Annotated in this window: 53 protein-coding genes (1 of these 53 cut by a window edge); 27 read left to right on the top strand and 26 right to left on the bottom strand. The window is 42.8% G+C overall.

The genetic code is table 11. The features are described from left to right. A protein-coding gene (locus tag V6252_RS09630; protein ID WP_102091892.1) for a DUF2628 domain-containing protein crosses the window boundary here: on the top strand, positions 1–268 show its 3' portion. It extends 662 nt beyond the left edge of the window; 268 of the gene's 930 nt are visible here — the last part of the coding sequence; its start codon lies beyond the left edge, outside the window; its stop codon occupies positions 266–268. A 45-nt stretch (positions 269–313) separates the two neighbouring features. Here V6252_RS09630 and V6252_RS09625 read toward each other — a convergent pair whose 3' ends face one another. The 8 genes from V6252_RS09625 to gmk all read right to left on the bottom strand — a co-directional run bounded on the left by V6252_RS09625 (position 314) and on the right by gmk (position 11,266). After that, positions 314–2,200, bottom strand: a complete 1,887-nt coding sequence (locus V6252_RS09625) for a monovalent cation:proton antiporter-2 (CPA2) family protein (protein WP_341610238.1) — start codon at positions 2,198–2,200, stop codon at positions 314–316. A 91-nt stretch (positions 2,201–2,291) separates the two neighbouring features. Continuing rightward, positions 2,292–2,996: a hypothetical protein gene (locus V6252_RS09620; RefSeq protein WP_201579206.1), complete on the bottom strand. Its 705-nt coding sequence runs from the start codon at positions 2,994–2,996 to the stop codon at positions 2,292–2,294. Between the two features lie 307 nt (positions 2,997–3,303). After that, the gene (locus V6252_RS09615; protein ID WP_341610237.1) at positions 3,304–4,485 is read right to left on the bottom strand and encodes a cation diffusion facilitator family transporter; all 1,182 of its coding nucleotides are present in this window, start codon (positions 4,483–4,485) and stop codon (positions 3,304–3,306) included. 234 nt (positions 4,486–4,719) lie between these two features. Beyond that, the gene (locus V6252_RS09610; RefSeq protein ID WP_341610236.1) at positions 4,720–7,008 is read right to left on the bottom strand and encodes a primosomal protein N'; all 2,289 of its coding nucleotides are present in this window, start codon (positions 7,006–7,008) and stop codon (positions 4,720–4,722) included. A gap of 174 nt (positions 7,009–7,182) precedes the next feature. Further along, positions 7,183–7,563 carry a RidA family protein gene (locus tag V6252_RS09605; protein WP_057761400.1) on the bottom strand — a complete coding sequence of 127 codons (381 nt, stop codon included), beginning with the start codon at positions 7,561–7,563 and terminating at the stop codon, positions 7,183–7,185. A 113-nt stretch (positions 7,564–7,676) separates the two neighbouring features. Further along, complete coding sequence (locus tag V6252_RS09600) at positions 7,677–9,875, bottom strand: RelA/SpoT family protein (protein ID WP_057761397.1); 2,199 nt, start codon at positions 9,873–9,875, stop codon at positions 7,677–7,679. A gap of 339 nt (positions 9,876–10,214) precedes the next feature. Continuing rightward, positions 10,215–10,475 carry a DNA-directed RNA polymerase subunit omega gene (gene rpoZ, locus V6252_RS09595; protein WP_057761396.1) on the bottom strand — a complete coding sequence of 87 codons (261 nt, stop codon included), beginning with the start codon at positions 10,473–10,475 and terminating at the stop codon, positions 10,215–10,217. 164 nt (positions 10,476–10,639) lie between these two features. Next, entirely contained in the window at positions 10,640–11,266 is a 627-nt protein-coding gene (gene gmk / locus V6252_RS09590; RefSeq protein ID WP_102091897.1) for a guanylate kinase, read from the bottom strand. Positions 11,267–11,638: 372 nt separating this feature from the next. Here gmk and ispH point away from each other — a divergent pair, with 372 nt between their 5' ends. From ispH to V6252_RS09535, 11 genes are all read left to right on the top strand, one after another. Further along, positions 11,639–12,595, top strand: a complete 957-nt coding sequence (gene ispH, locus V6252_RS09585) for a 4-hydroxy-3-methylbut-2-enyl diphosphate reductase (protein WP_057761392.1) — start codon at positions 11,639–11,641, stop codon at positions 12,593–12,595. Between the two features lie 53 nt (positions 12,596–12,648). Further along, on the top strand, positions 12,649–12,897 hold the full coding sequence (locus V6252_RS09580) for a hypothetical protein (RefSeq protein WP_341610235.1): 249 nt from the start codon (positions 12,649–12,651) through the stop codon (positions 12,895–12,897). A gap of 53 nt (positions 12,898–12,950) precedes the next feature. Then, positions 12,951–13,766 carry a thioesterase family protein gene (locus V6252_RS09575; protein ID WP_341610234.1) on the top strand — a complete coding sequence of 272 codons (816 nt, stop codon included), beginning with the start codon at positions 12,951–12,953 and terminating at the stop codon, positions 13,764–13,766. Positions 13,767–14,283: 517 nt separating this feature from the next. Beyond that, on the top strand, positions 14,284–16,245 hold the full coding sequence (gene htpG / locus V6252_RS09570; RefSeq protein ID WP_341610233.1) for a molecular chaperone HtpG: 1,962 nt from the start codon (positions 14,284–14,286) through the stop codon (positions 16,243–16,245). A 320-nt stretch (positions 16,246–16,565) separates the two neighbouring features. Further along, a complete protein-coding gene (locus V6252_RS09565; protein ID WP_341610232.1) occupies positions 16,566–18,047 on the top strand; it encodes a C13 family peptidase in 1,482 nt (493 codons plus the stop codon). 120 nt (positions 18,048–18,167) lie between these two features. After that, positions 18,168–19,058, top strand: coding sequence for an S-formylglutathione hydrolase (gene fghA / locus V6252_RS09560; protein ID WP_341610231.1), 891 nt, complete (start codon positions 18,168–18,170; stop codon positions 19,056–19,058). Positions 19,059–19,338: 280 nt separating this feature from the next. After that, complete coding sequence (locus tag V6252_RS09555; protein WP_394124996.1) at positions 19,339–19,569, top strand: TIGR03643 family protein; 231 nt, start codon at positions 19,339–19,341, stop codon at positions 19,567–19,569. Between the two features lie 114 nt (positions 19,570–19,683). Next, on the top strand, positions 19,684–20,373 hold the full coding sequence (gene rpe / locus V6252_RS09550) for a ribulose-phosphate 3-epimerase (protein WP_057761380.1): 690 nt from the start codon (positions 19,684–19,686) through the stop codon (positions 20,371–20,373). 211 nt (positions 20,374–20,584) lie between these two features. Then, complete coding sequence (locus V6252_RS09545) at positions 20,585–20,983, top strand: hypothetical protein (protein ID WP_341610230.1); 399 nt, start codon at positions 20,585–20,587, stop codon at positions 20,981–20,983. A gap of 143 nt (positions 20,984–21,126) precedes the next feature. Continuing rightward, on the top strand, positions 21,127–21,438 hold the full coding sequence (locus tag V6252_RS09540) for a hypothetical protein (RefSeq protein WP_057761376.1): 312 nt from the start codon (positions 21,127–21,129) through the stop codon (positions 21,436–21,438). Positions 21,439–21,659: 221 nt separating this feature from the next. After that, positions 21,660–21,971, top strand: coding sequence for a hypothetical protein (locus tag V6252_RS09535; protein ID WP_101205798.1), 312 nt, complete (start codon positions 21,660–21,662; stop codon positions 21,969–21,971). Positions 21,972–22,082: 111 nt separating this feature from the next. On the opposite strand, the gene rpmG is transcribed toward V6252_RS09535, so the two are convergent. Both rpmG and rpmB read right to left on the bottom strand, forming a co-directional pair. Continuing rightward, positions 22,083–22,238 carry a 50S ribosomal protein L33 gene (rpmG, locus tag V6252_RS09530; protein ID WP_010201403.1) on the bottom strand — a complete coding sequence of 52 codons (156 nt, stop codon included), beginning with the start codon at positions 22,236–22,238 and terminating at the stop codon, positions 22,083–22,085. Positions 22,239–22,366: 128 nt separating this feature from the next. Further along, positions 22,367–22,603 (bottom strand): 50S ribosomal protein L28, encoded by a 237-nt coding sequence (gene rpmB, locus V6252_RS09525; protein WP_057761372.1) that lies wholly within the window; start codon positions 22,601–22,603, stop codon positions 22,367–22,369. Between the two features lie 484 nt (positions 22,604–23,087). Here rpmB and V6252_RS09520 point away from each other — a divergent pair, with 484 nt between their 5' ends. Continuing rightward, on the top strand, positions 23,088–25,193 hold the full coding sequence (locus V6252_RS09520; protein ID WP_296207115.1) for an Ig-like domain-containing protein: 2,106 nt from the start codon (positions 23,088–23,090) through the stop codon (positions 25,191–25,193). A gap of 196 nt (positions 25,194–25,389) precedes the next feature. Continuing rightward, positions 25,390–26,310, top strand: coding sequence for a formyltetrahydrofolate deformylase (purU, locus tag V6252_RS09515; RefSeq protein WP_341610228.1), 921 nt, complete (start codon positions 25,390–25,392; stop codon positions 26,308–26,310). Positions 26,311–26,395: 85 nt separating this feature from the next. Here the strand turns inward: purU and V6252_RS09510 are convergent, their stop codons facing one another. Further along, complete coding sequence (locus V6252_RS09510; RefSeq protein WP_425355875.1) at positions 26,396–27,160, bottom strand: cytochrome C assembly family protein; 765 nt, start codon at positions 27,158–27,160, stop codon at positions 26,396–26,398. A gap of 452 nt (positions 27,161–27,612) precedes the next feature. On the opposite strand from V6252_RS09510, the gene ffh reads away from it, so the two are divergent. The 7 genes from ffh (at position 27,613) to V6252_RS09475 (ending at position 34,155) form a co-directional block, all read left to right on the top strand. Beyond that, positions 27,613–29,160 (top strand): signal recognition particle protein, encoded by a 1,548-nt coding sequence (gene ffh, locus V6252_RS09505; RefSeq protein ID WP_298809192.1) that lies wholly within the window; start codon positions 27,613–27,615, stop codon positions 29,158–29,160. 270 nt (positions 29,161–29,430) lie between these two features. Continuing rightward, the gene (tsaB, locus tag V6252_RS09500; protein ID WP_341610278.1) at positions 29,431–30,132 is read left to right on the top strand and encodes a tRNA (adenosine(37)-N6)-threonylcarbamoyltransferase complex dimerization subunit type 1 TsaB; all 702 of its coding nucleotides are present in this window, start codon (positions 29,431–29,433) and stop codon (positions 30,130–30,132) included. 161 nt (positions 30,133–30,293) lie between these two features. Continuing rightward, on the top strand, positions 30,294–31,136 hold the full coding sequence (locus tag V6252_RS09495; protein ID WP_341610226.1) for an undecaprenyl-diphosphate phosphatase: 843 nt from the start codon (positions 30,294–30,296) through the stop codon (positions 31,134–31,136). A 66-nt stretch (positions 31,137–31,202) separates the two neighbouring features. After that, positions 31,203–32,102 carry a class I SAM-dependent methyltransferase gene (locus V6252_RS09490; RefSeq protein WP_341610224.1) on the top strand — a complete coding sequence of 300 codons (900 nt, stop codon included), beginning with the start codon at positions 31,203–31,205 and terminating at the stop codon, positions 32,100–32,102. Positions 32,103–32,193: 91 nt separating this feature from the next. Beyond that, complete coding sequence (locus V6252_RS09485) at positions 32,194–32,436, top strand: hypothetical protein (protein WP_102091909.1); 243 nt, start codon at positions 32,194–32,196, stop codon at positions 32,434–32,436. Positions 32,437–32,567: 131 nt separating this feature from the next. Next, a complete protein-coding gene (gene ubiA, locus V6252_RS09480) occupies positions 32,568–33,485 on the top strand; it encodes a 4-hydroxybenzoate octaprenyltransferase (protein WP_341610223.1) in 918 nt (305 codons plus the stop codon). Further along, on the top strand, positions 33,478–34,155 hold the full coding sequence (locus tag V6252_RS09475; RefSeq protein WP_341610222.1) for a DUF4112 domain-containing protein: 678 nt from the start codon (positions 33,478–33,480) through the stop codon (positions 34,153–34,155). The genes ubiA and V6252_RS09475 overlap by 8 nt, the downstream gene beginning before the upstream one ends. Before the next feature lie 150 nt (positions 34,156–34,305). Here the strand turns inward: V6252_RS09475 and V6252_RS09470 are convergent, their stop codons facing one another. From V6252_RS09470 to V6252_RS09460, 3 genes are all read right to left on the bottom strand, one after another. Further along, positions 34,306–34,944: a hypothetical protein gene (locus V6252_RS09470; RefSeq protein WP_341610221.1), complete on the bottom strand. Its 639-nt coding sequence runs from the start codon at positions 34,942–34,944 to the stop codon at positions 34,306–34,308. Positions 34,945–35,026: 82 nt separating this feature from the next. Further along, positions 35,027–35,461 carry a secondary thiamine-phosphate synthase enzyme YjbQ gene (locus V6252_RS09465; protein ID WP_341610220.1) on the bottom strand — a complete coding sequence of 145 codons (435 nt, stop codon included), beginning with the start codon at positions 35,459–35,461 and terminating at the stop codon, positions 35,027–35,029. Between the two features lie 7 nt (positions 35,462–35,468). Further along, positions 35,469–36,101, bottom strand: a complete 633-nt coding sequence (locus tag V6252_RS09460; protein ID WP_341610219.1) for a hypothetical protein — start codon at positions 36,099–36,101, stop codon at positions 35,469–35,471. Between the two features lie 149 nt (positions 36,102–36,250). Between V6252_RS09460 and yiaA the strand changes: the two genes are divergently transcribed. Then, the gene (yiaA, locus tag V6252_RS09455) at positions 36,251–36,811 is read left to right on the top strand and encodes an inner membrane protein YiaA (protein WP_341610218.1); all 561 of its coding nucleotides are present in this window, start codon (positions 36,251–36,253) and stop codon (positions 36,809–36,811) included. 22 nt (positions 36,812–36,833) lie between these two features. On the opposite strand, the gene mnmC is transcribed toward yiaA, so the two are convergent. From mnmC to ispZ, 4 genes are all read right to left on the bottom strand, one after another. Continuing rightward, positions 36,834–38,900 (bottom strand): FAD-dependent 5-carboxymethylaminomethyl-2-thiouridine(34) oxidoreductase MnmC, encoded by a 2,067-nt coding sequence (mnmC, locus tag V6252_RS09450; protein WP_341610217.1) that lies wholly within the window; start codon positions 38,898–38,900, stop codon positions 36,834–36,836. Between the two features lie 124 nt (positions 38,901–39,024). Then, complete coding sequence (locus tag V6252_RS09445; protein ID WP_341610216.1) at positions 39,025–39,414, bottom strand: hypothetical protein; 390 nt, start codon at positions 39,412–39,414, stop codon at positions 39,025–39,027. A 56-nt stretch (positions 39,415–39,470) separates the two neighbouring features. Next, positions 39,471–39,797: a YciI family protein gene (locus V6252_RS09440; RefSeq protein ID WP_102092803.1), complete on the bottom strand. Its 327-nt coding sequence runs from the start codon at positions 39,795–39,797 to the stop codon at positions 39,471–39,473. 104 nt (positions 39,798–39,901) lie between these two features. Further along, the gene (gene ispZ, locus V6252_RS09435) at positions 39,902–40,453 is read right to left on the bottom strand and encodes a septation protein IspZ (protein ID WP_341610215.1); all 552 of its coding nucleotides are present in this window, start codon (positions 40,451–40,453) and stop codon (positions 39,902–39,904) included. A gap of 291 nt (positions 40,454–40,744) precedes the next feature. Here ispZ and V6252_RS09430 point away from each other — a divergent pair, with 291 nt between their 5' ends. Both V6252_RS09430 and V6252_RS09425 read left to right on the top strand, forming a co-directional pair. Continuing rightward, positions 40,745–41,626 carry a PHP domain-containing protein gene (locus V6252_RS09430; protein ID WP_201568783.1) on the top strand — a complete coding sequence of 294 codons (882 nt, stop codon included), beginning with the start codon at positions 40,745–40,747 and terminating at the stop codon, positions 41,624–41,626. A gap of 293 nt (positions 41,627–41,919) precedes the next feature. Continuing rightward, a complete protein-coding gene (locus V6252_RS09425; RefSeq protein ID WP_341610214.1) occupies positions 41,920–43,377 on the top strand; it encodes a GGDEF domain-containing protein in 1,458 nt (485 codons plus the stop codon). 113 nt (positions 43,378–43,490) lie between these two features. Here V6252_RS09425 and truD read toward each other — a convergent pair whose 3' ends face one another. Next, positions 43,491–44,813 (bottom strand): tRNA pseudouridine(13) synthase TruD, encoded by a 1,323-nt coding sequence (truD, locus tag V6252_RS09420; RefSeq protein ID WP_341610213.1) that lies wholly within the window; start codon positions 44,811–44,813, stop codon positions 43,491–43,493. Between the two features lie 243 nt (positions 44,814–45,056). Between truD and V6252_RS09415 the strand changes: the two genes are divergently transcribed. Next, on the top strand, positions 45,057–46,706 hold the full coding sequence (locus V6252_RS09415; protein ID WP_341610212.1) for an FAD-dependent oxidoreductase: 1,650 nt from the start codon (positions 45,057–45,059) through the stop codon (positions 46,704–46,706). A 366-nt stretch (positions 46,707–47,072) separates the two neighbouring features. After that, on the top strand, positions 47,073–47,696 hold the full coding sequence (locus tag V6252_RS09410) for a GNAT family N-acetyltransferase (RefSeq protein ID WP_341610211.1): 624 nt from the start codon (positions 47,073–47,075) through the stop codon (positions 47,694–47,696). 44 nt (positions 47,697–47,740) lie between these two features. On the opposite strand, the gene V6252_RS09405 is transcribed toward V6252_RS09410, so the two are convergent. The 4 genes from V6252_RS09405 to V6252_RS09390 form a co-directional block, all read right to left on the bottom strand. After that, positions 47,741–47,902: a hypothetical protein gene (locus tag V6252_RS09405; RefSeq protein WP_227511163.1), complete on the bottom strand. Its 162-nt coding sequence runs from the start codon at positions 47,900–47,902 to the stop codon at positions 47,741–47,743. Positions 47,903–48,201: 299 nt separating this feature from the next. Next, positions 48,202–49,566, bottom strand: a complete 1,365-nt coding sequence (gorA, locus tag V6252_RS09400; RefSeq protein WP_341610209.1) for a glutathione-disulfide reductase — start codon at positions 49,564–49,566, stop codon at positions 48,202–48,204. Positions 49,567–49,740: 174 nt separating this feature from the next. Then, on the bottom strand, positions 49,741–50,193 hold the full coding sequence (locus tag V6252_RS09395; protein ID WP_160022269.1) for a threonine/serine exporter family protein: 453 nt from the start codon (positions 50,191–50,193) through the stop codon (positions 49,741–49,743). A 1-nt stretch (position 50,194) separates the two neighbouring features. Beyond that, positions 50,195–50,983 carry a threonine/serine exporter family protein gene (locus V6252_RS09390; protein ID WP_341610277.1) on the bottom strand — a complete coding sequence of 263 codons (789 nt, stop codon included), beginning with the start codon at positions 50,981–50,983 and terminating at the stop codon, positions 50,195–50,197. Between the two features lie 133 nt (positions 50,984–51,116). On the opposite strand from V6252_RS09390, the gene V6252_RS09385 reads away from it, so the two are divergent. Continuing rightward, a complete protein-coding gene (locus V6252_RS09385; protein ID WP_341610208.1) occupies positions 51,117–51,398 on the top strand; it encodes a DUF503 domain-containing protein in 282 nt (93 codons plus the stop codon). Positions 51,399–51,529: 131 nt separating this feature from the next. Here the strand turns inward: V6252_RS09385 and V6252_RS09380 are convergent, their stop codons facing one another. The 3 genes from V6252_RS09380 to uvrA form a co-directional block, all read right to left on the bottom strand. Continuing rightward, positions 51,530–53,401 carry a P-loop NTPase fold protein gene (locus V6252_RS09380; protein WP_341610207.1) on the bottom strand — a complete coding sequence of 624 codons (1,872 nt, stop codon included), beginning with the start codon at positions 53,399–53,401 and terminating at the stop codon, positions 51,530–51,532. Positions 53,402–53,527: 126 nt separating this feature from the next. Next, a complete protein-coding gene (locus V6252_RS09375) occupies positions 53,528–53,803 on the bottom strand; it encodes a hypothetical protein (RefSeq protein WP_201573083.1) in 276 nt (91 codons plus the stop codon). A gap of 312 nt (positions 53,804–54,115) precedes the next feature. After that, positions 54,116–57,022 (bottom strand): excinuclease ABC subunit UvrA, encoded by a 2,907-nt coding sequence (gene uvrA / locus V6252_RS09370; protein WP_341610205.1) that lies wholly within the window; start codon positions 57,020–57,022, stop codon positions 54,116–54,118. Positions 57,023–57,671: the final 649 nt, after the last annotated feature.

The following is a 57,671-nucleotide window of genomic DNA, read 5'->3' as shown; positions in this document are numbered from 1 at the left end:
GTTGATTTATCAACAGACAGGGCAGTGCCCAGTAAATCTGCCCCTGAGTACCGAGCAGCAGCAAATACGCATGCATGTCGATACTCAGGCTGCTGGCGTGACAGAAACTGACTGTGCGGTAGTGGCAACGATTCAGAACGTGACGTTTCCGATACGCTATTTAAACGAGCAGACGCTGGTCTTTTATCATATACCAGACAGTGATAATTGGGATTGCACCAGCTCACTGAATAAAAAACAAGCCCCTAAAAACTGCATAGCTGATTAGGGGCTGTATTTCACGAGTGCTTGTAGATGTTGCTAGTGCTGAGAGCTACTGCTTAGAGTCCGTTGCAGTATCATCCTTTTCTTCAACTGGTGTTGCTTGGCTCTTTAACGCCTCATAAAAATCGGTTAAATCCATTTTTCGTGCTTTACCAATATCTTCATCAAACAAGCTTTCAAGCTCAGCCATTGCTGATTGTGCGGACTCAATCATGCTAGCTTCATCATCGTAGATAGCTTGTTGGCGTTCTATTAAATCATCATCATAGTCACGGAATGTTTTTACTGTTTCTCGCGCTTTTTCTGGAGAAATACCTAATAATTGTAATGATTCGCGTGACATGTCCAAAGACGATAAATAAGTCTCACGCCAAATGTGCCGCACGCCAACCTCACGCAAGCGATAATAGTGCTGACGATCGCGTGCTCTTGCCAATACAATTAGTTCAGGATAATTTTTACGAAGATACTGAGCGGTAGTGATAGAGCGTTCTAAGTCATCGATAGCGAGAATAAACACTCGCGCTTTTTGAATGCCTGCCGCTCGTAAAATCTCAGGGTTCTTTGGGTCGCCATAATATACTTGGTTACCGAACTTTCTTACAAAATCTACTCGGTTTGCAGAGCGTTCGATAGCGGTAAATTCGATATTATGCATGCGCAGTACACGGCCAATAATCTGACCAACGCGGCCAAAGCCCGCAATAATGACCTGATGCTCATGATCAGGAATGGTATCGTATTCGCGACTTGGTTTGCTCTTGGCAAATAACGGCTCACCCACTTTTTCTAACAATAAGAATGCCAAAGGTGTCAGCGCCATCGAGATGGTAACCACAAGATTGAGAGTATTAGCAAGCTCAGGACGTAAGACATTTTGGGCAGTGGCAACACTGAATAGGACAAAGGCAAACTCACCACCTTGAGCTAAGGTCACGCCCAATCGGATACTCGTCGGCCAGCGATTGCCCGATACTTTTGCAATTCCTGCAATCACTGCAAACTTGATAAACATCAAGGCGAGCGCACAGCCAATAATAAAGATGGGTTCTGCTAAAATGAGTTTGACGTCGGTAAGCATACCGACCGACATAAAGAATAGACCTAACAGCAATCCTTTAAAAGGTTCGATACTGGCTTCTAATTCGTGACGATACTCAGAATCAGCGAGCAACACACCTGTCAAAAATGCACCTAATGCCATTGATAGACCGATTTGACCCATCAAAATAGATACGCCCATCACAATAAATAGCGCGACCGCTGTCAGTAATTCTGACGCACCACTGGAAGCCACAAATTTGAAGAAGGGTCGAACCACATAACGGCTGGCAAAAATCAGACCGGCAAAGACAGCAAATACTTTACCAAAATAAATCAAATCGTAGCTTTGTTCACGTACCCCTGATAAGAACGGAATGACTGCTAATAATGGAATGACCGCAATATCTTGGAATAACAAGATAGTAAAAGCTTCTCGACCGTGCGTGCTCGAAAGCTGCTGTTTTTCAGTCAGTATCTGTAGTACAAACGCGGTAGAAGATAGGGCTAAACCAAAACCAACGATAAAGGCAGTATCTAGTTGTAAGGAGAAAAACTGATGTAGGAGCCACATCAGTAGCGTACCAGTTAAACCGACCTGCAAACCGCCCAATACAAATATAGAGCGGCGCAATGCCCAGAGCCGCGAAGGCTGTAGCTCAAGCCCGATAATAAACAGCAGCATGACCACGCCAAACTCTGAAAAGTGCAATAGACTTTCAGCATCGCCTGCCACATCCAAGCCACTTGGGCCCAATATGAGTCCAGTGATGAGGTAGCCTAAAACCGTTGCAATGCCGAAGCGTTTACCGAGAGGGACAAAGAGCAATGCTGCTCCCAAAAAAATAGTGGCTTGCAACATGAGATTTGGTGAGCCGGCGGCGGCAGCAAACATCTGGGCTCCTTAAAAATTTGAATAAAATATACGATATAAAATGAACGTGACTAAAATCAGTATGGCTAAAACGATAACGCGCTAGTATCTATTATTTTTTGCGATAAATTTTCCACACACCATTGTCTGCAAGCGGATTATTATAAGCATCGTTGCGGCGTTTACGCGGTGTCTGGCGACTATCTACAATCTTAAAGTCAGGCAGGGCATGTACAATCAGACCAGTACGATAAAAGCGTACCCGCTCAGGCTCTAGCATCTCGCCCTTACTATCGCGACAAAAAACATAAGCACGCAGATCGATAAATTCACGATGCGCTACCAGTCGCGCTTCCTCGTCGTTATCTAGCACCGCTGTCATGCGCTCAATTTCATCATCCGTATATTGACCACATTTATCAGTCAGGGCGCCTACTGATCCAAAGCTTTTAGATTCTTTGGCGCGTGTCTTAGTTAAATGTAGACGCTGAACGTGATAGATGAATTGCGGTATCTCAAGGCTGGCAGGGAGCGGTAGATAGTCAGGTGGCATATTGGCCGCTGGATAAAAATCCTTTGCACGCTCAAGCAGATTTTGCCAACGTTGCTGATAGGTTTGGACTTCGGCTAAGTTGCCTTCATAAATAGGCATGTCACGGATTTGTCGCAAAATATCAGGTGGAAACTGTTCATTACGAAAGTTTGCAATGTCTTCTTGCAGCGTTGATAACAAAACTTTGGCGTGTTTTTTGCCATCTTTTGATGCAGGATCATCGATATAGTCTGGGGCGACAAAGGGTGCTGAGCGTCTAGACATAGTGTTGTATCATCAATAGATAGAGTGAAAATACCAAAAAGTATGATTATAAAAATTAACTGGGGTGCTAAACAAAACTTTATAATAGTTATTATAACCACATAAGCCGATTCGGACTTAATTTTTTTAAGTTGAATAAATCAAAATTTTGTCGTAAATCACGACTGCTTTAATGTGATCTAGATTCTAGTTCTAATTCTACGTAACTTTTAGTATGAGCCAGTATCAGATGCCTATACTTGTATTTTCTAGGCCGTGTTTCAAGTTACTGACTTCTTTATTCAGTCACTTAGCTGATAATTTAACGTTAATGGTTATGACCAATATGATTATTGTCATCAGGTAGATGTCCCGAAATATCACAGACCAAGGCATCGCTATGTGAGATATTCTGCGGGTGAGACGAGCTTTCGACCTGAATAGTAGCATGGTGAATACCAAGCTCTAGCAGTCTTTGCTCGAGACTGGCAATCAGAATATTTGATTCATGGATACTCATCTCACCATCTACTACTACGTGACAAGAGAGGGCATTAAGTCCGCTAGTAATACTCCAAACATGTAGGTCATGTACTTTTTGTACTTGAGAGTCTTCGAGTAATTTTTGCTCCACATCGACGAGCGATATATTGGCAGGCGTTCCTTCCATCAATATATGCACAGAATCACGTACGACGCGGTAGCCACTGATTAAAATAAGCACGGCAACGATTACTGATGCCACTGCATCTGCCCATACCCAACCAAAACCCATCATAAGTAGTGCAGCGATAATCGCAGCTACTGACCCTAATAAGTCACTCAGCACGTGCAAATAAGCGCTTTGCATATTGAGGTTAACGGGTTCTGCATTATTAGGTTTCTGCTCTGTGACCTTGGCATCATCCGTACCATGATTATGGCCATGTGACTCGTCACCTTGACTACCTCGGTGCATTAGCCAAGCGACCAGAATATTAATCAGCATACCGATAGTCGCCACGATAAGCATGCCTTGGGTCGCAATTTCTGGCGGTGAGTTAAAGCGTTTAATCGCTTCATAAAAAATCATCAAAGCGATTATGACAAGTGTTGCGCCATTTACCGTAGCAACTAATATCTCAAAGCGCTTGTAGCCGAAAGTTTTCTGGTGAGTGGCCGCTTTTTCGCCGATTTTAAATGCGACCAAAGTGGCACCAAGCGCTATCGCATCGCTCAACATATGCCCTGCATCAGATAGCAAGGCCAAACTACCGGTGAGCCAACCACCAATGGCTTCGATAAACATATAACCAGTAATGATAATAAAGCTGAACAGCAAGGTACGCTGATAGCCTTTGGTATCTCGTGCTGTGGTTGTCTGTTCTAGATGCTCATCATGATCGTGATGGCCTTGATTTCCCTGGGTGTAGTTATTTTCTTCATCTTCGCGAACGTACTTAGGCACATCCGTATTATCATGCTGTTGGCTATGATTGTGCTCGTCAGAGTTTGGATTATTTGCATTCATAATAATACTCAAATTCGCTGATAGTTGCGTTCGATAGATGATGTTTACTGATAAGTGACGTTTACTAATAAGTGATGCTTGCTATGGGTAGAGTAGGCGTAGAGCCTTTGCCGCATACCATTTGATGGTTATAAATTTAACATAGCCAAGCATGAGAAGCTGTAACGACGAAGTAAACATGATGAGAGGAGGAGCAGAAAGATACACACCTATTTGTTGAGAACTAAGTGAGAACTACCAACCGACAGGATCAATGTCCAAAGTAAGCTTAAGGTATTTAGCGCTTGGTAGGGCAAGCACTGGCTGCCACCACTGTCCCAACACATGGTGCAATTGACGGCGGTCTTTAGCCAATAGCAAAAGCTGAGCATGATAGCGACTGTTCTTTTTACTCATGGGCGCATCAATAGGACCGAGAACAGCGAGGTTATGAGCATTCGGCAAATGCGCAATAGCATCCTTGAGCGCTTGAGTAGTAGCTGCTAATGTTTTGCCTTCACAGCGTATCAATGCAGCATGTCGATGAGGAGGTAAGCCCATCATTTGACGCTCTTGCAATAACTCGCGCGCGAATGACAAGTAGCCGTCTTTGACCAGTTTCAATAGTAACTCGTTATCAGGTTGCAACGTTTGAATCAATACGCGGCCAGCTTTGTCACCTCGACCAGCACGGCCAGCCACCTGAATCATGAGCTGTGCGGTATGTTCTGGTGAGCGGAAGTCTGCTGATAAAAATCCGCGATCGGCATTGGGTAAGCAAACCAATGTAACGTTGGGGAAGTGATGACCTTTGGCAACCATCTGTGTACCGACCAATATGGCAGGGTTGCCTTTATTAATTTGCTCGTAAATGTTTTCCCAGCTGTCTTTGCGTTTTGTGGTATCACGGTCTATCTGAATAATCGGATAGAGCTCTTTGCTAGTTTGAGGGTTGGCAAAGATTGCGTGTAGATTTTCGCTGAGCCTTGTCGTTCCCATGCCTTTGGCGTCTAGGTTTTGACTACCACAATCAGGGCATACGGTAGGGATATAGGCTTGCCAATCGCAATGATGGCATTTTAAGTAAGAGTTGCTTGAATAACTGTTTCGCTGGGATTGGATATTATAGTGAACGGTCAGGTGAGCGTCACAGCGCGGACAATCTGCTTGCCAGCCACAAGCCTCGCACAATAGAACAGGCGCATAGCCACGACGATTCAAAAATATTAGTACTTGATCACCGGCCTCTAGCGTTTGCCGTATCGCCCCGATCATGGCATCCGTCAGCCCTGTATCATAGCGCGCACCGTCATCTTGTGCTTGTTGATGGGTACTTTGCAAGCGAGCATCGATCAGTTGCATGGTTGCAGGTTTGGCATTGCCCGGACGAGTAAGCAGTTGGTATTCTGCTAGTTTGCCATCATCGACCAGTTTTAAATGCTCAAGAGAAGGCGTGGCAGTACCGAGTATGACTGGGATTTTGTACTGCAAACCTCGATAGAGAGCGATATCAGCAGCATGATAACGTAACGTGTCTTGTTGCTTGTACGATCCATCATGCGCTTCATCAACGACAATCAAGCCTAAGTCTGCAAAGGGGTATAGCACAGCTGAACGTGTACCGATCACGATTTGTGCATGCCCCGTGCGGCAGTCTTGCCAACCTTGTAAGCGATGAGTGTTGGTCATGCCAGAGTGCAATAGCACAATGTGGGCGGCGAACCGACTGGCAAACCTTGCCCGCGTTTGCGGTGTGAGGCCAATCTCTGGTACTAAAATAAGAACCTGTTTACCAGCCTCTAGTACAGCTTGCATCGCTTGCAGATAAACTTCGGTTTTACCACTCCCAGTAATACCGTTGAGCAAAAAACCAGTATAAGTATCGGATTCGTGTGCAGCAATAATAGCGTCAACCGCAAGTTTCTGCTCATCATTGAGATCAAGTGGCATTTTTGCCAGTTTAACTGGAGCAGGTGCTTGTTTTGGCTGAATATAGCGCTCGACTAGCCCTTTATCTTCTAGCGTCTTTAAAAATGCTCGTTGCATCCCTTCTAGTAGCAATACATCTTCGCTTGCGCCGTGCTGACCATGTAGCTTTAGCATGTCGAACTGCTGCTTTTGTTTCTTGGCATTGGCTCGAAAATCATCATCAGTGATATGAGGCAAAATTCGCCAATGGGTAATCAGTAAATCTAATGGTTTGCCTTGACGAACAAGGCTTGGCAGGATAACTGCTAACACGTCGCCAAGTGGATAATGGTAATAGCGGGCTAACCAGTAGGCAAGCTTGAGCATGTCCGCGTCCAAAATAGGCTCAGCATCTAGACATTTATTAATAGGTTTGATTTTATTAACAGGTACGCTGCTATCGTCTTGTGAAATATGAGCAATCACAATGCCAATCAGAGTCTGACGACCAAACGAAACTTCAACACGGCTGCCAATTTGCGGTATCGCACTGTCTGGCAAAGCAAGCATATCAGCTGGTAGGCTATAGTCAAACACCCGATAAAGGGGAACGGGCAGAGCAACTTGTACCAACATAAACGGCTTCGCAGTCTTATTAGGTGAATATGAGATCAGAATAATAGAACGGAGACCAATAAGCTTAGCATGATGCTAAGCTTATTGTGATATAACTTATAGGCTGTTGCTAAAATGAGCACTTAATAATGATGCTTAACAATTAGTACCTAATATTAAGCATCAAATATCATCTTACTCGATATAAAGAATAGACTCGATTTCTACCACGCCACCTTTAGGTAGAGCAGCTACTTGAACGGCAGCGCGGGCAGGGTATGGCTCGCTTAGATTGGCGACAAACACTTCGTTCAAGACAGCAAAATCACTCAAGTCAGTCAAAGATACATTGAATTTGACCACGTCATTTAGACTGCCACCAGCTGCTTCACAGATAGCTTTGATGTTTTCAAATACTTGCTCAGCTTGTGCTTTAAAACCTTCTCTTAGCTCCATCGTGTCAGGATCAAAACCAAGCTGACCTGAGATATAAACAGTATTGCCGACTTTTACAGCTTGAGAATAGGTGCCAACTGCTGCAGGTGCTTTATCAGTTTGGATGGTTTGACGAGTCATGGGATGTCCCTTTTGTATTTTATGTGAGTGATTCATTGCTACTAGAATAGCAGTTCTATTTTAGCTATTTGCATCACAATTATAGCAGTGATGCAAATCAGCAAATGCGCTTATTATAATTGATATAACCGTATAATGTTAGGGAAACCTAGCAGCGAGCGTAGTTCACGAATACCCTGTGCTAAGTGGTTGCGACTACGTACCACGATATGAATGATGGTATCAGTATTGCGAACATCAACGGTTTCCACACCCATATTGAGCTGGCGTAAGTGATAGATAACTTCACTGATTTGCTCGTCACTAAGTGCAATAGAAAGCTTTAAGTAAGCAGGAAAACGAATCTTGCCGCTATTTTTTAGGTCATGCTCGCCGATGTCGCCTTGTTTGACTGCATTGTCATTGCGCCAACGTAATTGGATGACCTGATAAGGATTGTCCTTACGGATATCATCCAGTGAGAAACACTTATGACGATGAACGACCAAACCATGACGCGATAAATGCCCTACGATAGGGTCGCCATATATTGGATGACAACAATTAGCAAAATCAAGCTCGACGCCAGCAGCATTTGCAATCAGCTGTTGCGGTTGGGTCATGTCATCGCTATGTACTTTCGCCTGTAGGTCGCTCAGCTCATCGCTAAACAAACGTGTCACGACTAGCTGAGGAAGCAGCGTACCTGAGCTTATTTGTTCAAATAACGCATCTTTTTCTGTCAGACCGCGCCATTCAGTCAGGTCTTTCCAATCAGCATCTGTCAAATCATCAAAACTTTTCTGATGCGTTCTGAGCGCACGATCTAAGGCTTGCCTGCCATGGTGTTGTTTGTCAGCGACAGATAGATCTTTGAACCAACGTAAAATTTCTTCACGGGCTTTGTTGGTCACTACAAATCCCAACCACTCCGCTTTTGGTTCTGAGTGACTGTTTACTTCTATCTCAACGGACTGTCCATTTTTTACTACAGTGCCGAGCTTTGCAGCTTTACCATCGATATTTGCACCAACGGCAACGTTACCAATCATAGGACCGACCGCGTAGGCAAAATCTAGCGCCGTTGCCCCTTGAGGAAGCTCGTAAGCACGCCCTTGAGGACTGTAGCAAATGATTTTACTAGAGTGCAGATAATCCATAAGCTCATTAATAGTAGAGACTGCCGCTGAGAAATCAGGACTATTTTCATTCAGATTATCTTCATCGACCAAATCTTTCATGTTGCGTAATGACGCTTGGATAACCGACTGACTGACATCAGATGCGTGCTCTGCGCCGATGACCCCAAGTCTAGCGGCGCTCTGCATTTGCTTAGTCAATATAGTGACCTTTACCACGTCATTATCACGCTCATAGATGAGGGTGAGGGATTGGTTACCGCCTGGTAGCGGTCGACGAATGTTATCCGCAATATGAGTATCATCAATCTGATATTTTTTGATCAAATAATAGGCCAGCTTGTCGCAGGCTTCGATATTGTCGAGGACGATCTCAAACGCATAGTGACGCAGTAGCGCATTAATCTCACCGCGATTGCGGAAAAACTGACGATATATCACCACGCGATTGTCTAACACTTTGACCAGACCATTGAGATCCAAGTTATTTAGCACGATACTCAAATAGCGATGAATGGACTCTCTTTGAAAGTTTCGTCCAAGCCCATGCTGTAGCAGTTTGTCAGACAGCTTATTGTACATATCAGAGTCTAAATTGCGATAACACAATACTTCGATATAGTCAGCAATATCATTCAGACCCATTAATCGTGCAAATGGTACATAAAAATCTAAGGTTTCTTGAGCTGTAGTGCGCTGCTTCTCAGGACGTACTGCGTCAAGCGTAGACATATTATGTAGACGGTCAGCAAGCTTGATAATAAGTACACGCGGATCAGCGAGGGTGGCGGTCAAAATTTTATGAAAGGTGGCCGCTTTATTTTGCTGCTTGTTATGTGAAGATGACTTTAGCTTGGTCACACCATCGACCAGTCTTGATACAATTTCACCATAACGCTGCTTGATTTGCTCATCACTGACTTCGGTGTCTTCGACCGTATCATGCAAAATTGCTGCAATGATGGTATCTCGATCTAAGCGAAAGCCCGCTAGTATCTCAGCGACAGCGATTGGATGCGTGATATAAGGTTCCCCTGATTTGCGCTTGTCTTTAATGTGCGCAATATCTCCGAACTCACAAGCATCAACAATATCACGGCGCTCAGCAGCAGTGAGATAACCTACTGAACGTAGTAAATTATATTGAGCATCATCGACGAGGTGATGACTGAGTTTGGGTAGGGTTTGACTCATAAAATGATGATCCTATTTTCCATGACCTACTTGTTGGGCCACTTACCGAAGCAAATGGAGGCTAAATAATGACCTACCATACAAAACTTAAGGATGAGTACGCCATTCTCTAATTAATCGCAAATCGCTTTCAATGTCAACTGATAAGCGTGTGGGCGATGAAAAAATTTCACTCAGTGGTCTATTTTGGGGATAAATGGTGACCAAAATAGCCAATACATTATTGTCACAACCAAAAAACCACAGCCTATGCTGTGGTCTTTATAGTTGATCAAGATGTGTATTTATTTTATAAAAACACGATTGGCTTTATAAAATACATCTTATCAAAACAGCTTATTAGAAGCTGTGGTCGCCTGACAATGCTAAATCTAATGAGCTAGTAGCAAAATTATGCTCTGGCTGATTTAGAATGTCGCGTGTGATTTTGCCAGCGGCAATTTCACGTAATGCCAATACTGTAGGCTTGTCGTTATCAACGTCAACCAACGGCTCGGCAATACCTTTGGCCAATTGACGGGCGCGTTTGCTTGCGACCAAAATTAGCTCAAAGCGATTATCAACATTATCCAAACAATCTTCAATCGTCACTCGTGCCATAAATAGCTACCTCGGTTGTTTTTATTAGTAACGGATCTTGCCCGCCACTCAATAAAAATAATATCAAAAATATAAAGGGGGATAGCTAAATATTATAGCATTTTTTGCCAAGTCGCGTAGTTGCTTTTTATATCTACTTACGAGATTAGCTGCTTGTGCTTAGTTTACTCTTCTACCTGAGTGTTTAGCAAGTTGCTAATCGTGCGATGATAGCGCTGCTGCTGACGACCAAGTGTCTGCCTGTCGGCCACGATGATGGCTTTTAGCTCAGCTAAGGCTACATCAAAATTATCATTGATCACTACATAGTCAGCATTCACGTATTGTGCCATTTCGGTGACCGCGCCAGCTAGACGGCGCTCTATAACTTCTACAGAATCCTGCGCGCGGGTTGAGAGACGTTGACGTAATGTCGCAATGCTAGGTGGTAGAATAAAAACCATAATGGCATCGGGAAAAATATTTCTGATTTGCGTCGCGCCTTGCCAGTCAATCTCCAAAATAACGTCGATACCCGCCGCTAGTTGGGTACGGACACTTTCCTCTGACGTGCCATAATAGTTACCAAATACTTCAGCATGCTCTAGAAATAGACCCGCATTGATACCATTGGTAAAACTATCGGTATCTGTGAAATGATAGTGCTGACCGTCAATCTCGCCTGGACGCGGTGCGCGAGTCGTATGTGAGACGCTGACAGTCAAATCATTGGTGGTAGCAAGCAACTGTTTGACCAGTGAGGTCTTGCCAGTACCTGAAGCGGCAGTAACGATGAATAATGAACCTGTCATACAATTTATCCTAATAGAAGGTGTCTTAGTAACTCGTAAAATGTATTGTAATAAATGTGTCTTGATAAAAAGTTAAGCAGTGCCTCAGTCAAAACAAAGACTGGAAAAAATAAAAAACGCCATCATGTATGGCGATAGAAATTATAATAGATGCATTATTATAAACTGCTTTTATACAAGTTAAAGCTGGTTTTGCAATATGTCGTAAGTATGCTGAGATTTGCCCACAAAATATTGCTATGAGTAGACAGCTATTTTAGAGAGCGATAAAAGCAAATTATGCTAAAGTAGAGCATTGATTTCGCCCCAACTTTTGAATAAAAAATTCAAAAATACGTTTTAACTATAAATTATCCAATGATAGGCCTTTTTATGCAAATTTATCTTGCCAATCCCCGTGGATTTTGTGCTGGTGTGGACCGTGCAATTGCAATTGTTAATGAAGCATTGACACGTTTCGAGCCGCCCATTTATGTCCGTCATGAAGTTGTGCATAATAAGTTTGTGGTGTCAGACTTGGCCAATCGTGGTGCGGTATTTGTTGAAGAGCTTCACGAAGTGCCAGACGGCTCTATCGTTATTTTCTCCGCTCATGGGGTCTCTAAAGCAGTTGAAGATGAAGCAGAGCGCCGAGATTTGACGGTTTTCGATGCAACATGCCCTTTGGTAACTAAAGTACATATCGAAGTGGCAAAGTTTGCGCAAGATGGGATGGATGCAGTGTTAATAGGACATGCAGGACACCCAGAAGTCGAGGGTACTATGGGGCGTTTCAACCGTCGCCATGGTGGGCAGATTCATCTGGTCGAAGATGAAGGTGATGTGGCCGCGTTGACTGTCCAAGATGCCGAACGCTTGGCATTTGTGACTCAGACAACCTTGTCGATGGATGATACTGCTCGCGTTATCGATGCGCTGCGTGAAAAATTTCCTAGTATCCAAGGCCCTCGCAAAGACGACATTTGCTATGCCACACAGAACCGTCAAGATGCGGTCAAAGATTTGGCCAGTCGCTGTGAAGTGGTTTTGGTAGTCGGTTCACCAAACTCATCAAACTCCAATCGCTTGCGTGAGCTGGCTGAGCGTATGAATTGCCGAGCGTACCTAATCGATAATGCCAGTGAGATGGACAAGCGTTGGTTAGATGGTGTGCAGAGTATAGGCGTGACCGCTGGTGCATCCGCGCCCGAAGTGTTGATCCAAGAAGTATTGCAACAGTTGCAAGACTGGGGTGGTGATCTGCCTAGTGAGCTATCTGGTATTGAAGAAAATGTGACGTTTAGTCTGCCAAAAGCGTTGCGGATTCCTGTCACTCAGGTTGGTAAGTAATTAGTGTTTGTATTTATATTTGTATGAACCATCATTGATATGGATAAGGTCGCATGAAAGAACCAAAAGCCAGATTTGTATTGGCAGAGGCCACACTCGCTGAAGTCAACAAGCAACTAAAGCTCAATATGCTAGTGATGGCAGCAGTGGTTTTTGTATTGTTTATGAATATCATGAAGTTTATGGCAGAAAAAAGCTTTTTCTACGCGATGCTCGCAGTAGTTATGATCTGTTTGTTATTTTTTATACAAAAAGCTCGCCGTATTCTCACGCTAAGAAAACGAGAGATTATCCATAAATAAAAAGTACAAGCATAAATAAAAATACAGGTGAAAGTGCCAAATATAGGATAGCTATGACTGCTTATTACAAATTTGTTAAACGAGAATTACAAGAAGACGGTGTCAGTGTGGCGCATTATCAGCCAACCAAGCATGCACAAGGTGCTTGGAATGAGCATGAGCAGCACATGGCGCCAGCAACAGGTCTATTAACAGCTGAGATCAACAGCTTCGCGCCACAACCTAATACCCGTATCGCACGTGTGAGCCTCGATATCTTGGGGCTAATACCGCTTGACGATTTTACTATTACTACTCGCTGTATCCGACCGGGTAAGACTATTGAGCTGGTCGAAGCGGTCATGAGTAGCCGTGGCCGTGACGCCATCATTGCAAGAGCATGGCGACTGATTACTCAAGATACCAGCGAGATTGCCGGACTTGAAGATCAACCAGCAGAATATAAACCTGAGGAATTGCCAGTTTGGGAAGGCATGAAAGGCTGGCCGGGCGGCTTTATTGAAAGCGTACGTCTAGTAGCGACAGAAGACCGTCGTTCTGGCCGCGGTATGGTATGGATTACCAATGATCTCGACATGATTGAAGGCGAGCCGACTGATGATTTGGTGCATCTGTTAGGTATGGTCGATACTGCTAATGGTGTTGTACCAAGATTGGGTCTTGGTTTATCTAAGTTAGAATGGATGTTTCCCAATACTGATTTGCAAATCCATATGCATCGCTCGCCAAAAGGTCGTTGGCTGGGTATCGAGGCTGTACAACAATATGGCGATGATGGTATCGGATTGACCAGTGCGGTATTGCACGATGTATACGGCCCTTTTGGTCGCAGTGAGCAAATCCTTACTATTCGCCCTATGCCACGTTAAAAGGCTAAGAGTCAGTCAGGCTATAGTTTTGAAAAATGAAACTACACGTTGTAATCAATTAATTATACAAATAATAGAGAAATGGTTTTAATAGTAGCTAACAAGACAATATTACTAACAAGCTGATGTTAATCGACATAGAGGTTACTATGAAAACCCATACTCAATTTTCAAAAAAGCTGACGACTCTCTGGGATATATTGATAGAAGCATATTCAGAATAGTTGCTATCGTTTGCGCGTTGATTGCTATATCAGAAAATAACTGAGCAATTAAATGACGAAGTAAGTAAAAACCAAGCAAACAAATAACTGATACCAGAACACCGCCTTGGTAAACAAGCGCGGTGTTTTTTATTGAATAAAGATTTTGAGCTTGAATTTTTTCTCAATGCCCCTATTAGTATAGACAGTTTAACGGTATTGCATACGGCGGGTTCTCTAATATTATTAGAGCATCTTTGGTGAGTGTATCGTTATCTGATAATAGGTCTTTCATAGAATTTAAAGGAGTTTTTATGAGTGAAGCAACTCAAGCTGAAGGTCTGAATCCAGAATTAAAAAAACATACGTTTGAAGCTGAAGTGGCGCAGTTACTGCATTTGGTAACGCATTCACTATATTCTAACGCTGATATTTTTGTCCGCGAGTTGGTATCTAATGCGTCGGATGCTTGTGATAAGTTGCGCTTTGAAGGCACAAATGATGATAGCCTTTATGAAGATGATGGCGAATTAAAAATCCGCATCGCTGTTGATGAAGCTGCCAAAACTATTACCTTTACCGACAATGGTATTGGTATGAACGAAGCCGATGCAATCGAAAACTTAGGTACGATTGCTAAATCAGGCACCAAGGCGTTTTTAGACAAATTGTCTGAATCACAGAAACAAGACGGACAATTGATTGGTCAGTTCGGTGTTGGTTTTTACTCAGGTTTTATCGTGGCTGATACCATCAGTGTCGAATCGCGTAAAGCGGGCGAGCCTGCTGATAAAGGCGTGCGCTGGGTATCAGATGGTACTGGTAGTTTTACTGTTGAGCCTATTACCAAAGACGCGCGCGGTACGGCGATTACTTTGCATCTAAAAGAAGAATATAGCGAGGGCGAAGATAACTACTTAGATCGTAGTAAAATTAAGCGCTTGGTTAATAAGTACTCTGACCATATCAGCTTGCCGATTCAGATGCGTAAAGAGATCTGGCAAGAAGACGTAAAAGAAGACGAAAACGACGACACGCCTGCTGGTGGCCAGATGGTACTCACTGATGAGTGGGAAACCATAAACAAAGCCAGTGCACTATGGACGCGCTCTAGCTCTGAAATTGAAGATGATGAGTATGTCGATTTTTATAAGAATATTTCTTATGACATGGATGCGCCGCTTACTTGGACGCACAACCGTGTAGAGGGTCGCGTACAGTATACGCAGCTACTATATATCCCTAAAAAAGCGCCAGTCGATCTATACACTCGTGAGCAGCAGCATGGTCTAAAGCTGTATGTGAAGCGCGTCTTTATTATGGACGAAGCTGAGCAATTGCTACCGATGTATTTGCGTTTCGTGAAAGGTGTGATTGATTCAGCAGACTTGCCATTAAACGTGAGCCGTGAGCTACTACAAGAGTCACGTGATGTAAAATCTATCCGTGATGGTAACGCTCGCCGTATCTTAACCTTACTCGCAAGCCTTGCTAATAGCGAAGACAATGATAAGCAAGAGAAATTTGCCCAATTCTATGCAGAGTTTGGTGATGTTATCAAGGAAGGTCTAGGCGAAGACGCAGGCAATCAAGAACGTATTGCTAAGCTATTACGTTATGCCACCAGCACGCAAGACGGTCTAGTGACGAGCTTTGAAGACTATAAAGGCCGTATGAAAGATGGCCAAAAAGCTATATATTACCTCACCGCTGATAATCTAGCCGCTGCGAAAAACAGCCCGCAACTTGAGCTATTCAAGAAAAAAGGCATCGAAGTTATCCTGATGACTAGCCGTGTTGATGAATGGGCAATGAACTTCTTGACCTCATTCGATGAGACACCGCTGCAAAACATCGCGAAAGGCGCAGTAGACCTAGGCGACTTGCAGGATGATGAAGAAAAAGCGGAAGCGGAGAAAGCCCAAGAAACGCTAAAGCCTGTTGTTGATAAACTAAAAGCTGCATTGGGCGAGCGTGCTAAAGACGTCAAAGTGTCTACTCGTTTAGTCGATAGTCCAGCTTGTTTGGTCGTTGGTGAAGGTGAGCTATCACCACAAATGATTCAGATGCTACAGCAAATGGGTCAGGACGTACCAGCAAGTAAGCCAACGCTAGAAGTAAACCCTGATCATCCACTCATCAAGAAGCTTGAGAGCAGTGAGCAGTTTGATGATCTGGCGCAAGTCATTTTTGATCAAGCATTATTGGCAGATGGCGGTCAGCTAGACGATCCAGCCGCTTACCTAAAACGCGTCAATGAGCTATTGATGAGATAATGTTTAGTAATGAGTAAAAAAGGGAGGCTTTATATAAGAGGCCTCCTTTTTTATTTGAATTTTTGGCCGAATTTGAGTGAATTTTACAAATCAGCCTTATCCTCTTAACCGACAATCCGTTACAATCGCGATAGATTAGCGAGCTAAAATATTAAGCAGTGCTAGTCATCTTCTATAATCACTCCATCGTGAATTCAATATAAATCGATGTCTGCATGCTGTACAAAAAATCGTCAATTGATTGCACCGCGCGGCTGTTACATTAAGATAATTATCATTGAGTCATTTTATTTTTCTCGACTGGCTAGAGGTCTAAGTCTTTGTCACTTACGTCGTTAAAAACCGTCTCGCTTCAGCGTTTTTCGCTCAATTTCGCTGCCAATATTATTGCAACCTTATGGATGCTGGTGGGCTCAACACGGGCTTTTTCTTGGGTTAAACCTACTTTTGTACAGTTTGCCGTATTTGCACTATTGGCGCTTGGTAGTAATGTCTTATTTTCATGGTTAGCTGCTGAAAGTGGCAGCATATTTAATGAGCAAGGATTGGTCAGTTATTTGATCTGGCCGATGATTATTTTGCTTGGTGGTATCATTTTGGCTCGGCGAGCCAGCAACCAAGCATTGGTATTTGTACCAGTAGTACTGTGGTTGGTCGCTGATACATTGTCAGCCCTATTACAGAGCTTGGTGCAGTTTTTTGGTAGCTATGGTTGGTTGCCAAATTGGAGTTATTCGTTCTTACCAGTACTGTTTTTAGTATTGTTCTTATGGCAAACGCTAGCGTTACTTTGGATATTTTCCCGACGTATGCGTATACCATGGTGGGAGCGAATCATTGTATTGGTTGGCGCGGTAGCGTTGCTGACCATTTGGCAGCGTAATGTTGCAGATCAGCCGATCTTTAAGCAAATACCTGTAGAGCCTGTATTAGAAGAGGCGGCACTGTATCAGCAGCCACGTCTATTACAGCAAGCATTGGATAGTATAGACCCAAGTATCGATGGCAAAACCGACTGGTACTTTATGGGAGTCGCAGGATTCTCTGATCAAAACGTCTTTCGCTCTGAGATTAACAAGGTGCGCGAGCTGTTTGATGTACGCTTTGGTACTAGCGGGCATTCACTATCGCTGATTAACAATACTTATAGCTGGTTAGACGAACCAATTGCTACTAAGACCAGTATTTTGCGCGGCTTAAAGAAAATCGGTCAGCAGATGAACGCTGATGAAGATGTATTGTTCCTGACGTTGTCTTCACATGGTAACCAAGATATCGTTCAGTTGGCAAATCCACCGCTTGCGATGGATAATTTAGATGCCACATGGTTGCGTGAGGCGCTCGATGCGTCTGGTATTCGCTGGCGCGTGATAGTGGTGTCTGCTTGCTACTCAGGTTCGTTTATTGACGAGTTGGCATCGCCAACCACGGTAGTGATTACTGCATCAGCCGCTGACAAAGCATCGTTTGGCTGCACCAACACAGCTGAGATGACCTATTTTGGCCAAGCGTTTTTTGCTGAAAGTCTACGAGGGAATACCAGTTTTGAGTCGGCTTTTAAGGATGCCAGTATACGGGTCAATGAGCGTGAGAGCGCAATGGGCTTTGAGCCATCAGAGCCGCAAATGGTGATTGGTAGTTTAATGGAGACGGCATTGCCTGCGTTTGAGCAAGTATTGTTTGATAAGGCGCGCCCATCCGTTGCTAGTATTACAAATAATGCTACTTCTACAACGGTTAATATTCTACCTGACAGTGCTACTAATATATCGGTAGACGAAGTAGAGATAGCTGCTGAATAGCTAAATAAATACAAAGTATGATTTGGCATTTAATAAATGCCAATATCAGATTTACTATTAGATGATGAGCATTTATTAAACATCGTCATTGGTTCTATTTTGAATAAAAGGATATCATTCATGCAAAATTCCTATAGTCATAGTTTATCTACCAATAAACAGCTTACCCAAAAAAGTGTGAATCGTTGCTTTAACGGTGAGCAGCATTATTATAGTCACGAGTCGACGTCTACCAAAACCTCTATGACGTTTAGTATTTATTTACCTGACGAAGCCTTGGCTGGACGACGTTGTCCTGCGATACTGTACCTATCAGGTCTGACGTGTAATGCTGATAATGTCACTCATAAGGCGCATTTTCAGCAAAAATGTAGCGAGCTTGGTATGATACTTATCGCACCTGATACTTCGCCTAGAAGTAGTGACGACAGTGATGTACCAAACGACGATCGCTATTTTGTCGGGCAAGGCGCTAGCTATTATGTTGACGCGACCCAAGCGCCTTGGTCAGACAACTTCAATATGCAAAGCTACATTGTTGATGAGCTATATGACTTACTACGCTCAGAGTTTCCTATCCACAGCATCGGTGTCACAGGACATTCAATGGGTGGTCATGGTGCGCTGTTGCTAGGATTCAAGTTCCCAAGTAAGTTTGTCAGCGTATCGGCTTTATCGCCAGTATGCGCAGCTAGTGAATCTGCATGGGGGCAAGCTGCCTACACAGAGTACTTCGGCGATGATAAGGCTCTATGGGCGCAAGCGGATGCCTCACAGATGATTGAAAAGGTCGGTCAGCAGTATTCGAGCATTTTGGTTGATCAAGGCGCAGCTGATAACTTCTTAGCAGAAGGTCAGCTACAGACTTCTAAACTACAAGACGCTTGTGCAAAAGCCAAACAGCCCTTAACATTACGCTACCAAGCCGGGCATGACCACAGCTATTATTTTATCCAAACGGTGATTAATGATCATATCGAACATCATTGGCATATGGCTCAAATGAGCTAAGATGTCATTCAGATGACCGTAATGCATTTTTCGTTATTCCATTCATGCTCAGAAGGTGATTTTTATGGCAAGTTATCAAGATTTGACAGCTTCTAATTCAAAGAATAAGTCAGCAGATACGAGCTCTACAAAAGCGACTATGCAGGCTGATATGGATGCTGCTCTAAAAAACAAACAACGTAGCAATGAGTATAATGATGAAGTGTCTCAAGCTAAGTCAGACGAGCTGATTGCAAAAACCGTTAACGATGCTGGCGATAGAGTACTTGATGATGTACAAATATCTCGCGTGATAGAGATGGCATGGGAAGATAGAACGCCATTTGGTGCTATAGAGCATAGCTACGGTCTCGATGAGACTGGGGTTATCAAACTCATGCGCCAAGAGTTAAAGTCGTCATCTTTTCGCTTATGGCGTCAGAGAGTGAGCAATCGTGCTACCAAGCATGAGGCAAAGCGCTCTTTCGAAGTTGGCCGTGCTTATTGTAAAACTCAATATAAGCAGCGCTAAACCACTAAGTATTTAGCATCAATATATAAAAGGCTCTCAGTATATGTGAGCCGCTTGAAATTTCCTTTTTAATTTATCAATATCTTATATAAACATGAATTAGGTAGCTCAATTATGAACAGTCCTGCTAAACCTTATCTTATTGCACCGTCGATACTCTCAGCTGATTTCGCGCGGTTGGGCGAAGAAGTGGAGAAGGTACTAGAGTCGGGTGCCGATGTGATTCATTTTGATGTGATGGATAACCATTACGTACCCAATTTGACGTTTGGTAGCATGATTTGTAAGGCTTTGCGTGACTATGGTGTTGAAGCGCCAATTGATGTGCATCTGATGGTTTCACCTGTCGATAGTATGATTGAGCAGTTTTTGGAAGCGGGTGCTAGTATCATTACCTTCCATCCTGAAGCCAGCGCTCATATCGATCGATCGCTTCAACTGATCAAAGATGGCGGTGCAGAGTGTGGCTTGGTATTGAACCCAGCGACACCATTACATTATCTTGATTATGTTATGGATAAAGTAGATCAGATTTTATTAATGAGTGTGAACCCTGGCTACGGTGGTCAATCGTTTATCGATAGTACTTTAGATAAAGTCCGTCAGGTACGTCAGCGTATCATTACCAGTGGTCGAGATATTCGATTGGAAGTTGATGGCGGTATCAAAGCCAGTAATATACGTGCGATTGCTGAAGCGGGCGCTGATATGTTCGTTGCGGGTTCTGCAATATTCAATCAAGAAGATTATAAAGCGGCTATCGATGAGATGCGCGCAGAGTTGTTATTAGCCAACAACAGCTAGCGAGTGTGATATGGTTAATAAACGCTATTAGCCATGCCATAATAATATTAGAATGTGCTGTATAACTTATGACTATATAGTTAATCCTCTATAAAAGAGCTACAGCGTTAACCTCGCTTGAAGTATCACGTATACATCTGCACTCAGTTGCCTTGTATCTCTTTTAAATTGAATCAACTCTATATAACGGTCAGTCACGTAAAGGTGAAATATGGACACAAACAATTCTAGCAGTTCAACAGAGCCTTCTGAGCAAGCAAGTTCTCATGAGACGTTGAATCAGCAGGCTAGGCAATCACTTGAAAGTGAAACACCGCAGCGCAGTTTGGTACCTAGAGGCATTACCATTGGCTTAGCGATGTTTGCACTTGTACTTAGTTTGGCAGGTTATGGCTTTCGCCTGATGGTAGGTGATGATGTCGAAACCGTGCTGCGTCATGCAGCGGTCATTGTGCCTGCATTTATGTTAGGTATTCCGCTGTTCTTTTGGGTAGGTTCTCGCATACTTAATAAAGTTAAGGGCCTGCATATCGAGAGTTGGAATGCGATTAGTTTGGGTTATTTGACCTCTTGTATATCAATGCTATGGCTGATGGGCACTTACAGTTAAGTTGTTTCGCTGTAAATATAATGCTTTTTCGCGCCTGTATCGTTTATTCGCGCCTATATTTTTTATTCGTGCTTATATAATGTCGTAATATTTTATATTTTTAATCATTAAGCCATGTTCTACAAGCATGACTGGAATTTTATATGAGAATCGTACCAGCCAGTATTGCTAAAATTATCTATCCTAAAGACTTACCAAATGGCTTATTTACCAGCTTAATTATCGCTTGTTTATTAATGGGATTGGCGTCACTACGTCACGGAACCGACTTACAAGGTTGGCTAAATGTCATTGAGAATTGGCTGCTTATGCTGCTGATATTGCCTACTGCGACTGCCACCGTTGCACTGCCATTTAAATATCGTGATCCTAGCCTTGAGCTAAAGCTGGTTTATTACCTTGGAATGTTTGTGGCCTTCTTATTTACATTAGGAAAGTTACGTTATTGGCACTAATATATACAAATGACATGGCATTCAAGTTTGCTTTTATAGCGAAGACTTATGTGACAGCCCTTGAATTTCAATGTTAAAGCGTCCATTGTATGAGTAAGACAGATTTACCCGCGTTACTGTAAGACGATAGATTTGCTGAATGAGTTTATTTTTAGAAAATGACTGCTTTGCAATGACTAGTTTCTCTACCAGTACTAAACGGGATAATAAGGAACACATTAATGCCATACGATATCGATAATGATATAGAAGTAGATAACGAGAGTAGCGATCAGTTTGCAGGATTTGCCAAAGAAACCACGTTAGAGTTGGTGGAAGCAGATGATGGTAGATTATTGTTGCGTGATGCTGAACAAGATGAAGCACCGCTGATGACTATTGATTTTTCTGACAAGCTAAAAGAACTACTTGGTAGCGATACTCAAGCCATTGGTCAACATATGATTCATGCTGCGATTCAGGTCATTATGCAGAAGCAGATGAGTAAGTGGCATGCGCATGTGTATGATAAAGAACCAACGCACTACAGCTGATCTTTAGTTTGTTAGCGAGCTGAAGATAGCTAGATATACAAGCATAAAAAAAGGGTTTATCAATTGATAAACCCTTTTTCTGTTCAAATAATACCACTTATAAAATGAAGATTATTTGATTTTAGCTTCTTTAAAGATCACGTGCTGGCGTACTTTTGGATCAAACTTTTTGATTTCCATTTTGCCAGGCATAGTGCGCTTGTTTTTAGTAGTGGTGTAGTAATACCCAGTACCAGCTGTTGATACTAATTTAATTTTATCTCTCATGATAGCTTTCCTGTAAATGAGGGGTCTTCAAACGATAGGTACGTGTCTCAAAGAGTGAGTTGCCACAATTAATGTAGCAAAACAGCAGCCTAAATGATGAGAGTCATCACCCAGCTGCTATTTTTAACTTAAACTTTTTGACCTTGTGCGCGTAGATCCGCTAACACTTTATCGATACCAAGTTTGTCAATGATGCGCATACCTTTGGTAGACACACGTAGACGTACAAAGCGGTTTTCAGACTCTACCCAAAAACGATGGTTGTGAAGGTTTGGTAGAAAGCGACGACGGGTTTTGTTGTTTGCATGCGAAACATTATTACCCACCATAGGGCGCTTTCCAGTCACTTGGCAAACTCGAGACATGGCGAACTCCTAATCTATGAGGTATGAGTTTTTCTCATACCAGTCTGGGCAAGTTGCACGTTTTTGCGGCATGGACACAGCAAGCGGCAGCTTTGCACCAAACAAAACTATATGAAGGTTGAGCTGGTTTTGCTGCTATCTAAAGGCAAATAACAGGCTGACCAATTCAGAAAATTTTAAAGCCGACATTTATACCATAAAACAGATGAATACTCAAATATTTTTACAATAACTGTCGAATTAAAGGAGGGCTATTATACCCTGAAATGAGCGCTCTATGTTGTTGATTGTTTAATAGTAAAGATTAATTTTTAGTTGTAAGTTATAACAAAAGTCAGTAAAGTTGCTGTTATATATTTAATACAATCTGTTAATACACCAGTATTACTGTAAATCTATGTATCATTACCAATCTCTTTTGATTCTGGGTAATGATTTTTTGCTTATTTGCTCAGATAAATTACTGCTCATGCGGAGTTAAAACATGTCATATACATCCCTGCCCACTTCTAAGTTGTTTCAATTAACAGCACTCACATTATCATTAGCCCTAGCGGGCTGTGGTGGCGGCGGTGACGGTACTGATACTATCGCGCCGGAACCTGACCTAGGAGTGCAACAGCCAGGTACTGGTGATGGGGGCGTTGAAACACCTGCTGCAGAATTAAATATTAGCAACAGTGGGCTAGTAGATGTAGATGGTAATACCATAACTTCTATCGATCTAGAAGGTGCTTATTATGAAGTACAAGTTATGGACGGGAATGATGAGCCTGTCGCAAATGCTAAGGTAACATTCTCGATTGATGCTGATGGTGTTGTGTTATCTCAGACAACATCAGGAGCTAAGTTAACAGATAGTGAAGGTAAAGCTCGAATTTTCGTGAAGCCTAATGCTCCTGAAGTTTCTGGCGCATACACCATCACCGCTAATGCAAGTAATAATGACAATACGGCAATTAATAATTTAACATTTTCCGTACAAGCAACAAATGTAAATCTAAGTGCCCTAACTGTGGTTGACTCGCAGCTTTCTGCAGGTGGTCAAACAGCTATATCATTAATGGCAACTGATACGGAAGGTAACGCTATAAGTGGCATATTAGTCAGTTTGAATGCTAGTTGTGGTCAGCTACCTACTCAAGCAACTTCAGATGAAAATGGTATGATTACATTTGTCTATAAAGCTATAAATACAGACAATACTTTATGTAGTGGGAATGTTCGTATATCGGCTAGTACAGGCAGTTCGGCTACTCAGACGGCCAATCTTACTGTTCAAGCGCCTGAAGCTACTTCTATTGTTTATACTTCAAATGAGCTTACATTAGGTATTCAGAATAGCGGATCATCAGCGACGGGTGAAGCTGAATTTGCAATATATTCAAATAAAACACCGCTCGCCAACGCAGAAGTGACTCTCTCATTAGAAAAGTCTCCTCTCGGATTGACTTTTGGTGTATTAGGAAACAAAAATAGTTTTAATGCTATTACGGATGAAAATGGTAAGGTTTCAGTTAATATTTATCCTGGCAGTACTCCAGGCCCTGTAGAGATAAAAGCAACTTTAGCAACTGATGCTCGTATTAATGCTTTATCAAAAGGCATATCTATTGCTAGCTCTCGTGTAACACAAGATGGAATAAGCTTGTCCTTCGGTAAAAATGTGCTGGATTGGAGTTTGGATGGTGATGAAACTTCAGTAGTTGCACGTCTAGTCGATCGTAATGGTAATAAAGTACCTGATGGGACAGTAGTTAACTTTACTGCTGAAGGCGGTAAAGTATCTCCTTCTAGTTGTACAACATCTAATGGTGCCTGTGAAGTTACCTTCTCAACTCAAAACCCTCGCCCTGGTGATGGTCGTGTTAGTATTCTAGCAGTTGTTGAAGGTGAGAAATCATATATAGATAATAATGAAAACAATGCTTGGGATGAAGGAGTTGATACATTAGTCCACAATATTGGAGATACTTTCCGTGATGACAATGAAGACGGCATCTTCCAAATAGGGGAGTTCAATTACCCACTAACTACTCAAGCCAATCAAGTGTGTGAAAACAATATCCAGCAATTTATCCAGCTTAAGTTTCCAACTTTTGCTCAAGATAAGAAAGATCTCTTTGAAAGTACCTTTATTGGTAACTTTGTATCGCCAAATAAACCTATGACCTGTAACTCAGGGCTAGATGCAGTAGTACGTTATGAAGGTATTCAGTTGCTATCGAATGGTATTCCAAATATCACGTTATTATCTCCTAATACACAAATCATTACTGCAGCAAATAAAAGAGTAGTTACTCGCATCAATAGCGGTGGTTTCTATGATTTAAACCCAATGCCATCTGGTACTACCATTTCAGGCTCAGTTGTTGACAAAACTAGCGGAGAAGGCAGTGGTAGCTGTACTGTAGAAATGATTGGAGGCCCTGAAGAAGTGCCAGCAATAGTATCTCCTGGTAAACCTGGTGATAATACAGGGACTATTAATACTTTTGCATTAGATGAGTGCGAAGCAGGTGACTATTTCAAAATTTCTGTGACTACTCCTAAAGGTGTGACCACTAATGTTATTTATACTGTTCAGTAAATTCTCATAATTTGTAAACCCCTGACCACGTGTCAGGGGTTTTTGCTTTATCCTTTTAAAATAACCAAATCACCTTAAATAACCAAAAACAACCAACTCGCTCAGCAAAGTATTGCAAAAAAGATTAAAATAACCGGTTTACTACGCTGTCAGTAATTTTTCAGCGATAAGTCATCATTTTTATATTGGGCGAATTATGTCAGACAACACTAAAACGGTTTCATTATCGACCATAGCTTCTCAGAGCAAACAGACACCTAGCGCTATCGATACAGCCACGCTGCTCATCAAATGCAAAGATCAGGCAGGTATCGTACAGGCAGTCTCTGAATTTATTCACCGTTATGGCGCTAATATCATTACGCTTGATCAGTATTCAACGGCGCATGAGGGCGGGCAATATTTTATGCGTTTAGAGTTTGCCTTGGCAGGATTGAGCGATATTATCGAGAATTTTGAAGCCAGCTTTGCGCATACGGTTGCTAAGCGCCACGATATGGATTGGCGTCTACATAATAATGCAACGAAGACCAAAGTCGGTATTTTGGTATCTAAGTTTGATCATGCGTTGTTAGATTTATTATGGCGACATCAGCGTGGACTGCTCGATTGCGAGATTACTTGCGTGGTCAGCAACCATCCTGATTTAAAGCAAGCAGTACAAAATTTTGGCATTACTTTTCATCATGTGCCAGTGACCAAAGATAATAAAGTAGAGGCAGAAGAGCAGATTCATAAGCTGATGGCAGGTAACGACTTGCTAGTATTGGCGCGCTATATGCAGATATTGTCATCAGATTTCGTCAAACGTTGGCCGATGCAGATTATCAATATTCATCATTCTTTCTTGCCAGCGTTTGTGGGTGCAGATCCTTATCGTCAAGCTTATGATAAAGGCGTTAAGCTTATCGGCGCAACTGCACACTATGTCACAGCTGAGTTAGATCAAGGGCCTATCATTGAGCAAGACGTACATCGTGTGACGCATCGCCAAGGGGTGACTGAGCTGCGTGCTATCGGCCGTGATATCGAACGCAACGTATTAGCACGTGCTGTAAACTGGCATGTGCAAAACCGTGTGATTGTAGCGGGTAATAAGACAGTCGTATTTAACTAAGAAGAATTAGTAGTGAGTCGGCTAAAAATATAAAAAAGGCGGTCAGTAGCAACAGTTACTGACCGCTTTTTTCTGAACATATATTTTATAAGAGCATTTCTAAGACGAACTTGCTACCAACAAAGCCAATGGCTAATAGGATAAAAGCATAAATAGTGATATTGGCCGCACGTTTACCTCGCCAGCCTGCACGCCAATTACCGAATAGTAGAGTACCAAATAACAACCATGACAGTAGACTAAAAACAGTCTTATGCACGATATGTTGCGCCATCAAATCTTGCACATAGATAAACCCAATTCCTAGTGCGATACTGAGCAATACAAAGCCCACCAACAGCATATCGAATAATAAACTCTCCATACTTTGCAAGGAGGGCAGCTTATTGACCCAAAAGCGGTGAATGGTATGATGCTTGAGCTCACGTATTTGTAGACGTAGAAATAGCGCTTGTACAGCCGCCATCAACAGCACACAATAGGCAGCTAATGATAACATGATATGGATTTCAAGCCCGATACTGACGTCAGTGAGCGGTTGATAAGGGGCGCGGCCGACATAGCCGACAGTCATACCTATTAGCGCAGTGGGTGCTGCCAAAATACCAAGGCTAAGAATAGGGCGGTATAAACAGAACAACAGGTAAAAGAATAAGAAAAATAAACTGGTCAGACTGATTATATTAAATAAGTTGAAATTCAAACCATACAGCGTCACAACATATGGATATAGCAGTGCCGCATGTGCCGCCATACCGATGAGCAACAAGCCCACACTGAGGCTTTTGTGGATAGGTTTGTCCTGAACCAGCGCCCAACCAATATGGATGCTGACTAAGATATAAGCCATGCTAGCAAGTAAGAATGCAAAGTGCACAGATAAAAAGCCTCATCTTATACTGAGCATAAACTGCCGCTCAATGTGTCGCTAAAGTGGTATTATCAGAATGATTAGAATAATCGTCCAATTTATCATAAAATGGGTGCCAATTGAGCACCATCTTGCTTATAACTTATAAATGATCGGCAGTGCTGCATAGCGCAAAACATAAAATATGTTATCTGTAAAAAGTTAACTACAATTATAAGCGCTGTGTCCTTTGCGAAACGACTATAAGTTTTGAGCCATGTTAATGCTATAGTATTGATAATATAATTCTTTTATCATGTCCCTTGTCATGCAATATCCTAATATCTTATAGCGTATCCTAATATTATTTATGAACCATTTTAATGGTTTGATTTAGAGTTATTTTAATTGCGTATTATTTAATTGAAAACCATTTTAATTGAGAGTTATTTATGTTTGATACCTTAACAGAACGCTTATCGTCGAGCCTACGTAACATCGTCGGTACCGGACAGTTGACCGAAGACAATATCAAAGACACGCTACGTGAAGTGCGTATGGCGTTGTTAGAAGCCGATGTGGCGTTGCCTGTCACTCGTGATTTTGTAAAACGCGTAAAAGAACAAGCGCTTGGTGCTGAGGTGCTAAAAGAGTTAGCGCCAGGTCAAGCCTTTGTCAAAATCGTACACGACGAGCTGACCGAAATGATGGGCAGTGCCAATCAGCAGTTAGAGATGACAGGCAAACCACCCGTTGTCTATTTGCTAGCAGGTCTGCAAGGTGCAGGTAAAACGACTACAGCTGGTAAGTTGGCCAAATATCTACAAGAGCGCCAAAAGAAAAAAGTCATGCTAGTCTCTGCCGATGTTTATCGTCCAGCGGCTATCAAGCAGCTTGAGCAAGTAGCCGGTCAGGTGAATGCTAAGTTTGTGAACTCAAGCACAGATGAGAATCCAATTGATATCGCAAAGCGTGCGATTGAAGAAGCCAAAATTCAATATCAAGATATCCTGATAATTGATACCGCTGGTCGTCTACATATCGACGATACCATGATGGATGAGATTAAGGCGCTAACTGCTGCGGTTAACCCATCTGAGACGCTATTTGTCGTCGATGCCATGACGGGTCAAGATGCGGCCAATACCGCAAAAGCCTTTAATGATGCGTTGCCATTAACAGGTGTTATCTTAACCAAGACTGACGGTGATGCTCGCGGCGGTGCGGCGCTTTCTGTACGCGCTATCACCGGTAAGCCAATTAAGTTCTTGGGCCGCGGTGAAAAACTAGACGAGCTAGAGCTGTTCCACCCTGAGCGTATCGCGCAGCGTATCCTTGGTATGGGTGATGTACTGAGTCTGGTCGAAGAAGTTGAGCAGAAAATTGACCGTGATAAAGCCGAAAAAATGGCGAAAAAGATGCAAAAGGGCGGTGACTTCGACCTTGAGGATCTATTGACCCAGTTCCAACAGATGAAGAGCATGGGCGGCATGGCAGGTTTCTTGGATAAGATGCCTGGTATGGGCGGCTCAGATATGCAAAAAGCGGTCGAAGATGCTAAGCCAGAAGAAAAAGTACGTGAGATGGAAGCATTGATCAATTCAATGACACCATTTGAGCGTAAAAACCCTGACAAGATTAATCCAAGTCGTAAGCGCCGTATCGCTGCAGGTTCAGGCCGTGAGATTCAAGATGTCAACCGTTTGCTCAAGCAACACAAGCAGATGGCAAAGATGATGAAAATGATTTCAAAGCCTGAAGGCATCAGTAAAATGATGAAGTCTATGCAAGGCCTCATGGGTGGCGGCGGTGGAGCAGGTGGCGGCGGTCCATTGTTTGGCGGTGGCGGTCAGCAAGGTGGCGCTAAGGACGTGAATCCAGAACAAATGGCCAAGCAAATGGGACTGGATCCAAATAACATGCCAAGTACCGAAGAGATGCAAAAGCAAATGCAAGAAATGCAAAACCAAGCACCAAAGAAGTTCAAAACCCGCTTTTAGATAACAATTAGTTATTTTTAAGAAGTTTGATCAAAGCCCCGAAGCCAATGAAGCTTTGGGGCTTTTTATCGTTAGCAGTTGCAGATAAACACTGATGGATAAAGTGTGAAAAATATAGAAATTCATAAAATTCGTGTACCCTAAATGCTATGATAGGCGCTACTTCATTCTGTCTAAATTATTACAGGACATGAATGATAGATCGTTATTAAAAATTAGTAAAATCTGACAAATCAATTTAGAACGCCAAAAGTAAAAGCCGAGGTTGTGATGTTTTTAGCAATGGATACCGTGTTCGACCAGTGTTCGATCGCGATTTTAGATTCGAGTGGACAGGTACTATCGAGCCATACCGAAACAGGTAAGCGTCAGCAGACTCAACAGATTTTACCGATGATTGATGCTGCATTGTCTGAGGCGCAGTTACGTCTTGCTGATATACAGGCTTTAATATTCAATCGCGGGCCGGGTGCGTTTAGTGGTATCCGTATCAATACGGCAGTGGTACAGGCTCTGTCTGTAGCGCATGATTTGCCTTGCGTTGGCGTCTCAAGCCTACAAGCAATCGCACAATGCGCGTATCAGAAACACAGGCTAACACACTTATATAGCGCTCTTGATGCTCGTATGCAGCAAGTCTATTTCGGGCAGTATGAGTTGGCAACTGATGACAAATCAGGTCATAGCATCATGCAGCCAGTCTTGGTTAATAATAGCGATAGCACTGAGCAGCTATTAGATTATGATAGCCAAACAGCACTCAACCTACCTATCGCGGGTAATGGCGCGCCGCTATTAACACGACATGATCAGCAAGACTGCCATGAAGATGTTTGGCCAGATGCTGTTGTCATTGGGCAGCTTGGTATTGCTCAGTTTGCAAATGATGGTGGTGCGGAAGCATCGCAGGCATTGCCAAAATATCTACGCAACCAAGCTTGGAAAACACTTAAAGAGCAAGGCAAAGCATAGCTTTATGAAATATGCTTTTTGCAGCGTCAATTGATAGCAGCCAGCTTTTTAGTGTTTAGCAAGCGCATACCAATATAAAATCAACGTTAATATAGGACAGCCAATCGGTCTGTTTTTAGGCCAGTTTATTTTTAGGCCAGTCTGTTTCTAGGAAAGTCACTGTGGATATAGTTTTATTTGTTCAAGCTGTCATCATGGGTATCGTTGAAGGTATCACTGAATTTTTACCCATCTCTAGTACGGGATATTTGATCTTATCAGCAGATGTGATGGGTTTCTGGACTAAAGAAAAAGTTGATTTATTTGTCGTGGTGGTACAGCTTGGCGCTATTTTAGCAGTGATTTATGACTATTGGGGTAGATTGTGGCAAGCGTTGATGGGTTTGCTGACTGGCAAAGCAGAAGGAATGACCAATCCTAGACAGCTGGGACTGAGTCTGATTGTCTCTACTATCCCTGTGATGATTGTTGGTTTTACCTTCGCCGATGAAATCAAAGCTTATTTGTTTAATCCTATCGTCGTTGCCATTATGCTCATCATCGGCGGTCTACTGATATTTTATGTGGAAAAGCGTCCTAAAGCGGTCATTGCAGAAGAAGCGGAAGATGTCAGCATAAAAACTGCTTTAATGATTGGACTATTTCAATGTTTAGCTCTAATACCAGGGACGTCACGCTCAGGTGCCACTATTATTGGTGCGCTGTGGTTAGGTGTCTCACGTAAGGCTTCTGCTGAGTTTTCTTTCTTTTTGGGTATTCCTGTCATTGTAGGCGCGGCACTGTTGGATTTACTCAAGCATGGTGACGTATTAACTAACAGTGAAGACTGGCTGGTGCTAGGTATCGGAACCATCGTGTCATTTGTAGTGGCGCTACTTTGTATTCGCCTACTGGTGGCATGGGTAAGTCGCCGCGACTTTACTATTTTTGCTTGGTTGCGCATTATCACGGGTGTTATCGTGCTGGTCGCCGCTTGGGGCTTTGGTTATCAAATGGCTGGCTAGATTTACGTTATGATTTAACGCGCCAGTAATTTATAGTGAAAATAAGCAGCAAATAGGATGATGGTTATGACAGATGTGCCCCAAACGTATGACGAAACAGGTGCTGTTGTACATTGTCAGTTATTCTACGTCAATGACAGCCAGCAAGCACAGGTTGAGAATTTACAGTCATTGATAGCTGAGCATACATTACCAATTATCTTAGATATTAAAGTCGCTACAGAGAAACTAACTCAAAAGCACCGTCAGCAGTTGAGCCAAGCATCTACTCAGCCTATTTTATTATTAGATGATAAAGACAAGCTATCATGGCTAAGTGATGGGCTTAGTGTGGCACCTGAGTGGGACAAGTTGCAGCGCCGTGTAGTGAGTGCTGGTCGTAAGTCTGAGCTGCTATTACAGGCCGCCAAAATCACATCAGATAGTCACGTTATTGATGCAACCGCTGGCTTTGGGCATGATAGTTTGATATTGGCCAGTACTGGTGCCCAAGTCACTATGCTTGAACAACAGCCGTTGATGGCATTGCTGTTACTTGTAGAGCAGCAGCGTATGAGTGCGCTACCCAATTGGCAAAAGCTCATGAGCCGTTTACAGATTATCAATACTGATGCACTCAGTTATTTTGCGAATTTAGAAGCAAGCACCGCAATAGACGATGCTATGGCAATCGATGTCGTCTATTTGGATCCGATGTTTCCAGAGGATAGCTATCAAGATAGCAAAACAGGTAAAGGGGCAAAAGTCGGTAAGCATATGCAAGCACTGCATCAATTGGCTCGTCCACCAACTTCAGATGAAGAGCGACAACTGCTAAGTAGGGCGCAGGCCGTTGTCAAACAAAATACGCAAGGCCAAGGTCGCGTAGTCGTAAAGCGTCCACAATTTGCACCGCTGCTTGCTGATGAGCCAGCTAGCGAAAGCTGGCATAATGAAGCCGTACGCTTTGATGGGTATTTTGTCTGATAGCTGCTGTTTGCGATAACGAATGTACGAGTATAAATGTACGCAATTAATCAGCTTATGTGTTCAGAATTAATGGATTAAGGAGCAAGGAATGTCAGCGCTAATTATTTGGGTCATGGGTGCAGTTTTACTGTTGATTAATATAATGCTGCGTACTCGAATTCTTCGGCTTGAAGCACGGTTAAAAGAGCTGAGCAATCCACAAGAGCAACTAGCATTTTTACGTCAACAAGCAGCACAAAAAGACAAAGTCCCAGCGCTGAAAGCATTACGCAAGCAATATCCTGAGCTATCACTGATCGAAGCGAATAAATTATGGCAACAAATTCAATAACCAAGCCATTAAAATTTAGTAATTAGTCCATTAAAACTAAGCAACCAGCCCTTTCAAAAATTAATTTAGTTGTTCTGAGCTAAATATATAAGCGCACATAAAAAGTATTCAAACAATGATAATAAAAAGCCATGACATTTAAAGACAAGCTACAAGCCTATATCCAGCTAACCCGTTTTGATAAACCAGTCGGCATTGAGCTGCTCTTATGGCCAACGCTTTGGGGCGTACTACTCGCTGAAATGGGGCAAGCGCAGCAGCAAGGAATGACGGCAGCGTTGCCAAGTATCAAGGTGTTCGCGATATTTGCTCTTGGTGCAATATTTATGCGAGCGGCTGGTTGTGCGATCAATGACTTTGCGGATCGCAAAGTAGATGGTCATGTGACTCGAACTAAAGGCCGCCCACTAGCAGATGGACGCTTATCTGGCAAAGAAGCTGTTTTTGCATTTTTAGTACTGGTACTGTTAAGCGCCAGTCTGCTATTTTTCTTACCCATAGCCGTATTCTATTGGTCGCTTGGTGCTGTTGTATTGGCGTTTATTTATCCATTTATGAAACGCTATACGCACCTGCCGCAAGTATTTTTAGCAGCTGCTTTTGGATGGGCGATACCGATGTCTTATGTGGCGGTGCAAGGCGCTCCCGATATTTGGTGTTGGCTGCTATTCTTAGCTTATATGTGTTGGACAGTGGCCTATGATACCCAGTACGCCATGGCTGACCGTGAGGATGACTTAAAGATTGGCGTAAAATCAACAGCGATACTATTCGGTCGTTATGATGTGATTATCATTTCGATATTACAAATGCTATTTTTGCTAATGATGGGCGTGGTTATGTGGCATTACTTTGCTCCGACCACATTAGGCGTAACCCCAGTATTTGGATTGGCGCTTGTTGCGATGATGTTTGCCAAACAAAACAGCGCTTGTGCCAGCCGCAATCCTTTGGTTTGCTTTCAGGCGTTCTTGGCCAATATCTGGGTAGGGCGCTATGTCTTTGCGCTCATCGCAGTTACTTGCCTATGGACGACGCTAAATGGATAAGTTCGATAAATTGTCGAGATTTAAATCAAAGAACCCGTCTGATACGAATGCGTCAGTTAAGGACTATCAAGCTAAACTTGCCGAACATGGTCTGACTCGTGAGCAAGTTATCGCAACTGAGCGTAAACTGGCAAAATTTGCTAACACCATGGATTCGCTAGTGCGAGTGCCTTTTACCAAGCAAGGAATGGGTGCGGATGCCGCGCTTTCGACCATTCCACTAGCAGGAGATTTGGCAGGATTGGCATTGACCAGTTATGCATTCATATTAGGACGTCAGTTAGGTGTGCCTGCTCATAAAATGACGCCAGCGGTTAGATTGGCATTTATTGATATGGTCGTTGGTATTGTACCTGGCATTGGTACGCTATTAGATATCTTCATTCGCCCTAGCCGTAAGACACTGGGTATCGTGCACGAGCATCTACATCATGAGTATGGTATTACCGAAACCATGCATATGGATCGACCGTTTTTACATCAATCATTAGAAGACAAGCAGAAGCAAAGCCGTTTTGGGTTTTTTTGGCGCAATCCAATCGTTGCTTGGTTATATCTGCATATCCCTGATTTTCTTGGACTGCTAGTCATTGTATTTGTTGGTTGGGGATTGTGGACAGCGATAAACTGGTTGGTCGGTCTGTTTGGGCAATCGACTGGGTTTGGATAAATACAATCACTCATCACCCATTAGACAGCTTAGTAGATAAAAGTCAGTACAGAGCAATACACAGAAACGAAAAAGGCGGCAACGATAATAGCGTTTGCCGCCTTTTTTATGGTTTTAAATAGAGTATTAAAACAAAGGCCACCTCAGACTTTATTCAGTGATGACTTCTGCTTCAGCACTGACGGCATCAAAGCTAGTCACTTTATTGTTTCGGATAAGGTCGATAGTGCCGCCACCAGCATGACTGACGAGTTGGATGCTACCGTCAGTTGATTGATAGGTAGGATTATTGCCTTGGCCTTCTGGTGCGCTTAATGTCATTTTTGGTTGGTTAGGACGAGTAATGATAGCGTTAAGCATACCAGCTGCCGACGTCTCAAAGACTACGGACAAACTCTCACCTGCTGCACTTTTATAACGGACATCAGTGATTTGTGCGCCTTTAATGGCTTGCTCTGGATTAGGTTTTTCAGCGCTATCATTTGCAGTGAGCGTAGTATCACTAAGATCTTTATCTAATTCTATTAAGCTCATATCACGTTCTGAATCAGTCTGCGCTACATTTTGAGCGTCATCTGCATTGCTATCTTTAGCTTCATCAACGTTAATATTGGTCGTTACTGGCGTGGTTTGCGTTGAAGTTTCAGCTGTAGTTTCATTATTTGCTTTAGGTTCTGGATCTTTTTGACAAGCAGTCAGTAGCAACAGACTGAAGAAAATAGCAGGAGCCGTACGATAAAGCAGTTTAGATTTTCGTAAGTTTAGTGTTTTTGAGAGAGAAGTATTCATAATCAGCTTTATCCGTTAATGGCGCTCTACGTAAATGGGATAATTTGCAAGGGTTAACCTGCTATTTATTGACAGTATCTTATTACGTATTTACCGTAATCACCAGCTTACGCTGTCCGCCATATTCTTGCAGGTTTCTATGCTCACATAAGTAAATCCCTTGCCACATACCCAGTCCTAACTCACCATCGACAAGCGGTATAGTCAAGCTTACTCCAAGCATCATGCTTTTGAGATGCGCTGGCAGGTCGTCTGAGCCTTCTAAGGTATGGCGATACTTTGGCTGGTCTTCTGGTGCGATTTTATTAAGCCAATCCTCTGTATCTAGTCTAACATCTGGATCGGCATTTTCATTGATCGCAAGACTGGCTGACGTGTGCAGCAAAAACAGATGAACCAACCCTACCTTGGCCGCGTGAGGTAACAGCTGAGAAATAGCTTCTTCAATCCTCGGAGTGATGATATGAATGCCGCGCGCATAAGTAGGTAACGTAAGAGTGGTTTGGTGATAAGACATACGAGACTCACTTTATCTTTAGACTATCGGCTGCCATGCCACTTTCTTTATAGACATCATCCAGATATCGGCGGCTGGCCAGTAACTTATCAACGACCCCATTTTGGCTTTGGGTATTCAGCTTTTGTGAAAAATCCAAAATTGAATTTAACTGACTTAACACGACGTCATAGCTGGTGTTTTGTTGATTTCTGTCGATGATGACCGTTTTTGCATAGTGCTGATCAAGGCTTAGATAGTCAGTAATTAATTCTGGCACACGTGTCGCGATGAGCTTATTAAGGGTGAATAATTGCGATTCAGTGATTTCATCATGATGAGTGGATTCGTATTGCTGCCCAATATCATCCATCGTGGCTCGAAAGACCTTAGGAACTTGCTCATCATAGAGCAACTTAATAAATGGGTGATGAGCTGAAAAATTAATAACGTCAAGTTTGTTAGTTTGGCTATTCTCTACCTTTTCTCTTGAGGCTAGCTCTGCTTGAGACTGGATCGCGATATGATGCGCAGATGCTAAATACTCTTGATGACGTTGTATAGAGTCATTCTGAGTGCGCTTAGATTTTTCTTTCATCACAAAAAATACGGGCACGATAAGAATTAGGCTAAGCAAGATGAGTAAGGCAAAAAAAGACATGTCGGGACTCTGGCGTTAAAAAGGCTGTTTATCTTAAAAATAATTTTAGATTACAATATAACACGCTTGTGTTATGTTAAGGCAAAACAGAGGTCGATAAAAGTTGTCCCTCTTTACTGAATATTTGCTTATTTTAATTAAGGACCATGATGAACAATGACACGATTACTAAGAGTCAGCTAGCTGCATATAAGCCGACAACTGCATATGTCGGGACGTCTTGGGCAGTCATGCTGGTCGGTGTGCTTGCGTATCTACTGGGATTATGGAATGCACAAAGTATGTTATTGAATGAAAAGGGCTATTATCTAGCAGTGCTGGCGCTTGGTCTTTATGCAGCAATCAGTTTGCAAAAAACCTTGCGTGATCGTAGTGAAGGTATCCCAACGACTAATATGTACTACTTAATCAGTTGGGCGGCTTTAGGATTGTCTATTGCACTTATCGTGATGGGTCTAATGAATGCTGGAGGCTTAAGTCTGAGTGAAAAAGGCTTTTATATGATGGCATTTACCATGAGTTTGTTTGCCGCTGTAACCATTCAAAAGAACACGCGTGATGAGGCACAAATTCGAACCTTGACTGCTAGCCCGATGACTACAGTGAAAAATGATGGCAGCGCTAAAATTGCTCATCAAGGGGCACCTGAATCTGATTCTGGAAAATCGCTTTTCGGTTCGGTTAAATCTAGAATGGAAGGCAATGATTAGAGCTTTCCACTAAAATAAATAATTAAGTAAGTGGCGTCTGCAAACGTGTACGATTTGGTGATAGGCGTGCTAGCATCGCGGTTGATAGAGGTGTAAACGAGCCTAGCATCATATCTACTAACGCTTCAGCGCATAGTGGTGCAATGGCATAGCCTTTAGCACCCATCGCACTCATTACCCAAACCCGTTCGCTATCTATTAATTGTCCCACGATAGGGTGATAGTCAGGTGTTTGGGTACGTATGCCAGCACGTCCTTGCCATCCACTTATATTTGTCGGCACAACCGACGCTAACTCAGGAATGGCAGTGACCAGCTTGTCACGGCTAATCTGATGCTCTTCCTCACGAATATCCGTGTCCGTATCATTACGTATAAAGCTCGCCCCTAGTAGAAACTGAGGGCTGCACTCTATAACATCGTTTAATTGTCCGTCATCTGCTTGGGCAGTAAATGGCGTACAGTAACCACTATATTTAAGTGGTATTTTAGGCAGTTTTGCAAGTTGCTCAACCGTAGGCGTAAACCAAGACAGCTGCCCACGAATTTTACGGCAATCAAAAACACGCTCATCCAATTGATGACTCTCAAAAGCTGCGCAAATGACGATATTATCAGCAGTCATAGTGACAGGATTACGGTTTCCATCGATACCTTCGATACGAACTTGCTGCTCAGTCTCGTTGATTTTAGTCACTTCTAACTGCTGGAAGTGAATGAGCGGATGAGTCAGTATGATGTCTTTTAGTGCTTGTGGATTGACTAGACCAGACTGAGGTAAGTACAAGTTCTCTGATAAATCTTGCTCTTTTAGGCCACTAGTAACCTGTGCTTGCTCATGCGATAGAGTGGTCGCCATTTCATCAGGATAGTCGGCAATTTGTTCCGTACCGATATTAGTTTTTATAAGCAAATCAAGGGCGCCAGTCAGTTCAAGTACCGGTGCTGTATTAAGCTGTACGGCTGTTTGATTAAGGTCTCTATATAGCCTGCCACTATATAAATAACCGATGGTATGCAGATGCTCATCGACATGGTGAATCGGCGTCATTTTGGGCGCAAGTAATGCTCTAGGATTGCCTGATGCGCCTGCTAAGGGCGCTGATTTATCTAATAAGGTGACAGTAATACCGCGATTGGCAAGCGACCAAGCTGTGAGCAACCCTGAGACGCCTGCACCAATGACGACAGTATTATCGAATGTGCTATCAGTCGTTTCCTGCTTCGCCTCGTGGCTTTTATTATTACAACTTTTATTATCGTTAGCGAGGTCACTACTTTCTGTATTGGTCATAATGGCCGTTAGCATTTCTCGCTTTCGACCAAAACCTCTGACTTTTTTAATTTGAAAGCCATGCTCTCTTAGTCCACGCTTGACGATACCTGCACAGCTATAAGTAGCGGCAGTAGTATCAGGGCGTGATAGACGCTGCATTTGTGCAAAGATACTATCAGCCCACAAAGTACTGTTGCAAGAAGGTGCAAAACCATCTAAAAACCAAGCATCAATATAAGGCGTATGCTGGTTAAAGTGGTCTAATGCCAGCTTGCTTAGACTTTGTGCTGCATCACCAAGCCACATATCGACAGTTAAGTTATCATAAGAAAAACTTAAACGATGACAGCCTGCAATCAGGGGCGGATATGCAGCCAAAAGTGGCTCAATAAATGCCATTAGCTCAGGCGCACGCTCACCCCATAGCGCAAGTATCTGCGTCAAATCTGCTAGCGGTATAGGAAACTTTTCAGTAGTAATGAAGTGCAGGCGAGCCGTTGCTAATTGCGGATTGGTTTCACGTAATTGTCGCCACAATTGCCACGTTGCTAGTAGATTAAGCCCAGTTCCAAAGCCTAGCTCAGCAATCGTAAAGCATTGCTTTGGTGCCAGGTGTGCTAAACGTTCTGGTAACTGATTATGCTCTAGAAACACATGACGCGTCTCTGCCAAACCATCCGCATGAGAAAAATACACATCCCCAAACTCACCTGATACTGGCACCATATTGCCAGTATCATCCGTTTGCCAGTCAATCTTGGCAGGCGTGATAACGTTTAAGTGTTCAGGGTTTTGATGGTTAGCGGTAGACATGAGGCACTTCTTAGAAATATCAGAAACGGAAGCTCAACGATCAGCAGTGACGGATCAATGATATCGACATTTGGTCAGACACAGCGAAGTAGAGTAATGCAAGTCAGTGCGAGCACACTATATGCTACCAGCGCTCACGGCGGACAAATACTAACCACGAGACAAAAATACCGACTAATAGACTGATCAAAACGGTAAACGCACCGTATAGAAACAATTGTCCTTTACTTTCGTAAACCAAGACATTTACTTGAGTCTGTAAATCGTTCACTTGGCGCTGTAATTGTGCATTACGGCTGAGCAGTTCTTGATTGGCAGCTGACAATGCTTTAGTAGATGGTTGCAACTGTGCCGCCAAAGTATCATTGATATCTAGCGCTGAGTTTTTCGTTGGCAAAGCGCGCGCCGCTCCTGGACCAGTCAACGGCAGCACTGCTGTCGGATCGGTTGCATCGACAGCAGGTGTTATGGGCGCAGCAGGTGCAGCTTGCGCCGAAACGGCTGTCACTAACATGAGACCAATCAGGGCATTTTTGTAGAAGCAGGTAGGTGAAAAAGAGACTCTCTGAATCACGATGCAGCTACTTGATTGTTGCTATCAGTTGGTGCTGGCAATGCTTGAACAAATGGTTTGATATCGACATGACTATACACGCCATCACGTAAGTAAGGCTCATCGTTTGCCCATGCTTGAGCCGCTTCGATAGAGTCAAAATCTGCAATGATTAAGCTGCCTGACATATCACTCTTGCCATGCTCGATAGGCGTTGGCCCTGCGATAACAAGACGGCCTTGTTGATGCAGTGCTTTTAAGCGTTCAATATGTTCAGTACGAGTAATCAGACGTTGTGCACTGCTATTAGCCACGTCATGACCAATGATTGCAAATAAAGACATGAGACTTCCTTAGTGAATAATAAAAAAGTAATGATGAGCTTATGTGGGCTTAGTATAAACGTCATAGCGACAAAGTGACTGCTGCTATGACAAGGCAACAGAAACTATTTAGTGGCTTTGTCTGTTAGGGCAGGGTTGAGATGCTTTTTCAACACGGCAAATTGAGCCACGACAAACACCAGCATAATCGGAATCCAGCCATAGGTCTTAAAGTTGATCCATGCTTCATCTGACATTGTGAACGCTGTGATATAATGTAGTACAGCCATTAGGGCAAAAAACAGTGCCCAAGCAACGGTCAGTTTTTTCCAGCCGCTAAGCTTAAGGGTAAATACCTCTTTCATAGCAAGCTGCATCAATGGCTTATTAATAGCGGCACTGACGAATAGCGTCAATGCAAAAATACCATTGATAATGGGCGACTTCCAGCGCAGATAAATATCATCACGCAGCAGTAATGTGCCGCCGCAGAATAAAATCGTTAATAATAAGACAACCCACTGCTGCTTATCAAACTTACCTTTTTGACGAATGAAATGAATGGCGTAAACGATAATAGTGGCGATGAGCAAAGCCCCTGCCGCTGCTAAAATACCGTTATAACGCGCCGCGATAAAAAAGGCAATTAAGGGAATAAAGTCTAATAATGCTTTCATAGCAAAGGGTATGTCCAACAAAAACGTATGGGGTAGTTTACACGTCTACTGCACCAAAAAAAAGCAATCAACACGATAATCATGCGATATACGCAACCTACAGAGTAATACTTTCTTATTGCGCCTGATGACCATGTCACTGGCCAAATATAAACACGAATACAGCACCGATAACTGATAAATCTACAGAATGAGCAAGACAAATCACAATACTCATAATCGTAACAATGACTGTTTGCTCACTAGCTTTTATTCTACTTCTATTTTATTTAACACTTTAAGGCTCAGCTTATGAAAATCGACTTACATTGCCATAGTACTTGTTCAGATGGTACCTACGCACCGACCGAGGTCATACAGCGTGCCCATGCAGCGGGCATCAACGTATTGGCATTGACTGACCATGACACGCTGGCAGGGATTGATGAGGCAAGAGACGCTGCCAGTGCCTGCGATATGCAGATTATTAATGGCGTTGAAATCAGCTGTGAACATACGTTAAGCGGTGGTTACGGAAAGAATAAATCCACCAATAAAATTATTCACGTACTTGGACTGGACTTTACTGATCGCGAAAAAATGCATGCAACGTTGCAGCAACTGCAAGACAGTCGAGCCACTCGTGGTCAGCGTATCGCTGAAAAATTGAGTGAGCTATTAGATATTAATTATGATGAGCTATGGCAAGCAGTGCTCGATAAAGCAGGCGGTAACCCTCAAGCAGTCGGCCGCGCCCATATTGGACAGGTATTGTTTGAGCGAGGTGAAGTCAAAACCGTTCAAAAAGCCTTTGATAAGTACCTAGCAGATAACAAACCTGCTTATGTAGCAATCGAGGCATTGACGATGCAGCATGGTATCGAGCTGATTCATGCTTGCGGCGGCAAAGCGGTGCTCGCACATCCCACGCGATATCAACTATCAGCGACACGCGTGCGTAAACTGATCGAAGAGTTTGCGCAGCTTGGCGGAGATGCTTGTGAACTACCAGCCACTAGTGAGCCAATTAGTACTCGCAGAATGGTCGACCGTAGCATTGCTGAGCATGGTCTTTCGGCATCTATTGGTAGTGACTTTCATGGTAGTAACATGCCTTGGCGACGTTTGGGCGATGTTCCTACTTTAAATGATGATCAGCAAGGGGTTTGGGAGTCTTTTGCAACGCTTGCTTAATGAGCAGGATTTACCTTTTTACAGTTGCCTCTAATAAGGTTACTTCCAATCGTGATAGGGCCTCATTTATTATAACTAATGAGGCCTGAAATATGTACGTAAACATAATTACATTCATAGAGACATTATTGGGAAATAAATGCGTAAAATAGATTGATAATAAGGCTAGAACTTGTAACACTTGATATGAAAGTTTCAGAGCGAATAGTATGCTTTGGCTTTGATTTTAGCGCTTATGTATTCAACGCATTTATACCTTTTAATGTATTTACACTCTCTGCGGTAGCCCTTCTATGGCTGTATCGATATCCCATCTAGGTTACAACAAAATCTCTCAAATGATTTTTGAGTGGCAGGCTGCTGACCGAACATCGCTGATGGCCTTATTTATCGTGTTAGAAGTGTCATTGCATTGGTTCTGGTGCTTGTATGTCTGGTGGCAGCAAGATGCGTTAAACACCTATGTGAACATACATTATTTATATCCATTATGGCTTGGAATTAGCTTTGTCGGTTTGTTCTTTTTGTGCATGGTCAAAGGTTTATTTCACTCAAGCAATGATAATGACATTGTTTTAAGCAGATGGCAGATAGCTTTGGTTTTGGTTTACACTGCTTACATTTCTACTGTTATTGTGATGATAGGGTATAGCAGTTTGTTTGCAGGCGTGTCGCTCGTCGGCGGTGCTATGCTTGGCATGATGCTGATTAAGCGCCGCTATGCTTGGCGCATGTTTTGGCTGCATATTATCTTGATGCTATTAGCGATCATGTCGCCTTACTTTGGTATCAGTCTGCCTAATTTACGCCAATTGACTGTTATTCATCCCATGCTTGAAAGTCATAACTATCTAACTTACAACGAGATTATGGCTGCTGAAAATGCGGTTGCTGCGTTGGCTTTTGAGAACAACGTCTTAAATTGGGATAGTATCAACGAGCTACAGCGTTCATCCGCATTTTTTTGGCGGTCGACGCATTTATATTTAGCGCTACCAAAAGCGATTTTTATTGTTTATATGTTCCGTGCTTTGCTATTGGTATTAGATGATAGTCGGTTTGAGACCCTTCTACATGCCAATCAGGACGAGCTTACTCAGCTTAAAAATCGCCGCTACGGTCTGAAAAAGATGAAGTATGCCTTGGCAACGGTGAGAGAATATCAAGACTTAAGCGTCATGCTGTTAGATTTAGATTGGTTCAAACAGATTAATGATAATTATGGTCACGACGTAGGTGATCAGGTTCTGATTGAAATATCGCAGACGCTATCGCAGTCGTTAACAGATGAGTCAATCATCAGTCGTTACGGCGGCGAAGAGTTTTTGGTTGTACTACCAGACACGAAGCATGATAGTGCTATGGTGATAGCTGAGCAATTACGGCTAAATATTGCTGAGCATGTCATGAAGATTGAAGGTCTGGCTGATTTTAATGTGACAGCAAGCTTTGGGTTGTATACCTTAACTCATGAAGAGCGAGATTGTATCGCGCAAGGCTACAAAACGATCACACAGCAAAAGACTGTCGCTCAAACGTCACCTCTTATCAAGCCAATTGCTACTCAGCGCGCGGAAAGCAAAATCGCCTCAATGCAAAAGCTGCCTAGTGATATCTGCCAACGACTTATTAGCATAGCGGATAAAGCCTTATATGAAGCTAAGCACCGTGGTCGCAATCAAGTTGTCAGTGCAAATGAGATGTGGGCCGAAAAAGAAGGCGGTAAACAATCGCTTTATAAGAGCCGCTAGCCATTAATTTATTAACGATCAGCCACGCCACTAAGACCGTGTAAGTATTATCGGTATGGCTGATATTCTATTGTTTAGTCCAATTTAGATGCCAGTTTCATTCATCCATCCAATCAAGATATCAACTGCTGTACCAAGCTTGCGAGCACACTTGTGGCAAAGCTACCTGTAGTTAAAGTAAAGTTTAATACTAGCGTCTGATCGTCCGACCATTCCCAGCTTAACGCCTCAATCGGTAGACGTAGCGCTCGTCTTTGCGCCTTAATATCACGCTGCTCTAATCCAGTTGCTAGTTGCATAAGTAGGGGGCTGTGTTGTACTACCTCGGTCTCTAAATCTGCAGCGCTACCAGTAACTTTATCGTTACCTGTGCCCCATAGCACAGCCGTTGGGTGAATATCTCCACTGTCAATACGAGCATGCAACGTATCATCTAGTGTCTCACTAGTGAATATCGATCCTGAGCCCTCTAAATTAAACACTTCACCTGCTAGGCCAGTATTCCAGCTGCCATTACGCACTCGCGCTGCCAATATCTCATTAAATATCAAGCTACGTGCAGCAGACAATTCCATCGTATTTTGCTCGCGCGGGGCACGCTTACGTTTGCTCTTTTTTGGTTGCGGGCGAGGCTCTCGCGGTGGACGAGCAAACAGTGATAAAGCTTCTCTGACGTTATTACCCTGACGACCAAAACGCTGTGGACCAAAATAATTGGGTACACCATTTTCACCAATGCGCGTTAGATGCTGCTCGACTGCCTCTTTTGCAGATAGTAGTTGCTCGGGTGATACGTTATTTTCGTCATCAACATTTTCGTCACTAGCGCTCGAAAACTGGATATCACGTAAAGTAATAACAAACTGATTGGCACGGTGCGTACCGCGATTGAGTTTTTTATTGTGCCAGTGCTGCGCAAGGATAGTGACAGTCTCATTTTCGCCGATGTCCACTGGTGCAAACTCAGTAGGTGGCAATTGTTTTTTTGGTATGCGCAAACTAAACCACTGGGTCGTCAACGCATGACGATCTTTCAACCCTGAGTAGCCAACATCACGTAACGGAATGTCTGCCCACTCTGACAGTAGTTTCGCCAGATAAGTAGTATTCATGCCTGATTTTTCGATATGTAGCCATAAATGCTCACCTTCACCAGTGAAGTCTAATGGCAATAGCTCATTAACGATAAAATCAGTCGCATTGGCTTTATAAGTCGCTTGCTGTATCGGCTGCAAACTTGGCTGTGGCAAATTTGCAGTATCTGTAATAGTGGCAATATCAATATGAGCTAGGTCAATTTGCTCACTGGCTGTTTTCTCACTAGCTGTTCGTTCATTAGCGTGTTGAGCAACAGTTGTTCGATCAAGAGTAGCAGCTTGGCTATCTAAACTATCTTGAGAAGTAGTTATTTCGTTTTGTTTGTCTTGAGAAGTCATAAGGTCGTCTTTTATTTTGTTTATTAATAATGATTAGAAGTAAAAAGAGTGCGGAAAGAAAATTTGCATAATTACGTTTTGCAACGCAGCAAACATACAAAAAAACATCGTGTGCGAGGCGCTCTTGCTACTATCAATGCATAGCATATTAAAAACAATAGGATAAGTTGAATTTGTCTGGTTGGTTACGGTCATTTTCAACCTGCTGTCATTAGACATCATTATAACTGTTAAGGAAGCATTATGACCGACGCAACGATCAACACAGTCACCATCAGTAAAGCGGATATTCCAAGCGGTGGCATGAAATCATATAAGCAAGAAGACGATAGTATCATTTTAATCACTCGCGATGACGATGAGTTCCGTGCATTCGATGGTAAGTGCCCACATGCAGGTGCGGATTTGGGTAATGGATTACGCTGTGGCAATCGGGTAGTTTGTCCTTGGCATCATGCAACTTTTGATAGTCGTGATGGAACCCTATTAGAGCCGATAGCGACAAAAGGTTTGACCCAGTATGAGCTGACTCATGATGGTGATAATTTGACAGTCGATACCTCAGCTCAGGTAACGGGGCAGGTCGAAAATGACAAATTAACTGACACCCATACTATTATCGTTGGTGGTGGCGGTGCAGGATTTATGACGGCTGACCAGTTGCGTCAGGGTGGCTATGGCGGCAAGATTACGTTGATTAGTAAAGAGGATAAGGCTCCTTACAACCGACCTTTATTATCCAAAGCGTTTTTGGCAGGTAAGATGGACGAGGATAAGCTGCTATTGGGCGGTGTTGACTGGGCGGATAATAACAATATTGAGTTACGCCTCAACCAAACGGTTAGCGAAGTGCTACCCAATGAAGCGACCGTCGTCATAGAGGATAATGATGGGAACAGCGAGCGACAAACTGCAGACTTCTTGGTCGTCGCCACTGGCGCTAAACCAAACTTACCACCTATTACAGGTGCTGAGATAGATGGCGTATATACGCTACGTAGCATGAGTGATGCCAAATTAATTAAAGCGGCCAGTCATGATCAGCGCGTGGTAATCATTGGTACAGGTTTTATCGGTATGGAGACCGCTTCGGCATTAGCACAAGCTGGTACGACAGCTTCTATTACAGTGATTGGGCAAGGTAGCCGTGTGATGGGCAATATTGTCTCTGAAACGGTGAGTAACGCCTTAATTAAATTGCATGAAGAGAAGGGCATCAATTTTGTGTTTGACGCAACCGTCAATGAAATTACTAAGGTTGACCGTCAAATGGACAAGGATGGAGATAATAATAATCAGGCTTTCTCGAATGTAGGCGGTGTCACGCTGGCGAATGGTGAGCATATTGACGCCGATATCGTGATATTGGGTACTGGCGTATCTCCACGTACAGAGATATTGAGCGAAGTTAACGATCCAGATGGTGTGCAAGTCGATGCGCATCTACAGCTGCGCGATGGCGTCTACGCGCTGGGTGATATCGCTAAAGCCACCAATCAGATGGGTCGCATGCGTATCGAGCATTGGCGTGTGGCTCTGCAGCATGGCATGGTCACAGCTGCTGCAATCCTAAATGATGACAGTGTCGATTCATTAGAGGCGCGTATTCCTTTCTTTTGGACCATGCAATACGGCAAGAGCCTACGCTATAGCGGTCATGCCAAGACACCAGCTCACAATATCCTATTTGGTATACCAGATACGCTTGATTATATCGAATACTACTTCGATGATGAAGGCGAGGATACACGGGCTAGTGCAGCAAGTACGCTTGGACGTGATAAAGAGCTGGTTGCCTTCTCTGAGCTATTACGCCGTGGTCATGCACCGACGCGCGCGCAGCTCAATGCAGGTCTTGATATTATTGAGCAAGCGCATGCATTATCGCCCTAGTACTATCAAACAATAAGTATTAGTATCTGGGGTATGTCATCAATTAGCACATGAATACATTTAGTGGTCTTAAAATGGCTAAATTTTGCTAAACATCATCAGAAATCTTGCAAATATGTTCATATTAACGGCAATTTCTTCCTCGTTTATCTACAATTTCTCTCGTTTTAAGCCTCACAATCTAATTAATGACATACCCCTAGACTGGCTTAGTGATCTAAGTCAGTTTTTTTATAGTTAAATCTATATAAATCCGCTACATCGTCATTCTCGTTAAGTATACTAATGTATAACTTGCACTCGGTTTTCTTGTATCGAAATTATTTGAATGCAACTATACATAGACGGAAAAGGAAAAATTATAATATGAGCGAAAATAATATAAATAACAGCAATATAAAAACAGACCACTTTAATAAAGATTCGGTATTTTTGCGTGAAGCGACATTAGATGATATTGGCTCACTTGAGCAGTTATTGAATTGCTGCTATCGGGAGACGGCAGGTTGGACCAATGAGGCCGATTTGATCGGTGGTATTCGAACCACACCAGCGGAGCTTGCTGCTGTAATCAATGACCCTAACCACTATTATTTTGTCTATCCGAAAACCACAACAGGCGACCGTGATGGAGAAGAAACGGGTGAGATACTTGGCTGTATCGCTGTCGATATCAAAACCGATGCTGCCTCGAACAAAAAAGCCTATATCGGTATGTTTGCGGTACATCCTGTGCTACAAGGGAAGGGTGTCGGCAACGTGATTTTACAAGCGGCTGAGACTTTTGCAGATCGCCACTTACAGTCACTGAATCAGCCTAGCCGTCTGACTATGTCTATACTAAGTCATCGTCCTGAGCTTTTGGCTTACTATCAGCGCCGTGGTTATCAGTTCAATGGCAATAAAATGCCGTTTCCAAACGATGGCAATAATGGCGAGCCAAAGCGTGATGATTTGGAGCTATTAGAACTTGAAAAAATCGTCAGCTAATCAACTTGGCCCAGTAAAAAGCATTAAAAAATATTCTATCTAGCTCAACCCCAAAAATGTCCAAAGGTCATAAACAGACCAATACTCAGCAGCATAAATGCCACAATGATTAGGCGCTTGAACCAGTTAAATGCTGGCAAGCGCGTGGCATTATCATCCGACATTAGATAAGCGAACAAAAACAATAGGCTTGCTGCCAAGGTCATGATGCCAAGCCCAATTGGTAATATAAATAGATACACCTGCCACACAGTCATCTCTCAACGGTCAGTATTAATCGCATCATAGCAGCATCGGGATTGCGCTGTCAGTATGCCTTGCTTTAAATTTTTCAAAGCGAATAAATTATAGAAATTACAGTAATCATCAGGGCGATATAAAAGTTATAAGACGTTTTAGGTATGCGAGAATATATGCTTGCGTCAAGACTGACAATAAAAAAGGACGCCCAAATGGCATCCTTTTTTATAATAGCTAAGAATAAGAGAAACGTTAAACAGTGAGCTTAACGCATCGTCACAAACTCTTCCGAACCAGTTGGATGAATGGCAACAGTATTATCAAAGTCAGCTTTAGTTGCGCCCATTTTGATAGCGACGGCAAAGCCTTGAATCATTTCATCGACGCCAAAACCAATACCATGCAAGCCAATGACTTTTTCATCATCGCCCAAGCATACTAGCTTCATGGTGCATTTTTGGCGATGCTGAGTCACCGCGCTATACATATCGGTAAAGCTTGAGGTATAACACTTGATGTTTTCTTTGCCATAGCGTTCTACCGCGTCGATCTCAGACAGGCCAATTGTACCGATAGCTGGATGGGTAAAAATCACCGTCGGTATCAACGTATAGTCTAAGTGCTCATTGGGCTTATTGTTAAACAGACGCTCAGATAAGCGGCGACCTGCGGCAATCGCTACAGGCGTTAGATCTACGCTATTCTCGATAATATCACCGACTGCATAAATACCATCGACATTGGTGTTTTGGAACTGATCGACTTTGATTTTGCCCGTCTCGGTTGTCTCGACCCCTGTCACTTGCAGATTGATTCCATCAGTCGATGGCGCGCGACCAATCGCCCAAATCAAGCAGTCGACAGTGTCGATACAGTCTTCGCCGCCATCATTGGTAGTTAAATCGAGACTATCATCGTCATTTTTACTGACTTCACTGATTACCGTGTTGGTGTGCAACTTAATGCCAGCTTGTTCCATTTCTATCAGCAAAGTCTCTACGATAGTATGGTCAAACGTACGTAGTGGCGAGTGTTTACGTACATATAAATGCACTTCGGCACCCAGACTGTTTAACACGCCTGCGATCTCGACAGCGATATAGCCAGCACCTACAATCGCCACACGTTTTGGTAGATGGTTTAAGGCAAAGAAGCCATCAGAATCGATGCCGTATTCTGCACCTTTGATATCTGGCTGAATAGGATGACCGCCCGTAGCAATCAAAATATGGTCAGCGGTAATCAGCTCGCCATTTACTTCTACGGTATTGGTATCGACGAATTTGGCAAAGCCTTTGATCACTTCGACGCCGTTTTTGGCCAAGTTATTGTCATAAGCGCGGTGAATGTTTTCGATATATTGTTGACGGCTCTGTACCAGCTTTTGGAAGTCAAAACCTTTAACGTCGACATCAAAACCATAGTCTGGTGCATATTTATGGATGGCTTCAGCCACTTGCGCGCCATACCACATTACTTTTTTGGGCACACAGCCCAAATTCACACAAGTGCCGCCCAATTGATTGGCTTCGATAATGGCGCATTTTTTACCATAGCTGGCTGCACGGTTGAGTGACGCGATACCGCCGCTACCGCCGCCAATAGAGATATAGTCATAATGTTTGGTCATAATACGGTCTCTTTATTAAGTTGTTATTGGTGCTGTTTCTGACTCTACTGTAATGGGTCTTATCATCCATCTTACAAGTTTTTTATGGTTAAGATGTGTTGAATCGCTTGACTACAAATGGTATTTAATTAAGAAAAGCCCGACATTTAGATATTTAAATCTACCTATAACCACTTATACAATAGGACGACGTCTATAAAATAACAGCCCCGGAATGGACAAGCCGAGCACCAATCCTGAGGTGACAAATAACGCTTCAAATAAGTACACCATCATTTGGCTAAATAACTCGTCTGAAAAGCCAAAGTAACCAATCTGTACCATGCTGACCATCGCCTTATAAGCGGCGATACCGGGCATCATACAGATGACACTGGGCGAGATGAGCGCTTTGGGTGGCAGAGTATATTTCTTAGAAAAATACACGCCCAAAAAGCTGGCAAGCATCGCCCCAAAAAAGCTAGCAACCACGATATGAATGTGCTGATAAACGAGTGCTGTCTTTAATCCAAAGCCAAATGCGGTCATCAGTAAACATGGCAAGATATAGCGTTTGGGTACGCTAAACATTAGCGTCCAACCAAGGGTAATGATACAAGACAGTACGACGGTTTTAATAAACCACATCTTAAAACCCCCAGTGCTGTATGCGAAGTAAAACCAGTGCCATCACGATACCGACGCACGCGGATAAGGTAAGCATATAGGTAAAGACCGCACGCCCAACGCCAATATTGACATAGCCCTTTAGGATATCGGACAAAGAGTTAATCAAAGGAAAGCTAGGTACCAATAGCAGTACACTGGAGGCAACAGCGATATCCGCATTATTGCCAATATCAAAATAATAGGTCGTTGCCCCAATGAGCGAGGCGATAAAAGCAGTCACAATGACCGTGATAAAAGGGTTAAAGTGGTGCTTGGATAGATATATACGAGTAAACATCGCCACCATACCCGCGATGAATGTCACCGCCGTAATCGACCAACTACCGCCATTCAGATAAGCAAACGCCGCACAAGACGCACCAACAAACAGACTGACGAGCCACGTTGGGTATACGGTCTTATCTAACTCATCAAAGGCAAGGGTAGTGCGGTCAATCAAATCATTGTGATCGATAGTGGCTTCGGTCTTGTTGACGATTTGCTGGATTTGTACCAAGAGATTGACATTAATGCTCTGATTGATTGTGTCTCTAGTGGTAGTGATACAGCGCTCGTCACAGATAGTCGTCAAGGTAATGGCGTTAAAGTTCAGCGAACACTCGACGCTGTTCATCCCCAAGGCAAGCCCCAAGCGCTTGGATAAGTCCACTACTACGGCAGACTCAGCGCCATACTGCATAAGGAGTAATCCGCAGCGCACGCATAGTCGAGTAATGCGCTGCTGCTTTACGTAGCTGATAGAGGTCATGGGTGAGATACGCATGTTGGTTGGTATTGATACGCTATTATAAAGGGTCTGAATGGTGATGCGCAGCCATTATCGGATATTATGTTTGATGCTACTATTATAAAGCGTAAACCCCTATCGCAAGGAGCATAAAATGCATATCGCTATTTTGACGTTGACGTTCTCATTGCTCGGTTGTGGCTCGCTAAAAGAAAAACGCCACCGTATGGGCGGCTTGCACGCGCGCTTTGGCAATACGCCAAGTATCGCGGTATGTGAAAGCGGGGAGCGTGATCGGCATGACGCGAGCGAATGGACGTTTGTGATCGTTGGACTGTCAAAACGTGAGGTTGAGTCGCAATGTAGTCAGATTGAGGAGAAGATAGAACGTACGGTGGATGCAAGGGTGATGAATGTTGAGAGGGAGTTTGTTTAGGTTAGGGCGTCTTTGTAGAGAGGTAATCCCGCTTTTTGCCCATATCTTGGTTGCCCATGTAGTGGTCAACCAAGGGTAACCACTGCAATCGGGGCTAAACCGTATTTCAAGGCAACTATTCAGTATCAAAATTAGATCTTTTCTAAATTATGCGTCAGTTCTAAAAGATGTTCGACAGCTGCTCTACTGTTCGGTTTTTCTTCGATTCTCTCTTGGAGTAACTCTAGAGTCCATCGCTTAACTTCATTCAATTTTTTTTCAACAATAAATGGTTGATAAGGAGGTGGGCGTTTTGGAGTATCTATAAGTTTTTTATAATGCCAAGATGCTGTATCAATTCTGTCTCCATTATCAAATTTAGCAATATCGATATTAAAAGCAGGGTGTTCTAGCAATTCCCGAATATATCTAATTCTATCTATTCCATCAAGCGGTTGCCAAACAACAGAACTGAAATTTTCTTTATCAATATTTTGTATAGCTTCAAAAAAATCCTTACTAATGTTTCCACGTTTGCAAAATCTCATAAAAACTGAGGATAGAGTGCTAGCGTCAGTATTCAGAGCTAATGCCTTCTTTTGATTGCTAATAGTTTGCAAAAGGAAGTTATAAAAAATATCATGAAGTACTGGAATTTTAAGATAATAATTTTCTATATGCCATTCTTCTGGTCCTTTCTTAACTCTCTCTTCTATATATTTTTTCACTAACTCTTCAAATTGCTTGGCTAACTCAGGAGAACCATTTCTTTCGAGTATATTATAATGGAAGCTTAAATTAGGGAATGCTTCCCTGTTTATTCTATCCTTAATATTGTCAAACAGTCTCTGATTGAAGCTTTGATCTGAGTTTAAATTACGATACTCAGTCATCAACTCCTGCTTTTCTCTATCATTTTCTAATTGAATTTCTGTGAGTGTATCGGATAGGCTTAATTCTTCGATAATTTCACTTTCTGTGTCTAAATCAACAAGTAAGCTTGTTATTATTTTATTCCAGCCTGAAAGCTCAAAGTAGCTATAAAACTGAGAAATAGTATCATCCATCAATTTGAATTTTCTTGCTACTTCAACTTTTTCCTTATCATCTAATCTGTTTTCATCTGATTTGAATGTAAGATCAAGGTCGTAACCACGAAGCTCATCGACTCTAGGTGAGCTGAATGACTTCACAAAGAAATCAAAATCGATAGTATCATCAAAAGTAGAAGGCATATCATGTGCCATACGTATAATTAAAAGGGCTTCCAAAATCTGTTTCTTACTAGTAAAAGATAAGTCATCGTCTGAATTATCTAGTATAGCTTTCAAAGTTCTTTCAACTCGCTGGTAAAATCTTATATTTTTGATGTCCATAGTTTGATAAAAATTTTCATATATAGGAAAAAGCTCATTAGTAACGATTTCCTTTTTAATGATAGATAATGAATTATCTAAAGTTAACACTTCATCAAACACTTTCTCTTTATATTCTCTAAAGTCTTTATCTGTTTTACCTTCGTGTAATATCACTACTACTTTACAGTTTTTTTCTAAGCTTAAATGATTCACTAAACCCATCACATCTTTAATGTCTAAGTTTTTAGATAGCCTTTCAATATCGTCAATGCAAATCAAAGTATCTCCAATAAGACTGGTAATAGCACTGCTAATTAAGCCTTTACCAAGAGATAAAGTGACACCTGTACCTTCAATTTTTGGTAAGTCTATAGCATCCAAGCTCTTTTTAAAGATACCTTTGAGACCAGAGAGATAGTCTTTTTTCTGAGTGGTCTCATGAGTACTAAGGGCAATTTCAAATTTCAACGCTTCTATTGAATCTATACCGAAAAGAGAAACATAGGAGTATTTGTTAACACCTAAATTTATATGGTTTTCCTCATAGAAGTCATTCCAAAAGCGCGTCTTACCAATACCCCATTCACCAGTCAGGGCAATAGCAAAAGAGTCTTTACTATTGATAAGCTTCAAAAGCTTTTTTTCAAGATTTTCTACATTTGCCATTGCTAACTACCTTACAGGTGTTCGTATATTAATAATGATATTAGCACTGAATCTGAATTAAACCCAACAAAAAAGGCCACTCCCTAAAGAGTAGCCTTTTATCATCAATCATCTAAAAAATGCTAGTTATTGCGGACGGCCTTGACCATGTCCTTCAGGTTTTTTATACCCTTTTGCAGTCATACAGGCTTCTAGTTTTTTCATATCACTTTGACTTGGACGACTTTCTTTAGACATTTTCACGCCAGCTCGTTGAGCACAATCATCCATGGCTTGCTTCATATCCGCTGACATCGCAGGTCTTTGATGGTTGCGATCGCTTGCGCCATTTGATGTGCCGCTTGATGCGCAGGCGCTAACGCCAACAGTAGATGCTAAAACAATAAATAGTAATTTTTTCATAAGAAGTCCTTAAGAGTTTCAGAGGTCGTACAAGAATGAGTAACGTCAATTTGTGTTGGCTATATCGTTATTAATCAGTTGTTTCTATATCGTGTGCGTTTACGTGTTATATCTAACCATTTAAATATTAATACATTTAACTTTTAAGTATCTTTAATAAATATTAAGAAAGGTAACGTAACGAAGCAATAGAGTTTGAGGGTTTATACACGCATATCAATTTAGATTTGCGGTCCGTGCATAGCTTTATTTCACCCAATAAAAAAGGCCACCCTATAAAGAGTGGCCTTTTATCAATCATGACTAATGGTATTAGCTGACTTCTTTCATGCCTTGCTCAAGCATCGGTTTTAAGAATATACCTGTGTAGGATTCTTTGACTTCAGCCACTTCCTCAGGCGTACCTTCAGCGATGATCATACCGCCACCTTTACCGCCTTCAGGGCCTAGATCAATCACCCAATCCGCAGTCTTAATAACATCCAAGTTATGCTCAATGACCACAATGGTATTACCTTTATCGCGTAGGGCATGCAGGATATTGAGTAGCTTATCGATATCATGGAAATGCAAACCAGTGGTTGGCTCATCCAAGATGTAGAGCGTCTGTCCCGTATCACGTTTGGCAAGTTCACGCGCCAGTTTGACACGTTGCGCCTCACCACCTGATAGTGTTGGCGCAGACTGACCCAAGCGAATATAGCTTAGACCGACATCCATCAATGCTTGCAGACGACGATAGATAGCTGGTATCGCTGAGAAGAACTCAACGGCATCTTCAACAGTCATATCAAGCACGTCAGCGATGGTTTTGCCTTTATAGTGAATCTCTAGCGTCTCACGGTTGTAGCGCTTACCTTCACAAGTATCACATGGCACATACATATCAGGTAAGAAATGCATCTCAACTTTGATGAGACCATCGCCTTGGCACATCTCACAGCGTCCACCTTTTACGTTGAAGCTAAAGCGACCAGGCTTATAACCACGAGCACGCGCTTCTTGGGTCTGGGCAAACATCTCACGCACAGGGGTAAACACACCTGTATAAGTTGCTGGGTTTGAGCGCGGCGTACGACCAATCGGGCTTTGATCAATATCGACCATTTTGTCCAAATGCTCAAGACCGCTAATACTCTCAAACTTATCGGCAATCAGCGTTGAGGCATTGTTTAACTGAGTCGCTGCCAATGGCATAAGCGTACGGTTAATCAAGGTTGATTTACCTGAACCTGAGACACCCGTCACACAAGTCATGACGCCAACAGGAATGGTCAAATCCACATCGTGTAGGTTATTACCTGACGCACCTTTTAGCTCGATGGTCATCGGTACTTTCTTAGGTTTTGCCTTACCTGTGACTTCAACATCCATAGTCTTGGCAGTATGACGCACTTTTGGAATCTCGATTTTTTTCTTACCAGACATATATTGCCCAGTCAGCGATTCTTTGTTTGCCATGATGTCATCGACCGTACCTTGAGCGATAATATGACCGCCGTGTACACCGGCACCGATACCGATATCAATGACGTGATCCGCTTGGCGAATCGCATCTTCATCATGCTCAACGACCAGTACCGTATTACCCAAATCACGCAAGCGCGTAAGGGTTTTTAGCAGGCGGTCGTTATCACGCTGATGCAGACCGATTGACGGCTCATCAAGTACATACATGACGCCCATCAAACCAGCACCGATTTGGCTAGCCAGACGAATACGCTGCGCTTCACCGCCTGATAATGTTTCGGCAGAGCGAGCAAGGGTCAAATAATCAAGCCCGACGCTCACGAGGAAGTTTAAGCGCTCATTAATCTCTTTAAAGATTTTTTCGGCGACTTCACCTTTATGACCGCCAATCTTTAGTGTTTTATAATAGTCCGCCGCATCACCGATAGACAGCTTAACGATTTCTGCAATGGTCTGATCATCAACACGGACATTACGTGAGATTTCATTCAGACGCGCGCCGTCACAGACGTTACAAGTGGTATCTGCCAGATATTTAGCCAACTCATCACGCACAAGGTTACTTTGCGTCTTGGCATAACGACGCTCTAGGTAAGGCAGCACACCTTCAAACGGTACGGTTTTATTCGTCTTACGACCGCGCTCATCGGTAAAGTTAAAGGTCAGCTTTTCTTTACCAGAGCCGTGCATGATTAGGTCTTGCTGCTCTTTAGACAGATCTTGCCATGATGCATCCATATCGATTTTGAAATGCTTACAGACCGTGCTAAGCAAACCGAAATAGTACGCATGACGCTTATCCCAACCATTGATAGCGCCTTGGTTAAGTGACTTCTCATGATGAGTAATCAGTTTTTCAGCGGCGAAATATTGACGTTTACCGAGACCATCACAGCTTGGACATGCGCCGTATGGATTATTAAAACTAAACATACGTGGCTCAAGCTCAGGCACCGCGCGATCACAGACAGGGCATGAGTGCTTGGCTGACATCACCTGGTTTTCCTCACCGCCTTCTTTTGGATTACCATCCATAAAGTGTAGCGTGACCAGTCCTTGACCCAAGCGCAATGCTGTCTCTAAGCTCTCAGCGACACGGTTGCCTAAGTCATCACGGACTTTAAAGCGATCGACCACCACTTCGATGGTATGTTTTTTCTTTTTATCTAGGGTCGGTAGCTCATCGGTGTCATAAACATCGCCATCGACGCGTACACGGACAAAACCTTGTCCGATCAGCTGCTCAAGCAAGACGGTATGCTCACCTTTACGCTCACGGATGACCGGTGCCAAGATCATAATCTTGGTGTCATCTGGCAAGGCCATGACTTGATCGACCATCTCAGTGACCGACTGTGCGACCATTGGCTCACCGTGCTCAGGGCAATATGGTGTACCAATGCGTGCATAGAGCAGACGCAGATAGTCATAAATCTCGGTAATCGTACCGACGGTCGAGCGTGGGTTATGGTTGGTTGATTTCTGCTCGATAGCAATCGCAGGGGATAGACCCTCGATACTATCGACATCAGGCTTCTCCATTTGCGAGAGGAACTGACGAGCGTATGCCGATAAGCTCTCGACATAACGACGTTGCCCTTCGGCATACAAGGTGTCAAATGCCAACGAAGATTTACCAGAGCCAGATAGGCCAGTGATTACCACGAATTTATCTCGTGGGATGTCTAAATCGATGTTTTTTAAGTTATGAGTACGTGCGCCGCGTATTGCGATATGGTCATGTGCCATCGGTTACAGGTTTCCTATTTGCTAAAAGGGGATTGGGAAATATCTCAAGCTAAAAAGTAAATACAGATCAATAAAATGGTTGATTAAAACATGAGTAATTCTAAATTTATGATGTTGTTATAAGTAGTGTTGTTATAAAAGGTACATACACTTATAAGGTAAAAGTTATGCCAGCCTAGTTATTCATTTTCTATTATTGTTTGGCTTTATATTGTTTGTCGTTCCTACGACTATTTTTTATAGGACTAAGCAAATCTAAATCAAATCAGTGTTAAGTAACAGGCATCGTTTGTTATGGTTTTGACCAAAAATGTCATTTTATAGAAGCGTTCGTCGTTACGTGGATATGGTGAGTGAGCCATTAATTGTGCTGACAACGTTTTACTTTATTGTCATGGTGACAGCATTATTCAAGGCATGACTGTGCATCTGATGCACTTGGTAACAAAATAATCTCGTAATATGAATGGCTTGGGTTGAGGGCACATACATTGATGCATCAGTAAGACAAAAGTCTCGGCAACCAAACGGCGAATGTCTTATACTAGGGGGCTTGATTTATAGGCCAATGCCTTGATAAACCAGTAGTGATAAATCATGGTATAGCGCAGTGTTAGTCATGAAAGATAGCAATGAGCAACCAGCAATG

It is taken from the genome of Psychrobacter proteolyticus, from assembly GCF_038155145.1.
Lineage (GTDB): Bacteria > Pseudomonadota > Gammaproteobacteria > Pseudomonadales > Moraxellaceae > Psychrobacter > Psychrobacter proteolyticus_B.
The sequence above is the reverse complement of the archived record's forward strand: the minus strand, read 5'-3'. Positions and strand labels throughout refer to the sequence as shown.

Coding starts and splice junctions, on each gene's coding strand:
- V6252_RS09625 (WP_341610238.1), bottom strand. CDS start 2,200: ATGTTTGCTGCCGCCGCCGGCTCACCAAATCTCATGTTGCAAGCCACT.
- V6252_RS09620 (WP_201579206.1), bottom strand. CDS start 2,996: ATGTCTAGACGCTCAGCACCCTTTGTCGCCCCAGACTATATCGATGAT.
- V6252_RS09615 (WP_341610237.1), bottom strand. CDS start 4,485: ATGAATGCAAATAATCCAAACTCTGACGAGCACAATCATAGCCAACAG.
- V6252_RS09610 (WP_341610236.1), bottom strand. CDS start 7,008: ATGTTGGTACAAGTTGCTCTGCCCGTTCCCCTTTATCGGGTGTTTGAC.
- V6252_RS09605 (WP_057761400.1), bottom strand. CDS start 7,563: ATGACTCGTCAAACCATCCAAACTGATAAAGCACCTGCAGCAGTTGGC.
- V6252_RS09600 (WP_057761397.1), bottom strand. CDS start 9,875: ATGAGTCAAACCCTACCCAAACTCAGTCATCACCTCGTCGATGATGCT.
- rpoZ (WP_057761396.1), bottom strand. CDS start 10,475: ATGGCACGAGTGACGATTGAAGATTGTTTGGATAATGTTGATAATCGC.
- gmk (WP_102091897.1), bottom strand. CDS start 11,266: ATGACAGGTTCATTATTCATCGTTACTGCCGCTTCAGGTACTGGCAAG.
- ispH (WP_057761392.1), top strand. CDS start 11,639: ATGCAAATTTATCTTGCCAATCCCCGTGGATTTTGTGCTGGTGTGGAC.
- V6252_RS09580 (WP_341610235.1), top strand. CDS start 12,649: ATGAAAGAACCAAAAGCCAGATTTGTATTGGCAGAGGCCACACTCGCT.
- V6252_RS09575 (WP_341610234.1), top strand. CDS start 12,951: ATGACTGCTTATTACAAATTTGTTAAACGAGAATTACAAGAAGACGGT.
- htpG (WP_341610233.1), top strand. CDS start 14,284: ATGAGTGAAGCAACTCAAGCTGAAGGTCTGAATCCAGAATTAAAAAAA.
- fghA (WP_341610231.1), top strand. CDS start 18,168: ATGCAAAATTCCTATAGTCATAGTTTATCTACCAATAAACAGCTTACC.
- rpe (WP_057761380.1), top strand. CDS start 19,684: ATGAACAGTCCTGCTAAACCTTATCTTATTGCACCGTCGATACTCTCA.
- V6252_RS09545 (WP_341610230.1), top strand. CDS start 20,585: ATGGACACAAACAATTCTAGCAGTTCAACAGAGCCTTCTGAGCAAGCA.
- V6252_RS09540 (WP_057761376.1), top strand. CDS start 21,127: ATGAGAATCGTACCAGCCAGTATTGCTAAAATTATCTATCCTAAAGAC.
- V6252_RS09535 (WP_101205798.1), top strand. CDS start 21,660: ATGCCATACGATATCGATAATGATATAGAAGTAGATAACGAGAGTAGC.
- rpmG (WP_010201403.1), bottom strand. CDS start 22,238: ATGAGAGATAAAATTAAATTAGTATCAACAGCTGGTACTGGGTATTAC.
- rpmB (WP_057761372.1), bottom strand. CDS start 22,603: ATGTCTCGAGTTTGCCAAGTGACTGGAAAGCGCCCTATGGTGGGTAAT.
- V6252_RS09520 (WP_296207115.1), top strand. CDS start 23,088: ATGTCATATACATCCCTGCCCACTTCTAAGTTGTTTCAATTAACAGCA.
- purU (WP_341610228.1), top strand. CDS start 25,390: ATGTCAGACAACACTAAAACGGTTTCATTATCGACCATAGCTTCTCAG.
- V6252_RS09510 (WP_425355875.1), bottom strand. CDS start 27,160: ATGGCTTATATCTTAGTCAGCATCCATATTGGTTGGGCGCTGGTTCAG.
- ffh (WP_298809192.1), top strand. CDS start 27,613: ATGTTTGATACCTTAACAGAACGCTTATCGTCGAGCCTACGTAACATC.
- tsaB (WP_341610278.1), top strand. CDS start 29,431: ATGTTTTTAGCAATGGATACCGTGTTCGACCAGTGTTCGATCGCGATT.
- V6252_RS09490 (WP_341610224.1), top strand. CDS start 31,203: ATGACAGATGTGCCCCAAACGTATGACGAAACAGGTGCTGTTGTACAT.
- V6252_RS09485 (WP_102091909.1), top strand. CDS start 32,194: ATGTCAGCGCTAATTATTTGGGTCATGGGTGCAGTTTTACTGTTGATT.
- ubiA (WP_341610223.1), top strand. CDS start 32,568: ATGACATTTAAAGACAAGCTACAAGCCTATATCCAGCTAACCCGTTTT.
- V6252_RS09475 (WP_341610222.1), top strand. CDS start 33,478: ATGGATAAGTTCGATAAATTGTCGAGATTTAAATCAAAGAACCCGTCT.
- V6252_RS09470 (WP_341610221.1), bottom strand. CDS start 34,944: ATGAATACTTCTCTCTCAAAAACACTAAACTTACGAAAATCTAAACTG.
- V6252_RS09465 (WP_341610220.1), bottom strand. CDS start 35,461: ATGTCTTATCACCAAACCACTCTTACGTTACCTACTTATGCGCGCGGC.
- V6252_RS09460 (WP_341610219.1), bottom strand. CDS start 36,101: ATGTCTTTTTTTGCCTTACTCATCTTGCTTAGCCTAATTCTTATCGTG.
- yiaA (WP_341610218.1), top strand. CDS start 36,251: ATGAACAATGACACGATTACTAAGAGTCAGCTAGCTGCATATAAGCCG.
- mnmC (WP_341610217.1), bottom strand. CDS start 38,900: ATGTCTACCGCTAACCATCAAAACCCTGAACACTTAAACGTTATCACG.
- V6252_RS09445 (WP_341610216.1), bottom strand. CDS start 39,414: ATGTTAGTGACAGCCGTTTCGGCGCAAGCTGCACCTGCTGCGCCCATA.
- V6252_RS09440 (WP_102092803.1), bottom strand. CDS start 39,797: ATGTCTTTATTTGCAATCATTGGTCATGACGTGGCTAATAGCAGTGCA.
- ispZ (WP_341610215.1), bottom strand. CDS start 40,453: ATGAAAGCATTATTAGACTTTATTCCCTTAATTGCCTTTTTTATCGCG.
- V6252_RS09430 (WP_201568783.1), top strand. CDS start 40,745: ATGAAAATCGACTTACATTGCCATAGTACTTGTTCAGATGGTACCTAC.
- V6252_RS09425 (WP_341610214.1), top strand. CDS start 41,920: ATGGCTGTATCGATATCCCATCTAGGTTACAACAAAATCTCTCAAATG.
- truD (WP_341610213.1), bottom strand. CDS start 44,813: ATGACTTCTCAAGACAAACAAAACGAAATAACTACTTCTCAAGATAGT.
- V6252_RS09415 (WP_341610212.1), top strand. CDS start 45,057: ATGACCGACGCAACGATCAACACAGTCACCATCAGTAAAGCGGATATT.
- V6252_RS09410 (WP_341610211.1), top strand. CDS start 47,073: ATGAGCGAAAATAATATAAATAACAGCAATATAAAAACAGACCACTTT.
- V6252_RS09405 (WP_227511163.1), bottom strand. CDS start 47,902: ATGACCTTGGCAGCAAGCCTATTGTTTTTGTTCGCTTATCTAATGTCG.
- gorA (WP_341610209.1), bottom strand. CDS start 49,566: ATGACCAAACATTATGACTATATCTCTATTGGCGGCGGTAGCGGCGGT.
- V6252_RS09395 (WP_160022269.1), bottom strand. CDS start 50,193: ATGTGGTTTATTAAAACCGTCGTACTGTCTTGTATCATTACCCTTGGT.
- V6252_RS09390 (WP_341610277.1), bottom strand. CDS start 50,983: ATGACCTCTATCAGCTACGTAAAGCAGCAGCGCATTACTCGACTATGC.
- V6252_RS09385 (WP_341610208.1), top strand. CDS start 51,117: ATGCATATCGCTATTTTGACGTTGACGTTCTCATTGCTCGGTTGTGGC.
- V6252_RS09380 (WP_341610207.1), bottom strand. CDS start 53,401: ATGGCAAATGTAGAAAATCTTGAAAAAAAGCTTTTGAAGCTTATCAAT.
- V6252_RS09375 (WP_201573083.1), bottom strand. CDS start 53,803: ATGAAAAAATTACTATTTATTGTTTTAGCATCTACTGTTGGCGTTAGC.
- uvrA (WP_341610205.1), bottom strand. CDS start 57,022: ATGGCACATGACCATATCGCAATACGCGGCGCACGTACTCATAACTTA.